The 57,671-nt window shown below is 62.4% G+C and carries 50 protein-coding genes and 1 pseudogene (1 of these 51 running past the window's edge); 31 read left to right on the forward strand and 20 right to left on the reverse strand.

What is annotated here, in order from left to right:
- Positions 1-93 (forward strand): annotated as a pseudogene (locus P3C29_RS16770) (sarcosine oxidase subunit gamma family protein); the annotation flags it as partial.
- Positions 94-515: 422 nt separating this feature from the next.
- On the opposite strand, the gene P3C29_RS16775 reads toward P3C29_RS16770, so the two are convergent.
- Positions 516-1,496, reverse strand: coding sequence for a sugar-binding transcriptional regulator (locus tag P3C29_RS16775; protein ID WP_003215718.1), 981 nt, complete (start codon positions 1,494-1,496; stop codon positions 516-518).
- Positions 1,497-1,559: 63 nt separating this feature from the next.
- On the reverse strand, positions 1,560-2,021 hold the full coding sequence (gene rpiB, locus P3C29_RS16780; RefSeq protein WP_010172018.1) for a ribose 5-phosphate isomerase B: 462 nt from the start codon (positions 2,019-2,021) through the stop codon (positions 1,560-1,562).
- A 284-nt stretch (positions 2,022-2,305) separates the two neighbouring features.
- On the opposite strand from rpiB, the gene P3C29_RS16785 reads away from it, so the two are divergent.
- From P3C29_RS16785 to dhaL, 7 genes are all read left to right on the forward strand, one after another.
- Complete coding sequence (locus P3C29_RS16785) at positions 2,306-3,793, forward strand: sugar ABC transporter ATP-binding protein (protein ID WP_010172020.1); 1,488 nt, start codon at positions 2,306-2,308, stop codon at positions 3,791-3,793.
- Positions 3,790-4,779 carry an ABC transporter permease gene (locus P3C29_RS16790; protein ID WP_010172022.1) on the forward strand — a complete coding sequence of 330 codons (990 nt, stop codon included), beginning with the start codon at positions 3,790-3,792 and terminating at the stop codon, positions 4,777-4,779. The genes P3C29_RS16785 and P3C29_RS16790 overlap by 4 nt, the downstream gene beginning before the upstream one ends.
- A 57-nt stretch (positions 4,780-4,836) precedes the next feature.
- Positions 4,837-5,844, forward strand: a complete 1,008-nt coding sequence (locus P3C29_RS16795; RefSeq protein WP_010172023.1) for a substrate-binding domain-containing protein — start codon at positions 4,837-4,839, stop codon at positions 5,842-5,844.
- 129 nt (positions 5,845-5,973) lie between these two features.
- Entirely contained in the window at positions 5,974-6,729 is a 756-nt protein-coding gene (locus P3C29_RS16800; protein WP_201124558.1) for an SDR family oxidoreductase, read from the forward strand.
- Positions 6,730-6,757: 28 nt separating this feature from the next.
- The gene (locus P3C29_RS16805) at positions 6,758-7,873 is read left to right on the forward strand and encodes an alcohol dehydrogenase catalytic domain-containing protein (RefSeq protein ID WP_169388883.1); all 1,116 of its coding nucleotides are present in this window, start codon (positions 6,758-6,760) and stop codon (positions 7,871-7,873) included.
- Between the two features lie 175 nt (positions 7,874-8,048).
- The gene (locus P3C29_RS16810) at positions 8,049-9,050 is read left to right on the forward strand and encodes a dihydroxyacetone kinase subunit DhaK (protein ID WP_275964948.1); all 1,002 of its coding nucleotides are present in this window, start codon (positions 8,049-8,051) and stop codon (positions 9,048-9,050) included.
- Between the two features lie 3 nt (positions 9,051-9,053).
- A complete protein-coding gene (dhaL, locus tag P3C29_RS16815) occupies positions 9,054-9,698 on the forward strand; it encodes a dihydroxyacetone kinase subunit DhaL (RefSeq protein ID WP_169388885.1) in 645 nt (214 codons plus the stop codon).
- Positions 9,699-9,810: 112 nt separating this feature from the next.
- On the opposite strand, the gene P3C29_RS16820 is transcribed toward dhaL, so the two are convergent.
- Entirely contained in the window at positions 9,811-10,701 is an 891-nt protein-coding gene (locus tag P3C29_RS16820) for a LysR substrate-binding domain-containing protein (protein ID WP_010172034.1), read from the reverse strand.
- Positions 10,702-10,804: 103 nt separating this feature from the next.
- Here P3C29_RS16820 and P3C29_RS16825 point away from each other — a divergent pair, with 103 nt between their 5' ends.
- Entirely contained in the window at positions 10,805-11,290 is a 486-nt protein-coding gene (locus tag P3C29_RS16825; RefSeq protein ID WP_275964949.1) for a heme-binding protein, read from the forward strand.
- Positions 11,287-12,816 (forward strand): MFS transporter, encoded by a 1,530-nt coding sequence (locus P3C29_RS16830; protein WP_169388888.1) that lies wholly within the window; start codon positions 11,287-11,289, stop codon positions 12,814-12,816. The genes P3C29_RS16825 and P3C29_RS16830 overlap by 4 nt, the downstream gene beginning before the upstream one ends.
- Before the next feature lie 71 nt (positions 12,817-12,887).
- Here P3C29_RS16830 and sohB read toward each other — a convergent pair whose 3' ends face one another.
- Positions 12,888-13,913, reverse strand: coding sequence for a protease SohB (gene sohB, locus P3C29_RS16835; RefSeq protein WP_275964950.1), 1,026 nt, complete (start codon positions 13,911-13,913; stop codon positions 12,888-12,890).
- 210 nt (positions 13,914-14,123) lie between these two features.
- Here sohB and P3C29_RS16840 point away from each other — a divergent pair, with 210 nt between their 5' ends.
- The 4 genes from P3C29_RS16840 (at position 14,124) to P3C29_RS16855 (ending at position 21,881) form a co-directional block, all read left to right on the forward strand.
- Positions 14,124-15,815: a ShlB/FhaC/HecB family hemolysin secretion/activation protein gene (locus P3C29_RS16840; RefSeq protein WP_275964951.1), complete on the forward strand. Its 1,692-nt coding sequence runs from the start codon at positions 14,124-14,126 to the stop codon at positions 15,813-15,815.
- Positions 15,816-15,926: 111 nt separating this feature from the next.
- On the forward strand, positions 15,927-20,660 hold the full coding sequence (locus P3C29_RS16845; RefSeq protein ID WP_275964952.1) for a hemagglutinin repeat-containing protein: 4,734 nt from the start codon (positions 15,927-15,929) through the stop codon (positions 20,658-20,660).
- Between the two features lie 139 nt (positions 20,661-20,799).
- The gene (locus P3C29_RS16850) at positions 20,800-21,510 is read left to right on the forward strand and encodes a histidine phosphatase family protein (RefSeq protein ID WP_169388891.1); all 711 of its coding nucleotides are present in this window, start codon (positions 20,800-20,802) and stop codon (positions 21,508-21,510) included.
- 56 nt (positions 21,511-21,566) lie between these two features.
- Positions 21,567-21,881: an SCP2 sterol-binding domain-containing protein gene (locus P3C29_RS16855; protein WP_010210990.1), complete on the forward strand. Its 315-nt coding sequence runs from the start codon at positions 21,567-21,569 to the stop codon at positions 21,879-21,881.
- 149 nt (positions 21,882-22,030) lie between these two features.
- Here the strand turns inward: P3C29_RS16855 and P3C29_RS16860 are convergent, their stop codons facing one another.
- A complete protein-coding gene (locus P3C29_RS16860; protein WP_275964953.1) occupies positions 22,031-24,667 on the reverse strand; it encodes a glucosidase in 2,637 nt (878 codons plus the stop codon).
- Between the two features lie 195 nt (positions 24,668-24,862).
- On the opposite strand from P3C29_RS16860, the gene P3C29_RS16865 reads away from it, so the two are divergent.
- Positions 24,863-26,230 carry a VOC family protein gene (locus P3C29_RS16865; RefSeq protein WP_201124565.1) on the forward strand — a complete coding sequence of 456 codons (1,368 nt, stop codon included), beginning with the start codon at positions 24,863-24,865 and terminating at the stop codon, positions 26,228-26,230.
- Between the two features lie 125 nt (positions 26,231-26,355).
- Here the strand turns inward: P3C29_RS16865 and P3C29_RS16870 are convergent, their stop codons facing one another.
- Positions 26,356-26,595: a DUF465 domain-containing protein gene (locus tag P3C29_RS16870; RefSeq protein WP_201124566.1), complete on the reverse strand. Its 240-nt coding sequence runs from the start codon at positions 26,593-26,595 to the stop codon at positions 26,356-26,358.
- Between the two features lie 189 nt (positions 26,596-26,784).
- On the opposite strand from P3C29_RS16870, the gene tkt reads away from it, so the two are divergent.
- Positions 26,785-28,851, forward strand: a complete 2,067-nt coding sequence (gene tkt, locus P3C29_RS16875; RefSeq protein WP_275964954.1) for a transketolase — start codon at positions 26,785-26,787, stop codon at positions 28,849-28,851.
- A 106-nt stretch (positions 28,852-28,957) separates the two neighbouring features.
- The gene (locus P3C29_RS16880) at positions 28,958-30,199 is read left to right on the forward strand and encodes a hypothetical protein (protein WP_275964955.1); all 1,242 of its coding nucleotides are present in this window, start codon (positions 28,958-28,960) and stop codon (positions 30,197-30,199) included.
- Here the strand turns inward: P3C29_RS16880 and P3C29_RS16885 are convergent, their stop codons facing one another.
- The 12 genes from P3C29_RS16885 to P3C29_RS16940 all read right to left on the reverse strand — a co-directional run bounded on the left by P3C29_RS16885 (position 30,200) and on the right by P3C29_RS16940 (position 43,203).
- On the reverse strand, positions 30,200-30,961 hold the full coding sequence (locus tag P3C29_RS16885) for an SDR family oxidoreductase (protein ID WP_169388895.1): 762 nt from the start codon (positions 30,959-30,961) through the stop codon (positions 30,200-30,202).
- A 42-nt stretch (positions 30,962-31,003) separates the two neighbouring features.
- Positions 31,004-31,831 carry a DMT family transporter gene (locus tag P3C29_RS16890; RefSeq protein ID WP_275964956.1) on the reverse strand — a complete coding sequence of 276 codons (828 nt, stop codon included), beginning with the start codon at positions 31,829-31,831 and terminating at the stop codon, positions 31,004-31,006.
- 75 nt (positions 31,832-31,906) lie between these two features.
- The gene (gene gcvA / locus P3C29_RS16895; RefSeq protein WP_010172063.1) at positions 31,907-32,812 is read right to left on the reverse strand and encodes a transcriptional regulator GcvA; all 906 of its coding nucleotides are present in this window, start codon (positions 32,810-32,812) and stop codon (positions 31,907-31,909) included.
- An 86-nt stretch (positions 32,813-32,898) separates the two neighbouring features.
- The gene (locus P3C29_RS16900) at positions 32,899-33,267 is read right to left on the reverse strand and encodes an SMI1/KNR4 family protein (protein ID WP_201124568.1); all 369 of its coding nucleotides are present in this window, start codon (positions 33,265-33,267) and stop codon (positions 32,899-32,901) included.
- 66 nt (positions 33,268-33,333) lie between these two features.
- Positions 33,334-35,391: a methyl-accepting chemotaxis protein gene (locus tag P3C29_RS16905; RefSeq protein WP_275964957.1), complete on the reverse strand. Its 2,058-nt coding sequence runs from the start codon at positions 35,389-35,391 to the stop codon at positions 33,334-33,336.
- A gap of 382 nt (positions 35,392-35,773) precedes the next feature.
- Positions 35,774-36,925 carry an acetylornithine deacetylase gene (argE, locus tag P3C29_RS16910; RefSeq protein WP_275964958.1) on the reverse strand — a complete coding sequence of 384 codons (1,152 nt, stop codon included), beginning with the start codon at positions 36,923-36,925 and terminating at the stop codon, positions 35,774-35,776.
- Positions 36,922-37,599 (reverse strand): DUF1028 domain-containing protein, encoded by a 678-nt coding sequence (locus tag P3C29_RS16915; RefSeq protein WP_275964959.1) that lies wholly within the window; start codon positions 37,597-37,599, stop codon positions 36,922-36,924. The genes argE and P3C29_RS16915 overlap by 4 nt, the downstream gene beginning before the upstream one ends.
- A 27-nt stretch (positions 37,600-37,626) precedes the next feature.
- Complete coding sequence (locus tag P3C29_RS16920; RefSeq protein WP_275964960.1) at positions 37,627-38,358, reverse strand: class II aldolase and adducin N-terminal domain-containing protein; 732 nt, start codon at positions 38,356-38,358, stop codon at positions 37,627-37,629.
- 201 nt (positions 38,359-38,559) lie between these two features.
- Positions 38,560-39,393: an ABC transporter substrate-binding protein gene (locus P3C29_RS16925; RefSeq protein WP_275964961.1), complete on the reverse strand. Its 834-nt coding sequence runs from the start codon at positions 39,391-39,393 to the stop codon at positions 38,560-38,562.
- Positions 39,394-39,421: 28 nt separating this feature from the next.
- Entirely contained in the window at positions 39,422-40,294 is an 873-nt protein-coding gene (locus P3C29_RS16930) for a phytanoyl-CoA dioxygenase family protein (protein ID WP_275965012.1), read from the reverse strand.
- 35 nt (positions 40,295-40,329) lie between these two features.
- Entirely contained in the window at positions 40,330-41,847 is a 1,518-nt protein-coding gene (locus tag P3C29_RS16935; protein ID WP_275964962.1) for an amino acid ABC transporter permease/ATP-binding protein, read from the reverse strand.
- A gap of 381 nt (positions 41,848-42,228) precedes the next feature.
- The gene (locus tag P3C29_RS16940) at positions 42,229-43,203 is read right to left on the reverse strand and encodes a LysR family transcriptional regulator (RefSeq protein WP_275964963.1); all 975 of its coding nucleotides are present in this window, start codon (positions 43,201-43,203) and stop codon (positions 42,229-42,231) included.
- Between the two features lie 217 nt (positions 43,204-43,420).
- Here P3C29_RS16940 and P3C29_RS16945 point away from each other — a divergent pair, with 217 nt between their 5' ends.
- From P3C29_RS16945 to P3C29_RS16960, 4 genes are all read left to right on the forward strand, one after another.
- Positions 43,421-43,855 carry a RidA family protein gene (locus P3C29_RS16945; protein ID WP_010172082.1) on the forward strand — a complete coding sequence of 145 codons (435 nt, stop codon included), beginning with the start codon at positions 43,421-43,423 and terminating at the stop codon, positions 43,853-43,855.
- Positions 43,856-43,871: 16 nt separating this feature from the next.
- Entirely contained in the window at positions 43,872-44,315 is a 444-nt protein-coding gene (locus tag P3C29_RS16950) for a type II 3-dehydroquinate dehydratase (RefSeq protein ID WP_169388903.1), read from the forward strand.
- 108 nt (positions 44,316-44,423) lie between these two features.
- The gene (locus tag P3C29_RS16955) at positions 44,424-45,674 is read left to right on the forward strand and encodes an NAD(P)/FAD-dependent oxidoreductase (RefSeq protein ID WP_275964964.1); all 1,251 of its coding nucleotides are present in this window, start codon (positions 44,424-44,426) and stop codon (positions 45,672-45,674) included.
- 71 nt (positions 45,675-45,745) lie between these two features.
- Entirely contained in the window at positions 45,746-46,633 is an 888-nt protein-coding gene (locus tag P3C29_RS16960; protein WP_275964965.1) for a LysR family transcriptional regulator, read from the forward strand.
- Here P3C29_RS16960 and P3C29_RS16965 read toward each other — a convergent pair.
- Entirely contained in the window at positions 46,630-47,286 is a 657-nt protein-coding gene (locus tag P3C29_RS16965) for a peroxiredoxin-like family protein (RefSeq protein ID WP_275964966.1), read from the reverse strand. The two genes, P3C29_RS16960 and P3C29_RS16965, sit on opposite strands and share 4 nt — an antisense overlap.
- Positions 47,287-47,760: 474 nt before the next feature.
- Between P3C29_RS16965 and P3C29_RS16970 the strand changes: the two genes are divergently transcribed.
- The 6 genes from P3C29_RS16970 (at position 47,761) to P3C29_RS16995 (ending at position 53,173) form a co-directional block, all read left to right on the forward strand.
- Complete coding sequence (locus tag P3C29_RS16970) at positions 47,761-48,381, forward strand: hypothetical protein (RefSeq protein WP_275964967.1); 621 nt, start codon at positions 47,761-47,763, stop codon at positions 48,379-48,381.
- Positions 48,382-48,636: 255 nt separating this feature from the next.
- A complete protein-coding gene (locus tag P3C29_RS16975) occupies positions 48,637-49,602 on the forward strand; it encodes an amino acid ABC transporter permease (RefSeq protein ID WP_201124578.1) in 966 nt (321 codons plus the stop codon).
- Positions 49,603-49,617: 15 nt separating this feature from the next.
- A complete protein-coding gene (locus P3C29_RS16980; RefSeq protein ID WP_201124579.1) occupies positions 49,618-50,382 on the forward strand; it encodes an amino acid ABC transporter ATP-binding protein in 765 nt (254 codons plus the stop codon).
- A 65-nt stretch (positions 50,383-50,447) separates the two neighbouring features.
- Positions 50,448-51,287, forward strand: coding sequence for a transporter substrate-binding domain-containing protein (locus P3C29_RS16985; protein WP_275964969.1), 840 nt, complete (start codon positions 50,448-50,450; stop codon positions 51,285-51,287).
- 81 nt (positions 51,288-51,368) lie between these two features.
- Positions 51,369-52,676: an FAD-binding oxidoreductase gene (locus tag P3C29_RS16990; RefSeq protein ID WP_275964970.1), complete on the forward strand. Its 1,308-nt coding sequence runs from the start codon at positions 51,369-51,371 to the stop codon at positions 52,674-52,676.
- 26 nt (positions 52,677-52,702) lie between these two features.
- Positions 52,703-53,173: an Lrp/AsnC family transcriptional regulator gene (locus tag P3C29_RS16995; protein WP_010172103.1), complete on the forward strand. Its 471-nt coding sequence runs from the start codon at positions 52,703-52,705 to the stop codon at positions 53,171-53,173.
- 9 nt (positions 53,174-53,182) lie between these two features.
- On the opposite strand, the gene P3C29_RS17000 is transcribed toward P3C29_RS16995, so the two are convergent.
- Entirely contained in the window at positions 53,183-54,076 is an 894-nt protein-coding gene (locus tag P3C29_RS17000) for a LysR substrate-binding domain-containing protein (RefSeq protein WP_275964971.1), read from the reverse strand.
- 94 nt (positions 54,077-54,170) lie between these two features.
- Between P3C29_RS17000 and P3C29_RS17005 the strand changes: the two genes are divergently transcribed.
- From P3C29_RS17005 to P3C29_RS17020, 4 genes are all read left to right on the forward strand, one after another.
- Complete coding sequence (locus P3C29_RS17005) at positions 54,171-55,355, forward strand: MFS transporter (RefSeq protein ID WP_169388911.1); 1,185 nt, start codon at positions 54,171-54,173, stop codon at positions 55,353-55,355.
- 150 nt (positions 55,356-55,505) lie between these two features.
- A complete protein-coding gene (locus tag P3C29_RS17010) occupies positions 55,506-56,936 on the forward strand; it encodes an MFS transporter (RefSeq protein WP_275964972.1) in 1,431 nt (476 codons plus the stop codon).
- 151 nt (positions 56,937-57,087) lie between these two features.
- Positions 57,088-57,609 (forward strand): helix-turn-helix domain-containing protein, encoded by a 522-nt coding sequence (locus P3C29_RS17015; protein ID WP_275964973.1) that lies wholly within the window; start codon positions 57,088-57,090, stop codon positions 57,607-57,609.
- 22 nt (positions 57,610-57,631) lie between these two features.
- Positions 57,632-57,671, forward strand: partial view of an HlyD family secretion protein gene (locus P3C29_RS17020; RefSeq protein ID WP_275964974.1) — the beginning only. Its footprint extends 1,070 nt past the window's final position; 40 of the gene's 1,110 nt are visible here — the first part of the coding sequence; it begins with the start codon at positions 57,632-57,634; its stop codon lies beyond the right edge, outside the window.

Here is a 57,671-nt window from a genome sequence, read left to right on the forward strand (position 1 = left end):
CTGCAATGGCTCGGCCCGGATGAGTGGTTGCTGGTGGTGCCGAGCGGTGAAGAATTCGCCGCCGAGAAAAGTTTGCGCGAGGCGCTGGGGAAGGCCTCGGCTGTCCCACATTTGACCGTGCCCGCTGTAGATTTTGATCTTGATGTTGCCTTTGCTTCACACCACTCAAGCCGGCCTGTAGGCCGCTGTGCTGTTGATCTGCTTTTGATCTTGATCTTAGGCGCCCCGTTAAACCACGCTGGCCGAACGCAGGCTTTGGAGCGTGGGTAACCCGGCAGGACGCCGGGTTAGCCGCGCTGGGCCAAGGATGGCCCATCGCGGCGGCCCACGCTCCAAAGCCGGAGTGAGGGCACACCGAGCCTAGGCGAGGTGCCGAGTGGTGGGGCAAGAGCCTTTTGGTTACTTTTGGGCTCCTTTCAAAAGTGACCCGCTGTAAGAGCGGAACCCATAGAAGCCGTTACCTAAATAACGGATATGCCCCCAACCCAACACAAAAAGCTGACCTACCGTGTATGTCAGCTTTTACGCGTCGCATCATCCAACGCCAAAATGGTATGAGCATTGGTCACCGTGGTCGCCAGGGTATTGATCACCCCCGACCGCAATGCCCCCAGCGTCGCCGCTGCCTTGGTGTTTTCACTCGCAATCGCCACCACATCCGGAATCCGGAACAGCTCCTGAACCGTCAACCCGATCACCCGTCCCTGGATGGCGTTGACCGCCGGCTGCCCGTGAATGTCGATAAAGTCATACCCCATCATGTCCCCCACCGTGCCGGACAACCGCGCCTGGGCGATTTCCTGGGGTGAGAACCAGCCCATGCGCACCATGTTGCTGTTTTCACTCATGTCGCCAATACCGATCAACGCCATGTCGGCACGACGGGCACGGTCAAGGGTGGAACGCACGGTGTCATTGCTGATCAACACCCCGCGCAGCTCCGGATTAGCCACCAGCGCCGGCGCATACAGGCTTTCACTCTCGCCACCAAACCGCAGGGCCAGGCGCCGGCAGATGTGATCAGGGTTCATGTATTCGCCGGCCTTGAGCGAACCACCAATGGCGCACACAAACGTGCAGTTGCGGGTCACCGGCAAAAACACGTTATCCGCCACCGCGCCCACATTACGCCCCATGCCGACCGCGACGATCATCCCGTCGCTGAGGGTTTTATTCAGGTAGTTGGCCACCAGGCTGGCAACCGCCGAGCGCTGGGTGTCGGGGTCGCTGTGGTCGACCGCGATCAAGGCCCGGTCCAGCTGGAAGCGCTCCACCAACGCCTGTTCCAGTTCGTTGTTCATCGCCGGGTGCTGCAGCACCCGCACCTCGACAATCCCTTCATCCCGTGCGCGTTTGAGCAGGCGGCTGACTTTTGCCCGGGAAAGGTCGAAGCGCTTGGCGATGGCTTCCTGAGTGACGTTCTCAAGGTAATAGAGCATCGCCACTTCGGTCATCAGGTCGATGTCGCTGGCGATGCGCTGGGTACTGTCACTCATGGGCACGGGCTTCCGTTTCGGTGTCAAAGGCGCATTCTCCCGACTCTTGCCCCGTTCCGTCCACTACTGATGCCCGTCACGCTCGATCGCGTTGATGCGGTCGACCTTGGCCCCGGAACGCGCGGCTTCGAACTCCGACTCCAGGAACGACTTGACGATGCTTTTGGCCAGCTCCGCGCCAATCACCCGTGCACCAATGGACAGGATCTGCGCATCGTTGCTCTTGCGCGCCCGCTCCGCCGAGTAGGTGTCGTGGGCCTGGGCCGCACGAATCCCCAGGACTTTGTTGGCCGAGATGGCCATGCCGATACCGGTGCCGCACACCAGCACGCCCAGCCGTTGCTGGCCGGCATTGATCGCGGTGGCCACCGCCAGGGCAATGTCCGGGTACAGCACCGGCGCCGTGGAGTGGGTGCCGAAGTCGGTCACCGGGTAACCCAGCGCCTCGATGTGGCGCTTCAACAGTTCTTTGAGCTCATAACCCGCTTCATCGCATCCGATAGCCACCGGGAAAGGTGTGTTCATGGCGTTTGGCTCCGCTGCCGTTTTGGGTGCTGGAGAATGATCATATGATCACTCAATGAAATTTCGCTCAGTCATTTCTCGGATATTCCAGGCGCCCTGTCAAGCAGGATTTAGCTGACCCCACAGTCAAAGCCCTCTAAACCGGCACACTTTGCGCAAATCCACCCATTTACAACTTTTCAGTGAAAGAGATTGACTGATCAGAATTTCATTTGATACACATATGCTCACAGCGAAACATGACTGTGCGACCTAATAAGAATTCACAGCACGAGGACACGCCGATGGCCACGCCATTACTGCTCCAGGCTGAACACGTCGCCAAGGCTTACGCCGGGATCCCTGCCCTGCGTGAGGGGCGCCTCTCTCTGCGGGCCGGCAGCGTCCACGCTCTGTGCGGCGGCAATGGCGCAGGCAAATCGACTTTCCTGAGCATCCTGATGGGCATCACCCAGCGTGACGCCGGAACCATCCTGCTCAATGGCTCACCCGTTCAGTTCAACCGCCCCAGCGAAGCACTGGCGGCGGGGATCGCGATGATCACCCAGGAGCTGGAACCCATTCCCTACATGACCGTCGCCGAAAACATCTGGCTGGGCCGCGAACCACGCCGCGCCGGGTGCATCGTCGACAGCAAGGAATTGAACCGGCGCACTCGCCAATTGCTGGAAAGCCTGGAATTCGACGTCGACGCCACCAGCCCCATGCATCGCCTGAGCGTGGCGCAGATCCAGTTGGTGGAGATCGCCAAGGCGTTCAGCCACGACTGCCAGGTAATGATCATGGACGAACCCACCTCGGCCATCGGCGAGCGCGAGGCCGAAACCCTGTTCAAGGCAATCCGCCGCCTCACTGCCCGTGGTGCCGGCATCGTCTATGTGTCGCACCGCCTCAGTGAACTGGCGCAAATCGCCGACGACTACAGCATCTTTCGCGACGGCGCCTTTGTTGAAACCGGGCGCATGGCCGATATCGACCGCGCCCACCTGGTGCGCGGCATCGTCGGCCAGGAACTGACCCGCATCGATCACAAAGTCGGCCGCGAATGCGCCGCCGAATGCTGCCTGGACGTCGACAGCCTGAGCCGTGCCGGCGAGTTCCAGGACATCAGCCTGCAGCTGCGCCAGGGCGAGATCCTCGGTATCTATGGCTTGATGGGTTCGGGCCGCAGTGAGTTCCTCAACTGCATCTACGGCCTCACCACGCCAGACTCCGGCAGCGTGACCCTGCAAGGCAAACCGATGCCCATCGGCCTGCCCAAGGCGACGATCCAGGCCGGCATGTCGCTGGTCACCGAAGACCGCAAGGACAGCGGCCTGGTGCTCAGCGGCAGCATCCTCTCGAACATCGCGCTGTCAGCGTACAAGCAGCTGTCGAGTTGGTCGCTGATCAATGCGCGCAAGGAAAACCAGCTGGCCCAGGACATGGTCAAGCGCCTGCAGATCAAGACCACCTCCCTGGACCTGCCGGTGGAGTCCATGAGCGGCGGCAACCAGCAGAAAGTGGTGCTCGCCAAATGCCTGTCGACCCAGCCGATCTGCCTGCTGTGCGATGAGCCGACCCGGGGCATCGATGAAGGCGCCAAGCAGGAGATCTATCACCTGCTGGACCAGTTCGTGCGCGCCGGTGGCGCCGCGATTGTGGTGTCGTCCGAAGCCCCTGAACTGCTCCACCTGAGTGACCGTATTGCCGTGTTCAAAGGCGGAAGGCTGGTCACCATCAGCAGCGATACCGCCCTTTCCCAGGAAGCCTTGTTGAGTCTTGCCTCATGAATGCCAAATCACTTTCTACACCAGCAGCCGCCCCCATCACCACTGCACCGCGCAGCCGCCTTCGTCTTTCCCTCGACCGCTTCGGCCTGCCGCTGGTGTTTATCCTGCTGTGCCTGGTGATGGCCTTCGCCAGCGAATACTTCATGACCTGGCGCAACTGGATGGACATCCTGCGCCAGACCTCGATCAACGGGATCCTCGCCGTGGGCATGACCTACGTGATCCTGACCAAGGGCATCGACTTGTCGGTGGGCTCGATCCTGGCGTTTGCCGGCCTGTGCAGCGCCATGGTCGCGACCCAGGGCTACGGCGTGCTGGCGGCAGTCAGCGCCGGGATGTTCGCCGGGGCGATGCTCGGGGTGGTGAATGGCTTTATGGTCGCCAACCTGTCGATCCCGCCGTTCGTGGCGACCCTCGGCATGTTGAGCATTGCCCGGGGCATGACCTTCATCCTCAACGACGGCAGCCCGATCACCGATTTGCCCGACGCCTACCTGGCGTTGGGCATCGGCAAGATCGGGCCGATTGGCGTGCCGATTGTGATCTTCGCCGTGGTCGCGCTGATCTTCTGGATGGTGCTGCGCTACACCACTTACGGCCGTTATGTGTACGCGGTGGGCGGCAACGAGAAGAGTGCACGCACCTCCGGGATCGGCGTGCGCAAGGTGATGTTTTCGGTGTACGTGGTGTCGGGGTTGCTCGCCGGATTGGCCGGTGTGGTGCTCTCGGCACGCACCACTTCCGCCCTGCCCCAGGCCGGCACTTCGTATGAGCTGGACGCGATTGCCGCGGTGGTGATCGGCGGCACCAGCCTGTCCGGCGGCACCGGCACGATTGTCGGCACGCTGTTTGGCGCGCTGCTGATCGGCGTGATCAACAACGGCCTGAACCTGCTCGGCGTGTCCTCCTATTACCAGCAGGTCGCCAAGGGCCTGATCATCGTGTTCGCAGTACTGATTGATGTGTGGCGCAAGAAAAAACGCTAGTCGCTTTTCCTCGAAAACCGAACTGAACGACCTACAACAATAAGCGGAGTTCTCATCATGAAAGTTGGTATTTCCCTGGCCGCCGTCGCGGCACTCTCCCTGCTCGCCAGCAGCATTGCCCTGGCTGCCGATGGCAAGACCTACAAGATCGGCGCCGCGGTGTACGGGCTCAAGGGCCAGTTCATGCAGAACTGGGTGCGCGAGCTGAAAGAACACCCGGCGGTCAAAGACGGCACCGTGCAGTTGACCGTATTCGACGGCAACTACGACGCGCTGACCCAGAACAACCAGATTGAAAACATGGTGACCCAGCACTACGACGCGATCCTGTTTGTGCCGATCGACACCAAGGCCGGCGTCGGCACCGTAAAGGCCGCCATGAGCAACGACGTGGTAGTGATCGCCTCCAACACCAAGGTGGCCGACGCCAACGTGCCGTATGTGGGCAACGACGACGTGGAAGGCGGCCGCCTCCAGGCCCAGGCCATGGTCGACAAGCTCAACGGTAAAGGCAACGTGGTGATCATCCAGGGCCCGATTGGCCAGTCAGCCCAGATCGACCGTGAAAAAGGCGAGATGGAAGTACTGGGCAAACACCCGGACATCAAGATCATCGAGAAGAAAACCGCCAACTGGGACCGCGCCCAGGCCCTGGCCCTGACGGAAGACTGGCTGAACGCCCACCCCAAAGGCATCAACGGCGTGATCGCGCAGAACGACGACATGGCCCTCGGCGCAGTGCAGGCACTGAAGTCCCACGGGCTCACCTCCAAGGACGTGCCGGTGACCTCCATCGACGGCATGCCGGATGCGATCCAGGCCGCGAAGAAAGATGAAGTGACCACCTTCCTGCAAGACGCCCAGGCACAGTCCCAGGGCGCACTGGATGTGGCGCTGCGGGCATTGGCCGGCAAGGATTACAAGCCGCAGTCGGTGATCTGGGAACGCTATGGCAAGGACGTGAAATGGGGTGACGGGACTGCCAAGAACTACATCCTGCCGTGGGTACCGGTAACCAATGCGAATGCGGATGCGCTGTATCAGCAGGTCAGCGGCAGCAAGTGACCGCGCGCTCCCTGTAGGAGCCCGGCTTGCCGGCGATGGCGATCTCAAGATCAACACCTGCCTCAAGGCCGCCATCGCCGGCAAGCCGGCTCCTACAGTGGTTTTCTTTGTCAAAATGGAGTCATGTTCATGTCTGGATTCTGGAATCAAGCCTTCGACCTCACCGGCCGCTGCGCCGTGATCACCGGCGGGGCCGCCGGGATCGGTCTGGCTTGTGCCAGCCTGTTGGTGGAACGCGGCGCGCGGGTGGCCCTGCTGGACCGCGACCCGGCCGTGGTCGAAGTCGCCGCCAGCCTCGGCGCCGGGAACATCGGCATCGCCGTGGACCTGCGCCAGCTCGACCAGGTGCAGAGCACCGTCGACTACGTATTCGATCACTTCAAACGCCTGGATTACCTGGTCAACAGCGCCGGCGTCGCCCTGCTGGACAAGGCCCTGGACGTCAGCGAAAACGCCTGGGACACCACCCTCGACATCAACCTCAAGGCCAGCTTCTTCGTGGCCCAGGCCTGCGCCAGGCACATGCTTGCCCAGGGCAGCGGGCGCATCGTCAACCTCGCCTCTCAAGCGGCGGTGATCGGCCTCGACCGTCACGTCGCGTACTGCGCCAGCAAGGCCGCCGTGGTCGGCATGACCAAGGTGCTCGCCATGGAATGGGCGCCCCACATCAACGTCAACGCCATCTCCCCGACCATCGTCGAAACCGCCCTGGGCAAAAAGGCCTGGGCGGGCGAGCTGGGGGAACGGGCGAAATTGCAGATCCCGGCGGGCCGCTTTGCCCAGCCGGAAGAAATCGCCGGGCTCGCGTTGTACCTGCTCAGCGACGCCGCACAGATGATCACCGGGGAAAACGTGGTGATCGACGGCGGCTACAGCATTCAGTAATTCATCTTTTGTCGTGAGGTTTATCGTCATGTCCACTGTCACCGAACGCACCCCTGAGCAACTGGCCCCCGTCATTCCGAAAACCATGCAGGCCGTGGTCTGCCATGGCCCCGAAGATTACCGCCTGGAGACCGTCGACGTGCCCACACCCGGCCCCGACGAGATCCTGACCAAGGTCGAGCTGTGTGGCATCTGCATGGGCGACATCAAGACCTATCGCGGCGCGCCGTCGTTCTGGGGCGATGCCGAGCAGCCGCGCTACGTCAAGCCGCCGATGATTCCCGGGCATGAATTCGTGTGCCGCGTGGTTGCCCTCGGCCCGGGCGCGGAAAAGCGTGGGGTGAAGGTCGGCGACCGGGTGATTTCCGAACAGATCGTACCCTGCTGGGGCTGCCGTTTCTGCAACCACGGGCAGTACTGGATGTGCCAGAAGCACGACCTGTATGGCTTCCAGAACAACGTCCAGGGCGCCATGGCCCAGTACATGATCTTCACCAAGGAAGGCATCATCCACAAAGTGCCGGACTCGATTGCCCCGGATGAGGCGATCCTGATCGAACCCCTGGCCTGCTCGCTGCACGCAGCGGAGCGGGCGAACGTGGATTTCGACGACATCGTGGTGGTAGCCGGTGCCGGTACCCTGGGGCTGGGGATCATCGGTGCGGTGCGCATGCGCAACCCGAAGAAACTCATCGTGCTCGACATGAAACCCGAACGCGCCGCCCTCGCCCTGCGCATGGGCGCGGATGAGGTGTGGAACCCCGCCGAGGTCGACGTGATGGCGAAGATTCGCGAGATCACCGATGGCTATGGTTGCGACATTTACATCGAAGCCACCGGGCATCACAAGGCGGTGAACCAGGGCCTGGCGATGCTGCGCAAGCTGGGGCGTTTTGTTGAGTTCAGCGTGTTCAACGACGAGGCCACGGTGGACTGGTCGATCATCGGCGACCGCAAGGAACTGGACGTGCTGGGCTCGCACCTGGGCCCGTACATGTACCCACGGGCCATCGACTTTATCGGCAACCGCAAGATCGACATGCGCGACGTGGTGACCCACAAATTTGCCCTGGCAGACTTCAAGGAAGCGTTTGCGGTGATGGAACGCGGAGACAAGTCGCTTAAAGTCGTCCTGGAACCCTGATTGGCTCAATAACACAAAACCCTGCGGGCGCCGGGCTCTTTGTGGGAGCTGGCTTGCCTGCGATAGCATCGACCCGGTGTCACTGAAAGACCGAGGCGCTTGCATCGCAGGCAAGCCAGCTCCCACAAAAGCCCCCCGCCCCAACACCCAGAACAAGAACACAGGAAACCGCGTTATGAATCGAGTGATAAACGATCCGGATCAGGTGGTCGAGGACATGCTGCGGGGCATTCTGGTCGCGCACCCCGAGCTGCGCCAGTACGAAGCCAATCCACGGGTGATCGGCAAGGCCAGGCCGTCACCGCAAGGCCGTGTGGGCATCGTGACCGGCGGCGGCTCCGGGCATGAACCGGCGTTCCTCGGCTATGTCGGCCCGGGCCTGGTAGACGCCGTGGCCGTCGGCGAGATTTTCTCCTCGCCCACCGCCAAAAGTTTCTTCGACGCCTTCCGGGCTGCCGACCACGGTGCCGGCGTGGCGTGCCTGTACGGCAACTACGCCGGCGACAACATGAACGTGAAGCTGGCGATGAAGATGGCTGCCAGCAAGGACATGCGCATCCGCACGGTGGTCGCCAACGACGACGTGGCCTCGGCCCCCAAGGCCGACATCGCCAAGCGTCGCGGGGTGGCCGGTGAGATCTTCATGTGGAAGGTCGGCGGCGCAGCTGCCGCGCAGCATTACGACCTGGACGGGGTGATTCGTGTCGCCCAGAAGGCGGTCGACAACTGCCGCTCCATCGGCATCGGCCTTACGCCCTGCACCATCGCCGCGGTGGGCAAGCCGAACTTCCAGATTCCCGACGGGCAGATGGAGTTGGGCATCGGCCACCACGGCGAGCCGGGCATCGAAGTGATCCCCATCGAGTCCGCCGAAGCCATGGCGGCGCGCATGCTCGCGCCGATCCTCGCCGACCGCGACTTCAGCCAGGACGATAGCGTGGTGGTGCTGGTCTCGGGCCTGGGCGCCACGCCGGTGATGGAGCTTTACATTTTCTACGCCGAGGTTGAACGTCAGCTCAAGGCCAAGGGCTTGAAGATTCACCGCTGCTACGTGGGCAACTACTTCACCTCCCTGGAAATGATGGGCGTGACCCTGACCTTGCTGGGCCTGGACGCCGAGCTGAAAACCCTGATCGACCAACCCTGCCGTTCCATCGGCATGACCCAGGCGGAATAAACCATGAGCCAGCATTTCTCCACCCACGACGGCAGCGCCATCGTCGCCGACCTGGTGAGCGTGATCGTTGCCAACCGCGAGTACCTGAGCGAAGTTGACGGCGCCATTGGCGATGGCGACCACGGCATCAACATGGCCAAGGGGTTTGCCCATTGCGGACGCACCATTGAAGGCCGCCAGTTGACCCTGGCCGAAGCGCTGGATGAGTTGACGCTGAGCCTGATGGAAGGCATCGGCGGCTCCATGGGCCCGCTGTATGGCAGCCTGTTTATCGGCATGGCGGATGAGGTACGGGCCAGCGAAGAGATTGACGCGGCGACCTTTGCGCACTTGCTGCGGGGCGGACTGACGTCGTTGCAGGACATCACCGAAGCCGGCGTGGGTGACAAGTGTTTGATGGACACATTGATTCCGGCGGTGGAGGCGTTTGAACAGGCCCACGCGTCGGGCGCGTCGTTCAGTGAAGCGCTGGAGGCGATGAAAAGTGCGGCGTCACAGGGACGGGATTCCACCAGGGATCTGGTCGCGAAGATTGGCCGGGCGAGTCGGCTGGGTGAGCGTTCGCTCGGCGTGCTGGATGCCGGAGCGGTATCGTGCTGTTTGATACTGACAAGGCTGGCGGATTCGGTTCAACCGCGGTTGGTGTAGCGCCTGGCCGGGCCTCATCGCAGGCAAGCCAGCTCCCACAGTTGATCGAGTGTGCCTGGGCGTACGCTGTCAACTGTGGGAGCTGGCTTGCCTGCGATGGCCGCGGCGCGGTTTAACGTTTATCACCAAAAACTGCTGCACTCTGCTTCACCTGCTCGATGTACCGCGCAACCGCCGGCGCCTTTTCAAAACGCCGGTGGATCAGCGACAGCCACGACGACGCCTCGCTGCCTTCAATCCTGCGATACACCACGTTCGGCAATCCCACATGCCCCACCACTGACTCCGGCACCACCGCCACGCCCTGCCCCAGCGACACCAAGGCAATCACCGCCACCAAACCGCCCGGCTGCGGCCCTAACCGGGGTGCATAGCCGCCCTGCGCCGCCACGTGCAACGTGCCGCTGATCTGCTCGGGCAAGATGAAGGTCTCGTTCTGCAGGTGCTCACAGCTGATCGCCTTCAACCCCAGCAGCCACGAATCCTGAGGCAACGCCAGCACAAACCCCTCACTGCTCAACCGCACCGCATCGACGCCGTCAGGCAAGGTCATCGGCGAGCGAATATAGCCAATGTCGTAGCGCCCCTCGGCCACCAGTCCCGGCAACGCCGCCATGGGGCTCTCGCGCACATTGAGGCTCACGTCCGGGCAATCCGCGCAGAACGACTGCACCTGGCGCTGCAGAAGCCCCGAATACACCGCCGACGCCACATACCCCAATTCGATATGACCGATCTCGCCACGCCCGGCACGCTGGGCATTGCGCTGGGCAAACTCGAACTGGCGCACGGTAGCCTCGGCCTCGATCAGCAACGCCGCACCCGCCTCGGTCAGGCTGACTTCGCGCTGGCTGCGGATAAACAGGCGGGTGCCCAGGGTGGTCTCCATGTCCTGGATCTGTCGGCTCAGGGTCGGCGGTGCAATGCCCAGTTGCTCGGCGGCACGGGTGAAATTGCGTTGCCGGGCAACGGCCAGGAAGTAGCGGAAATGCCGTATTTCCATCACAGGATTAGCTCAAAGGTAATGAAGTGCTGTATGGCGCCTAACAACGGCGCGACTGACCGGGGATAAGCTCGCGGTACGCTTACAGTAGAGAGGCTTTCCCATGTTCGTCAAATCATTGATCCTGGCCGCTGCCGGTCTTTGCGCCCTGCCAGCGGCGTTCGCGGCAGAGCCGTCACCGGGCATTGCCCACAAGGCAATACTTAGCCTGGCAACTGCCCAGCAGGTCGCTGCACACGCTCGAAAATTGGCCGCCGACAAAGGCTGGCCCTGCGCCCTGGCAATCGTCGATGACGGTGGCTGGCCGATCCTGACCCTGCGCATGGACGGGGCCCCTGTGGTGGCGGGCATCGAATTGGCCCAAGGCAAGGCGCGTACGTCAGCACTTTTCAAGCGGCCCTCCGCAGACCTGGAAAACGCCATCAACGGTGGGCGCCAGGCAGCCATCACCGCCGGCCTGCTGATGATGAAAGGCGCCCAGCCCATCATTCTTGAAGGCCAGGTCGTGGGCGCCATCGGCATCAGCGCCGACACCCCGGCCCACGACGACGAGATCGCCCTGGCGGCGGTGAGCGCGGTGCAACCATGAGCAACGTCAGCCCGCGCCTCACGCTGCTGACTGCCTCCGGGGTCTGCTCGCTGATTGTGCTCGACACCAATATCGTCGCCGTCACCCTGCCAAGCATCGCCCGGGACCTGGGGGCGAATTTTGCCGATATCGAGTGGGTGGTCAGCGCTTATATGCTGGCCTTCGCCGCGCTGTTGCTGCCGGCCGGGAGCATTGCCGACCGCTTCGGGCGCAAGAAAAGCCTGATCTGGGGCCTGAGCATTTTCATCCTCGCCTCCCTCGGCTGCGGCGCAGCACCGAATGCGTTGTTCCTGGACATCGCCCGAGCCATCAAAGGCGTCGGGGCGGCCTTGCTGCTGACCTCTGCGCTGGCCTCCATCGGCCACACCTTTCATGACGAAGCGGAGCGTGCCAAGGCCTGGGCGTTCTGGGGCGCGTGCATGGGTGTGGCGATGACCGCCGCGCCGACCCTGGGCGGCTTGATCACCGAGTACCTGGGCTGGCGCTGGATTTTCTATCTCAATTTGCCCATCGGCCTGGGGTTGATGGCGCTGTCGGTGCATGCCATCCCGCATTCGCGGGATAGCCAATCGGCGCGGCTGGACCCTTGGGGCAGCCTGGCTTTCAGCGCGAGCTTGCTGTGCCTGATCTGGGGTCTGATCGAGGCCAACCGCATCGGCTGGGACAACCCGCTGACCTACGCCCGGTTGCTGGGCGGCATCGCTTTGCTGGGCTTGTTTGTGCTCGCCGAACGCCTGCAACAGCGGCCGATGGTAGACCTGCAACTGTTTAAGCACCCACGCTTTATCGGGGCACTGCTGGGGATGTTCGCCTACGCCGGCTGCGCCCAGGTGATGATGACGCTGCTGCCGTTCTACCTGCAAAACGGCCTGGGGTTCTCCGCGATTGCGTCTGGGCTCGGCATGCTGCCGTTTGCCTTGACCATGCTGGTTTGCCCCAGGATTGGCGCACGCCTGGCCGGTCGCTTTGCACCGGCAACGATGATGGCGACAGGGCTCACGCTGGTGGGTTGCGGCAACCTGCTCAGTGCCTGGGCGGTGAATGTCGGCGGCTACCTGCCGTTCGCCCTGGCCATAGCGGTGACGGGGGCCGGCGCCGGATTGCTCAATGGTGACACCCAGAAAAACATCATGGCCTGCGTGCCACGAGACCGCGCCGGGATGGCATCGGGCATGAGTACGACCATGCGCTTCAGCGCGATCATGTTGGCGATCGGGGTGTACGGGGCCTTGTTGAGCAGCCACAGCGAACAGCTGCTGCACACCCGCCTGGGCGCACAGTGGCAGGAACAGGTGTCGGGGATTGCTTCACGGGTGGTGGCGGGCGATATGCCGGCGGCGATGGCGCTACTGCCTGAGTCGGCACGGGGGATGGTGCAGCCACTGGCGCGGCAGGCATTTGTCGGCGGGTTCAGCGTGGTGTTGTGGGTGGCGGGGTTGTTGGGGTTGCTGGGGGCGCTGGTGGTGGGATCGCTGATGCGCCATTCCATACCGGCGGTGCCGCAGGCTTCACTACCAACTCGGTGAGTTGACCACCACAAACCCATGTGGGAGCAAGCCCGCTCCCACATTTTGATCTTCGCCAGGCAGCTGACCTGTTACCAGAACCGCTGCTGGTTCAGGCGACTCCACCAGGTCAGCAGCACGCGATCTACCGAACCGCTGGCTGCCAGGCCCACTCGCTCCTGCAGGCTTTTACGCTCGGCATAATGCAGGTGGAATACCTCGGCAGTCTTGGCCTTGGTTGCCAGGTATTCGTCGCTGGTTTGCAGCGCGTCCACCAGTTGCTTGTCCAACGCGGCAACGCCCAGCCAGACTTCACCGGTAGCCACTTCATCAATGGCCAGCTGCGGGCGGTAGCGCGACACGAAGTTCTTGAACAGCTGATGGGTGATGTCCAGGTCTTCCTGGAACTTCTCCCGGCCCTTCTCGGTGTTTTCGCCAAACACGGTCAGGGTGCGCTTGTATTCACCCGCGGTCAGCACTTCGAAGTCGATGTCGTGCTTCTTCAGCAAGCGGTTGACGTTGGGCAACTGCGCCACCACGCCAATCGAGCCCAGGATGGCAAACGGCGCGCTGATGATCTTCTCGCCGATGCACGCCATCATGTAGCCGCCGCTGGCCGCGACCTTGTCGATGCACACGGTCAACGGTACGCCCGCCTCGCGGATACGGGCCAGTTGCGACGACGCCAGGCCGTAGCTGTGGACCATGCCGCCGCCGCTTTCGAGGCGCAGCACCACTTCGTCCTTGGGCGTGGCCAGGCTCAACAGTGCGGTGATTTCATGACGCAGGCTTTCGGTGGCCGAGGCTTTGATATCGCCGTCGAAATCCAGCACGAACACCCGTGGCCTGGCCTCGGGTTTCTTCTTGCTGTTCTTCTTTTCAGCCTTGCTTTCAGACTTGCGCAGGGCCTTGAGCTGGTCCTTGTCGAGCAAGGTCTGCTCCAGGCGCTCACGCAGGCCCTTGTAGAAGTCATTGAGTTTGCTGACCTGCAACTGGCCGGCGGACTTGCGACGCCCCTTGCTGCGCAGGGCGGCAAAACTGGCGAGGACCACCAGAATGGCGACCACCAGGGTGACGGTTTTAGCTAGAAAACTTGCGTACTCGGCAAGAAACTCCATAAGACACCTGTGAGGCTTGAAAGGCGCAGTCTACGGGGATTGTCGTCGTGATGTCTAACACTGTGAACGCAACAAATTCCTACAAAAATAACCAATTTTTCCTACTTGCGTAGTTCGATTCCCACAACATTTTCAGACGCCACGTCCAGCATTTACAGGGGAAAACCGCCTTAAACTCCGCGTTTATCAGACCCTGTAGAAGCAACGCTCATGTATAGCAGGCATTGCAACATTCCGTGCCAGATCCGTGCGTCGTGGATGCTCACGGCCCTGGCGATCGTACTGATTGCCCCCGCGCCCACCCTGGCTGCCGACCCTCGTGCCCAGGAGCTTGAGCGGCGAACCCGGGAACAGCTGGAACTGGAGCAGCGCTTGCGCCTGCTGGAGCGCTCCGGCCCCTTGCCACCCCAGGCTGCGCCGGGGCCACCGCCACCGCTCCCCGTCGAGCCCTGCTGGCAGGTCCGGGGGCTCAGGCTGCAAGGCAACACCTTGATCAGCCTGGCGCAGGTCAATGCACGCCTTCAGCCGCTGATGAGCGACTGCATGAGCGTCACCCGCATCAACCAATTGCTGGGGGCCCTGACCGCGCTGTATGCCGACGCCGGCTTCATCGCCAGCCGGCCTTACCTGGCGCAACGGCCACAGGACGGCCAGAGTCTGGACATCATCATCGAGGAAGGTTTTGTCGAAAGCATCGAGCTTGCGGCCCCCGACCTGCCCATCTCGCTGCGCGGCGCGTTCCCCGGGATGCTCGGCAAACCGCTGCAACTGCGGGAGCTGGAACAGGGCCTCGACCAACTCAACCGCCTGCGCTCCCTGGACCTCACCGCCGACGTGGCCCCCGGCAGCTTGCCCGGCGGCTCACGGCTGCTGATTCGCCCACGCACCAGCGCCGCGCCGATCGGCGCCGTGGTGAGCTACAACAACCGTGGCACCGAATACATCGGACGCAACAACGGCGCGCTGACCCTGACCTACGACAGCCCCTCGGGGTTGAACGATTTTGTCGCCCTGAGCACCAGCACCACCCTGGACCAGACGTTCGCCTACAGCCGCAGCCAAAGCCTGTACTACAACATTCCCTACGGCTTCTGGACCCTGGCCCTGAGCGCCAGCCACTCCCAATACCGCTACCCGGTCGAGCTGCCGAGCCAGACCGTCCGCGCCAACGGCCAGACCCGCCAATACAGCCTCAGCCTCAACCGCCTGCTCTGGCGCGACCAGGGCACGCTGCTCAACGGCATGCTGCGCCTGAGTTCAAAGCGTTCGCAGAGCTACTTTGCCGATCAATACCTGGCCATCCAAAGCCCGAGCCTGACGGTCGCTGAAGCCAGCCTGAGCCTGCTGAAAATCACCGACGGCCTGTGGAATACCACTCTCAGCTACGCCCAGGGCCTGGACTGGCTGGGAGCCGACCGCGACGAGGAACGGCTGTCACCCGCGCTGCCCCGCGCGCAGTTTCGCAAGTACCGCGCCGACGTGAGCTACTGGCGCCAGGGCCGCGATGGCCAATGGAGCTGGAACAGCCAACTGGCGCTGCAATACAGCCCCGACCCACTGCCCAGCCTGGAACAGATGCTGCTGACTGATGACTACGCGGTACGCGGCTTTCGTCAGGACCTGGTACAGGCGGCCAATGGCGCAGTGTGGCGCAACACCCTCAGCCTGCCCCGCCGCCTCGGCACGCAATGGACCCTCAGCCCGCGTGTGGGGCTGGACGTGGGTTGGAGCAAGCAAGTGACGGGTGCCGAAAGCCAGCGGCTGGCCGGGGCCAATATCGGCGTCGGCTTGAGCACCCGCGACTGGCAACTGGACCTGGATTACCAGCGCAGGCTCTACGGCCCGCCCCCTTCGAGCCACGAGCCGGGCTTCTGGCGGCTGGAGTTGAGCCTGCAAATCTGAGTTCGCAAGGCGGGTGTTCTGGAGGAATACCCGAAGAGGCTTCACCCATGCTCGCAAGGAGCATCAGGACAGTGCACACAACCCCATAACAACAATCAAAAAGGTTTCGTAATGAAAACAATTGCGCACGCGCCACCGGCCGCCCTCAAACCCTGCCAGACCTTGCGCTGGATGGTCTGCGGCCTGGTATTTGTCCACTACATACAACCCGCCATGGCCGCCAGCGGGGCAACAGTGACGGTGACCATGGCCGCGTCCACCCCGCAGAGCCCGGTCCCGGCTCCCGGCGGCGCCACAGTCTCCACCCAACAAGGGGTGCCGGTGATCAATATTGTTGCCCCCAACGCCACGGGGCTTTCCCACAATCAGTTCCTGAACTACGACGTCGAGCGCCAGGGGCTGGTGCTGAACAATTCAACGGCGGCAGGCCAGTCGCAATTGGCCGGGCAACTGGGTGCCAACCCGCAGTTCAATGGCCGTGACGCCAGCCTGATTCTCAACGAAGTGATCAGTCGCAACGCCTCCCGCATCAACGGCCCCCAGGAGATCTTCGGCCGGGCGGCCGACTATGTGCTGGCCAACCCCAACGGCATCAACGTCAATGGCGCCAGCTTTATCAATACGCCGCGAGCCGCCTTCGTGGTGGGCAGCCCGGAGTTCGAGGACGGGCGCCTTGCGCGCCTCACAACCTTTGACGCGCCCAACGAGCTGATTGTAGGTGACCGCGGACTGAGCAACATGGCAGGCGCCATAGACCTGATTGCACCGCGTATCGACGTCAACGGCAGCATCGATGCACGGAGCGACCTGAATGTCATCATGGGTTTCAACCAGGTGGCGTATGAAGATCGAAGGATCGAACAGGTACGCCAGCCGGCCAGGCCACCCGTCGACGCGCAGCTGTTCGGCGCGATGCAGGCCGGGCGGATCAATATCATCAGCACCGTCGACGGCGCCGGGGTCAAGGTTGCCGCGCCGCTGCTGGCCATGGCAGACCTTACGGTGGCCTCGGCCGGCAACCTGGAAATAACCGGCAGCACCCGGCCAGACTCCCTAAACGCCAACCGCACCCTGTTGAACAGCGACACCGGCGATGTGCAGTTGCAGGCCAAGGACGACCTGGTGCTCACCGCCACCGACGTCAGCGCACGCACCATCGACGCCAGCGCCGGGGGTGACCTGCGGCTCGACGCCCTGACCAGTTCGCGTAAAACCGAGCAGCGGGAAAACTGGGAGAGTAAATTCCTGTTCATTACCACCGAGACCTACGACAAAAAAACCACCGACACTCGCACCCGGCAGCACGGCAGCAACCTCACGGCCACTGCCGACGTAAGCCTCAAGGCCGGCAAAAATATCGAGTTCAAGGCCTCCACCGCCAGCGCCGGCGGAACCCTTCAGGCCGAGGCCGGCAAGGACCTGCGCCTGAGTGCCCTGAATGACTCGAAGGAAACCCGCGAAACCCTCAACCACCGCAAAAACCTCTGGCGCGGCGACTACGATAAAACCGAAAAAATAGAAACCGTCCGCAGCAGCAGCCTCACCAGCGGCGGCGCGATGCAGTTGAGCAGCCAGCAGGACCTGCAAGTACTCGGCAGCGAGGTCGTGAGCCAGGGCGACCTGACGATCGACGCCGGGGGCAAGGTGGACATCGGCACCACCCGGGTCGTCCAGGAGAGCTGGCAAAAAGACTACGAAGGCGACTTGCTCTCCGGCAGTTTTTTCGGCGAGAACCTGAAGGACGAACGCAACGAAGACCTGGTGGTCGGCAGCCTGGTGGAGGCCAACGGCACCTTGCGGCTGCGCTCGGAAAACGTCGCCATCAGTGGCAGCCAGGTCGTGGGAGAGAAAGATGCGTTGCTGGTCAGCACAAGCGGCGCCCTGAGCATCGACGGCGCGCAAAACCGCGTGACGTCGGACAAGTCCGTCACCGACAGCAAACTGTTTGGCCTGCTCAAGGACAAGACCCGCGAGCGCAAGAACACCGCCACTCAGGTCCGCAGCCAGGTGCAGTCGCACAGCAATCTGCGCCTGCAAAGCGCCAGCGACTTGAACGTGGTGGGCTCCGACGTGTCGGCACAAGGCCGGCTCGAACTGCAAGCCGAGGCCGACATCAACCTGCTGGCAGGCAAAAACACCGCCCAAACCCTCACTGAGACCGACCAGCACGGGTTCTCCGCCTCCGCCGGTGAAACCAAAGAAGCCGGGCCCGGGATCAAGGGGTCGGAGCAATACCAGGCCGGGATCAACTACAACCAGAAACAAACCATCATTACCGAGGACACCCTCACCCACGAGGGCAGTCAACTCACCGGCGCCAGCGTGGACATCAACGCCGGCAATAATCTGCGGGTCAAGGGCTCCGACGTAACGGCCACCGACGGCGATTTGAACCTCTCGGCCCCCTCCATAGAACTGCTCAGCGAAGCGGATAAAAGCCTGCGGGTCGTCGAGGAAAACAGCCTCAGCCTTGGCCAGTTCTACACCGGCGGCATGGACCGCGCAGGCGGCGGCTGGCAGGTCGACAAGGACAAGGACGTGACGACCACGGACACCTCCACGGTTCAATCAAGCCAGTTGAGCGCTGCGGGAAATATCAATGTGATCGCCGGTGAGGGCCAGGGCCAACTCATCACCGAGGCCGCCAAGGTCAAGGCGGGCGGCGAGTTGAATGTCAGCGCGGGCACCCTGGAAAATCGTGCGGTGTACGACAGCGTTGTCGAGACCCGGGAGGTCGACCACTGGAGTGTCAGTGTCGGCGCCAACATCGAATACAAGGACGTGACCCGGCCGATCAAGAAAGTCGTCGACGGGATCGACCAGACCAAGGTCTACCAACCTTCGGTGCTGGATGCGCTGGACCCACCCAACGCCGGTATCGACCTGGCCGTCAACGTGCTGGACAGCCGCGCCGAGTCGGGTTCCACCACGGCGGTGGTCAGTGAGTTCGAAGGCGCCTCGGTCAACGTTCAGGTCGACGGCGCGCTGACCGACACCGGCACGCGCTATGTGGCCACCGACGGCACGCTGTCGATCACCGCCGGAAGCCATGCGTTTGCAGCCGCTGAAAACACCACGTTCAGCCGGGACAAGGGCACCGATGTCGACACCGCCTTGCGGGTCTATACCACCACCGGCAGCGACATCAACACGCGGGTCCTCGGCTCGGGCGGCAGTTTCGACTTGCGCCAGGCCACCGGCACCGCGGTACCCGGCAGCCTGGAGGGCAAATACGGGATCCAGGTGCAGTTGGGTACGGATGGCCGGTATGAGGGCACCCGGCTTGATGCAGGCCAGGGTGACCTGAAAATCCGCACGCCGGGGTCCCTGAGCTTTACCGAGGCCCGCGACTTGCAAACCAGCGATGAAACAACCCTGGGCGGGTTTGGCTGGGTGGAGGCCGGCACCAGCCCCGACACCCTGAAAAAAGCCAACGCAGGCGGCCAGCTCGACAAAGCGTGGCTGGTGGTGGAAGACACCCAGGGCCGTGGCGCCAGCCTGTTAGCCGAAGGCCTGACCGAGATTATCGCGGGGCAGGACCTTACATTGCATGGCGCGCAAATCGGCAGCGCTGAACGCAACAGCGGCGATGTGCGGCTCAAGGCCGGCGGTAATGTGGAGTTGCTGGCCGGTATCGACACCTATTCGGCCGCCGGTGGCAACCTCGGCGGCGGTGCGCGGGCGAGCGTCAAGGCCACCCAAAGCGACACCGCCAGCGGAACGAGCGGCGGGTTCGGCCTCCAGGGCGGCGTGGGCAGCATTGATGAGCGCGGCACCCTGCAACGGGGTGGCAGCCTCGACAGTCGCGGCACGGTGCAAATCGAGGGCCGGAATGTGCGCCTGCAAGGGGTGCAAGGCAAGGCTGAGGCGTTCGAGCTGGCTGCCATCGGCGGCGAGCTGATCCTGGAGTCCGCCGTCTCCAATGAGCAGCGCGACAACAAATCCCTGACCGCCGGGCTGGGCGCCAGCCTCACCCGCAGCTCAGAGTCGTCCGACAACGGCTCGGGCCTGTTCGTCCGGGCGAAAGGCGGCATCGACCAGCTCGACAGCCAGACCCACGACAACACGCGCCTGGTGGCTGACCGGGTGCAGCTCGACAGCCGGGGCGATACCCGACTGCTGGGCGCCACCGTCACGGCCGGCGAGGTCAGCGGCCGGATCGGCGCTGACCTGGTGGTCGAGAGCCGGCAAGATCAGGTGCAGGCATTGACACTGAACCTGGATGCGCAACTGACCACCGAGAAAAACCCGTCCGGCGGGATTGATAAGGCAAGCGTTGCCGCCGGCCCGTTGGGTGGCACCGTGAAAAACACCGGCAAAAAGCTCTACGAAAAAGCCGCCGACAAGACCCAGGCGCTCAAGGACAAGTTGCTGGCCAGAAGTACTGGCAGCCCGGACGCCTCCCGGGACCGCTTCAAGGACCTGCTGTTCCAGAACCCGAAAAACCGCGATGTCACCCCGACCCTGCTGGCGGACTTCAGCCGCACGCGCAACGACACCGTGGCCGAGGCTTCCGGGATCCGGGGCCGTGACGGTGTGGATTTGCAGGTGGCGGGCGGCGTCGACCTGCTGGGCGCGCGGATAGGCTCCAGCGGTGGCACCGTGGACCTGGGTGGCGCATCAATCGCCGGCAAGGACTTGAGTGGCCGCGACCAGCGCACCGACCTGGGCATCAACGCCTCAGCCTCACCGTTGCTGCTGGGCCTGGCGCTGAACCAGGAGTTCACCAAAGAACGTGACCCGCAAAGCCTGGCCGACGAGCAATTCAATACCGGCCTGCTGCGTACCGGCGGGTACGACCAACGCCAATTACTGACCAGCGGGGTTGATCAAAAAGGCCGCTGACAGCGGCACGCAAGCGGTGCAGCCGCGGTACCGGGGCTGCCCTCTAACGAGCTTTTAAAACAAGCGTATGTTTTTTCATTGACAGCTTCCCGGCATCCTCATAACCTCGCCAGACTTTCAACGTACCGGGAAAACGGACGTGGGCAGCATCTACCTGATTCGACATGGCCAGGCCTCCTTCGGTGCAGACGACTACGACGTGCTGTCGCCCATCGGTGTGCAACAGGCGCAAGTGCTCGGCAGCCACCTGGCGGAACTGGGCCTGAGCTTTGACCGTTGCGTGTCCGGTGACCTGCGTCGCCAGCAGCACACGGCCACTGCCGCCTTCGAACAGTACAGCGCCCTTGGCCTGCCGGTACCGCCGCTGGAAATCGACAGCGCGTTCAACGAATTCGATGCCGAGGCAATCATTCGCGCCCTGCTCCCGGACTTGCTGCACAGCGAACCCGAAGCCCTGCACATCCTGCGCAACGCCGCGCAAAACCGCGGCGAGTTCCAGCGCATCTTTTCCCTGATTGTCGAACGCTGGTTGGCCGGCACCTACGACCCGCCGGGCCTGGAAAGCTGGCTGGGGTTTGTCGAACGGGTGCAGGGTGGCCTGCAACGCCTGCTCGAAGCCGCCGACAGCAGTGACAAGATCGCCGTGTTCACCTCCGGCGGCACCATCACCGCGCTGCTCCACCTGATTACCCGAATGCCTGCCGCACAGGCCTTCGAACTGAACTGGCAAATTGTTAACACCTCGCTCAACCACCTGAAATTCCGTGGTCGCGAGGTGGCACTGGCTTCCTTCAACAGTCATACCCACTTGCAACTGTTGAAGGCGCCGCAGCTCATCACCTTCCGATGAATTGCGGCCAACCGTGACCCCAAGGTCACTGGACTCACCATAAAAGGATCGAAACCATGACTGACGTAGCTAAAGCCGTAGAAGCAATGAAAGCCAAATTCAACCCAGCCGCTGCCGACGGCCTGGACCTGGTGTTCGGTTTCCGTATCGACGACACCCAGAACTTCTCGCTGGTTGTGAAAAACAACACCTGCGAACTGCTGGAAGGTGAAAACCCGGACGCCCAGGTCACCCTGGTGATGGACGCCGAAACCATGAAAGGCATCGTCAGCGGCGAAACCGACGGCATGCAAGCGTTCATGGGCGGAAAACTGCGCACTGAAGGCGACATGATGCTGGCCATGAAATTGAGCGAGCTGTTCCCGGCCTGATCAGGGTAACCCTGGCCAGACCAAGTGAGTTTGTGTGGGAGCCGGGCTTGCCCGCGATAGCATCACCTCGGTGCAACTGATTCACCGAGGCGTCTGCATCGCAGGCAAGCCAGCTCCCACATAAACCCCACATTTTGATCGTGTTGTTTTCAGGTTTTTGGCTGCAACAACAACGCCACCAACGCACTCCACCCCGTCTGGTGCGACGCCCCCAACCCACGCCCGGTCTCGCCATGAAAGTACTCATGGAACAACACCAGATCGCGACTCGCCGGGTCCGCCTCCAACTGCGCATACCCCACCATCGACGGCCTTGAACCGTTTTCATCTCGCAGAAACAAGCGCGTCAGCCGTTGACTCAGACCGTCTGCCACCTCCTCCAGCGACGCCAGGTACCCACTCCCCGCCGGGTACTCCACCGAGAAATTGTCGGCGTAGTAGCGATGAAATTCCCGCAGCGACTCAATCAGCATGTAATTGACCGGCATCCACAACGGCCCACGCCAATTGGAGTTGCCGCCGTACAACCGCGAATCCGACTCCGCCGGTTCATAGCGGGCACACAGGGTGTTGCCATTCATCTTCAGCGCCAGCGGTTCCTCGGCAAAGGCTTTGGATAGCGAGCGCACCCCAAACGTGGAAAGAAACTCGGACTCATCCAGCATGCGCCGCAGCAAGTCCTTGGTGCGCTCGCCCCGCAACAGCGCCAGCAACAGGCGATTACCCTGCCCCGGCTCATTCCAGCGCGATACCAACTTGGCCAGGTCCGGTCGGTGTTTCATAAAACCCAGCAGACGCTCACGCAGCCCTTCCAGGCCTTCATGCTCGCGCTGCTCCAGCACCAGCACCGCAAACAGCGGCATCAGCCCGACGATGGAACGCAGCCGCACCGGTTCACTTTCACCGCCGGGACGGTGCAGCACGTCGTAGAAAAACTGGTCCTGTTCATCCCACAGGCCTTCCTCACCGTTGTCCACGCGGTTGATCGCGCCGGCGATGTACAGGAAGTGCTCGAAAAACTTCACCGCGATGTCCACGTACACGACGTTGCGCTTGGCCAACTCCAGGCCGATGCGCATCAGGTCCAACGCATACGCGGCCACCCACGCCGTGCCGTCCGCCTGGTCCAGCTGATAACCCGGCGGCAAATCAGCCGAGCGGTCGAACAGCGCAATATTGTCCAGCCCGAGGAAACCACCCTGGAACAGGTTGCGGCCCTCGGCGTCCTTGCGGTTGACCCACCAGGAAAAATTCAGCAGCAGCTTGTGGAAAATCCGCTCGAGGAAATCCATGTCGCCCACGCCCTTCAGCGCCTTGTCCTGCTGGTACACCCGCCAGCTGGCCCAGGCGTGCACCGGCGGGTTGGCATCGTCGAAACGCCACTCGTAGGCCGGCAACTGGCCGTTGGGGTGCATGAAGCGATCCTTCACCAACAGCAACAGCTGCTGCTTGGCGTAACCCGGATCGATCAGGGCAAAGGCCACCGCCTGGAAACCCTGGTCCCACGAGGCGTACCACGGGTATTCCCAGGTGTCGGGCATCGAGAGGATGTCGAAATTCGACAGGTGCCGCCAATGGGTATTGCGGATATGCAGGCGCTCGGGCGGCGGTGCGGGCTGGGCCGGGTCGCCGTCGAGCCACTGGTTCACGTCGAAGTAATACAACTGCTTGGACCACAGCAACCCGGCCAGGGCCTGGCGCTGCACGTTGCGCGCGTCTTCATCGGTGATGCCCTGTTGCAGCGCCGCGTAGAACTCGTCGGTCTCCTGGCGGCGCTGTTCGAACAGCTTGCGTGCATTGATCCAGGGCGCATCCGCCGGGGCGAAGCGCAGGTACAGGGCTTTGCTTTCCAGGCCCGCCAGTTCCAGGATGAAACGCGCGGCGACCTTGGTGCCGGAGTCCCGGCGAATCGCGGTTTGCGCTCCCGTGGTCACGTAGTCGTTGATCCCGTCCTTGAATGGCCCCGGCGCGGGTTGCCCATCGAGCTTAGGGAAGTTGGTTTCGTTCTCGCAGAACAGCCATTCCACACCGTCCTGGCCCCAGGCACTCAGGTGGCGGTCAAACAACTCGTGGTGCCGTGCCACCACCTGCTCGCCCTCCAGGCGCAACTCGGGCTTGGGCGCATCCGCACTCCAGCTCCAGTCGTTGCGCGCCCACAGGTGCGGCAACACCTGCAAGCGCGTGGGCTGGTCGGAACGGTTGTGCACGGTGATGCGCATGAACACATCGTCAGGCTGGTGCTTGGCGTATTCGACGGTGACGTCGCAGTAGCGGTTGTCTTCGAATACCCCGGTGTCGAGGATTTCGTATTCGGCATCCCCCAGGCCACGGCGGGCGTTCTCGGTGATCAGGTCTTCATAGGGAAAGGCCGCGTGGGGGTATTTGTAGAGCATGCGCATGTAGGCATGGCTCGGCACGCCATCGACGAAAAAGTACAGCTCCTTGACGTCTTCGCCGTGGTTGCCCTCGGCGTTGTTCAGGCCGAACAGGCGCTCCTTGATGATTGCGTCGTGCTCGTTCCACAGCGCCAGGCCCAGGCACCAGCGCTGGGCCTTGTCGCTGAAACCCGCGAGGCCGTCTTCGCCCCAGCGGTAGGCGCGGCTGCGGGCATGTTCGTGGGGGAAGTAGCGCCAGGCGTCGCCGTCGGCGCTGTAGTCTTCGCGCACCGTGCCCCATTGCCGCTCGCTCAGGTAGGGGCCCCAGTCACGCCAGCGCTCGGCGTCGTCCCTGGCCAGGCGCTGGCCTTCAATCGTTTCCAGAATGTTCGTCGCAGGCTGTGCCGTCATCGAGTCTTCCGTCGCGTTCCGAAGTGACGGCCAGTGTAGAGCCCATCGGCGGTGAGATGCACGTGAAGCTAATAACATCCCGCTCATTCATTTGTAGAATGAAGTCCAGAGGATTCTTCGTTTGCAAGGCCGTGGCAGGCCCAACAAAATCAACCCACCGTGCATTTTATCTCTATAGCCGCCAGGAATTTTTCTATGCCCACCGCCCGCCCTGTCAGCCCTGACGACATTCGCAAAGGCTTCTCCAAGGCCATGTCCGACATGTACCGCGATGAAGTGCCGCTGTACGGCGCGTTGATGGAACTGGTGGCCGAGACCAATGCCCGGGTGCTCAACACCGATACCGGGCTGGCTCACCAACTGCAGCGCACCGGGGAAATCCAGCGCCTGGACATGGAGCGCCACGGCGCCATCCGCCTGGGCACCGCTGAAGAACTGGCGACCATCAGCCGCCTGTTTGCGGTGATGGGCATGCAGCCGGTGGGCTATTACGACCTCACGCCCGCCGGCGTCCCCGTACATTCCACGGCCTTTCGCGCCGTGCACGAAAGCGCCCTGCAAACCAGTCCGTTCCGGGTGTTCACCTCCCTGCTGCGCCTGGAACTGATCGAAAACCCTGAACTGCGCGCCTTCGCCCAATCCGCCCTGGCCAAACGATCGATCTTCACCCCGCGCGCCTTGGAGCTGATTCAACAAGCGGAAACCGATGGCGGCCTCGACGCCGCTCACGCCGAGGAGTTTATCCGGCAAGCCCTGGAAACCTTCCGCTGGCACCACACCGCCACCGTCACCGCCGCCCAATACCAGCAACTGAGCGACCAGCACCGGCTGATCGCCGACGTGGTGGCGTTCAAGGGCCCGCACATCAACCACTTGACGCCGCGCACCCTGGACATCGACCAGGTACAGGCCGCGATGCCTGGCAAAGGCATTACCCCCAAGGCCGTGATCGAAGGGCCGCCCCGCCGCCAGTGCCCGATCCTGCTGCGCCAGACCAGCTTCAAGGCCCTCGACGAGGCGATTGCCTTTACAGATGCCAAGGGCAGCCACAGCGCACGCTTCGGCGAAATCGAACAACGCGGCGTGGCGCTCACCCCCAAGGGCCGGGCGCTGTACGACCAACTGCTGAATGCGGCGCGGGATGAACTGGGGGCGTTTCCGAATGAAGCCAACGCCGGGCGCTACACCGAATTGATGGAACAACACTTCCAGGCGTTTCCCGACGATCACCGGCAGATGCGCGAACAGGAACTGGCGTACTTCCGCTATTTCGTGACCGAAAAAGGCTTGGCCGCGCAGCACAAGGCCGCCACCCTGGACGCATGGATCGCCGCCGGCCACGTGGACGTAGAGCCCCTGGTGTATGAAGATTTTCTGCCGGTGAGTGCGGCGGGGATTTTCCAGTCGAACCTGGGGGATGCGGCGCAAAGTCACTACGCGGCCAACGCGAACCAGGCCGAATTTGAAAAGGCCCTGGGCCGCCAGACCATCGACGAGTTGACGTTGTACGGGGAAACCCAGCAGCGCTCGATTGACGAATGCACCCGCGCGCTGCTGGCTTGAAAAAGAGAGTTCGCCCGGCCACAGCGCATTCCATGCGCCGTCTAAGAGCCCCAGTGCCGGGCGAACGATTGGCATGATAGGCAGCGACGGCGTCGCTGTCTTTCAGGCAATTCTGAACAAATCTTCTACCTGGCCGCCGCTTTCTCCAGTTGCTCGACGATCTTGTCTTTGATCAACAGGCGTTTCTTCTTCAGTTTTTCCAACTCCTCATCGCCGCCGCTTGAAGACTCAAGCTCCAGCACCTCCTTGTCGGCGCTGTCGTATTGGTGCAGCAGCGAATCCAGGTAGTTGTCGCCCGCCCTGCGCTTTTGAATGTCTTCCTTGGTGAAAGTCAGGTCCTGATACAGGTCGTGTTTCACTGGCATGGAGTACCTCCGCAAGTTGATCATTGACTGAATGCCCTTTGAAGCTAGCCCATCCGACGGGCTCTTGTCATGTTTGAGATCAACCTGTCGCGTTTGAATCCCCGTTCGTCGCTGGGCAGACGATTTCATAAAACCTTTGGCCCACCCTGCCCTCCACTGTAGATCGTCACCCGATGGAGAACAGGTTCCATGAATCACGCTGCCAACGCTGTCGACACCCAGTGCATCAACACTATCCGTACCCTGGCCATGGACGCCGTGCAGAAGGCCAATTCCGGCCACCCCGGCACGCCTATGGGCCTGGCGCCCGTCGGCTACACCCTGTGGAGCCGCTTCCTGCGGTATCACCCCGAGCACCCCGACTGGCCCAACCGCGACCGTTTCGTGTTGTCGGTGGGCCATGCCTCGATGCTGTTGTATTCGCTGTTGCACCTGGCGGGCGTGGTGGAGATTGACGCCCACGGCAAGCGCTCCGGCGAGCCGGCGATCAGCCTGGATGACATCAAGCAGTTCCGGCAGATGAGTTCGAAAACCCCGGGCCACCCCGAGTACCGCATAACCACCGGCGTGGAAACCACCACCGGGCCACTCGGCCAGGGCTGCGCCAACAGCGTCGGCATGGCCATGGCCGAGCGTTGGCTGGCCAAGCGTTTCAACCGTGACGACCAGGTGCTGTTCGACTACAACGTGTACACCCTGTGCGGCGACGGCGACATGATGGAAGGCATCAGCAGCGAGGCCGCGTCCATGGCCGGGCACTTGAAGCTGGATAACCTGTGCTGGATCTACGACAACAACACCATCAGCATCGAAGGCCACACCGAACTGGCCTTCAGCGAGGACGTGATCAAGCGCTTCCAGGCCTATGGCTGGCACACGTTGCACGTTACCGACGCCAATGACCTGACGGCCCTGAGCGAGGCCCTGAGTACCTTCCAGAAAAACACCGGCGCCCCGACCCTGATCGTGGTCGACAGCGTGATCGGCTACGGCTCGCCCCACAAACACAACACCGCTTCGGCCCACGGCGAACCCTTGGGCGAAGAAGAAATCCGCCTGACCAAAGCCGCCTACGGCTGGCCCGAAGACTCAAGCTTCCTGGTGCCGGACGAAGCGCGCACGGTCCTGCGGGATGCGCTGCTTGCGCGCAGCAAGCCGCTGTATGAGCAATGGATACACACCCTGTCCCACCTGGAACAGTACGAGCCGGAACTGGCTGATGAACTGCGGCGCATGCGCGCCGGCGAAATGCCCGAGCATTGGCAGGACCAACTGCCGAGCTTTGCCGCAGATGCCAAGGGCGTTGCCAGCCGCGCCGCCGGTGGTGAGGTGTTGAATGCGTTTGCCCAGCAGATCCCGTGGCTGCTGGGGGGCTCGGCAGACCTGTCGCCCTCCACCAAGACCAACCTGACCTTCGATAGCGCCGGGCGTTTCAGCGCCGAGAACTACGGCGGGCGCAACCTGCACTTCGGTATTCGCGAGCATGCCATGGGCGCGATTGCCAACGGCATGGCGCTGTCGTACCTGCGGCCCTACACCTCGACCTTCCTGGTGTTCAGCGACTACATGAAACCGCCGATTCGCCTCGCAGCAATCATGGAGCTGCCGGTGGTGTTCGTGTTTACCCACGACTCGATTGGCGTCGGCGAAGACGGCCCTACGCACCAGCCCATCGAACACCTGACCCAACTGCGCGCCACACCGGGCCTGCTGACCCTGCGCCCGGGTGACGCAAATGAAACCCTGGAAGCCTGGAAAATCGCCCTGGCCCAGACCCATCGGCCGACGTGCGTGGTGCTGTCGCGGCAAAATCTGCCGACCCTGGACCGCACGCAATACGCCGCCGCCTCGGGCACGTCCCGTGGTGCCTATGTGTTGGCCGGCGCCGAGAAGCCCCAGGTGATCCTGATCGCCACCGGCAGTGAGGTCAGCCTGGCCGTAGACGCCTATGAGCAGCTGAAATCCGAGGGCGTGGCGGCACAAGTGGTGTCGATGCCGAGCTGGGAGTTGTTCGAAGAACAGGACCAGGCCTACCGCGACAGCGTATTGCCGCCCACGGTGAAAGCCCGGTTGGTGGTGGAACAGGCAGGCCCACTGGGCTGGGATCGCTACGTGGGGCAGACCGGGGCGAAAGTGGTGATGAACAGCTTTGGCGCCTCGGCTCCGCTGTCCAAGTTGCAGGCCAAGTTCGGCTTTACCCTGGAGAACGTGGTGAAACTGGCGAAAGAGCAAGTCAAGCTCAACGCCACTGGCTAGGCTCAGGCACGAGGCGATGAAGGATAAGTAGAGGGAAGCGCGCAAGTTCTGGATAATGGCCCCCGCGTGATCACACGCCCAGCCAACGATACGGAAATCTTGCTCGATGAAATTGCTGCCCCTTCTCGCCTCTGCCTTGCTGCTTCCGTCCATTGCCCATGCAGGCGATGCCGCCCTGGACGACACCCTCAAGGCCTTCAGCCGGTGTGACGCCAGCTTCTTTTCCAGCCTCAAGGCCCACAGCGATGCCTGGAAAGCCTACGCACCGCTGAAGCAGGATAAGGATGCCGCGTGGATTCCGGTGGCCAACCGCAGCAGCCGTTCCGGCAACACGGTGGCCCTGCGCGACCTGCCCCCCGTCGCCGGAATAAAGCTGCTGTCCTATTTCGACGAGAGCACCAACCTGGGCAACGCCGGCTACTACTTCTACTGGGGCTTCATGGTGGATGGCAGCCCGGATGACGTTGCCAAACGCCTCAGCCCGCTGCTGGAAAAACCGGCCCTTCTGAAGAAAATCGACACCGCTTACGTGCGCAGCGAACTGCGGTTTCGCGACAACTGGCTGAGCATCGAGCCGATGCCCGGCGTCGCTCCCGGCAAGTCGCGTGTGGAGCGCGTACTGCTGCTGGAACCGGAAGGCGCACAAACCCGCCTGAGCTGCTCGGTGCAAGGTGCCGTCGACGCCGCGCTGCTGGTGCAATTGCGCCCGGACATTCCGCCCGCCGAATACCCGCAAACGCGCCTGGAAACGGCGATCGGCGATGTTCCCGTGCCCCAGGACATTCTGAAGAAACTTGACTCGGCGCTGCTGGCGCCGAAATTCAAAACCTTGAGCTACACCTACGTGAACAAACCGGGCGGAACCCGCAAGTCGAGCCCGGTTTCGATTGTGCTCAAGACCGAAAGCGGGCTGATGAGCAAAACCGAGCAATACGGCAGCTTCCACGTCGAGCGCCTGACCAAGGCCGACCTTGTCCAGTTGAAGGCGAAGATGGTCGGCCTCGGCGATGACAGCGTGCTGCAAACCAGCGAACTGGAATTCAAGGCGCCCCAAAACTGGAACCCGGGCCAGACCCTCAGTGCACGAATGCTCATGAAGCATGTGCCGGCCAAGGCCAACGACGAGCCCTTCAAGACTCGCCTGGAATGCACCGTGGGCGAACGCATGCCTGCCCGCCAGGTATTTGCCTCGCTGCCGGGTGACGCCATCAAGCTGGCGTGTGTCCAGGGGGATAACCGCACCTCCAGTGTCTTTATCGAAGACCTGGGCTTCGCCATGACACTGGAGTCAACCTCCGGCGCCGATCATGACGTGTACGAAATCACCGCCCTGGAGGTGGTGCGCTGATCACTTGCCGCCAGTCACATCCAGGAACGTTCCCGTGATGAAGGACGCCTCGGCGCCGGCCAGCCACAGGATCGCCCGCGCCACTTCTTCGGGCTGACCGCCCCGGCCCATGGGGATCGAATCCTTCACGCGGTCAACCCGCCCCGGCTCCCCGCCGCTGGCGTGAATATCGGTGTAGATATGCCCGGGACGAATACAGTTGACGCGTATTCCCTCCCGGGCGACTTCCTTGGCAAACCCGATGGTAAAGGTCTCAAGCGCACCCTTCGACGCCGCGTAGTCGACGTATTCATTGGGGCTGCCGAGCCTGGCCGAGGCCGATGAGAGATTGATCACCGACCCGCCCCGGCCGTTGTGACGAAACGACATGCGCTTCACCGCTTGCTGGGCACACAGCATCGGACCGATCGCGTTGACCGCAAAAATCCGCTGCATCCGTTCGAACGCCAGGTCCTCTACCCGGGACTGCAAGGCGTTGATCCCGGCGTTGTTGACCAGCACATCGATGCGACCAAATTCCCGGTCGATCGCGGCAAACAGTTGAATGACCTGCTCCGGGTCAGCGCTGTCGGCGCGCACCGCCAACCCCCGGCGCCCGACCGCTTCGACATCAGCCACCACCGCGAGGGCGGCAGGCTCGTCGGAAACGAAGCTGATCGCCACGTCATATCCTTGTGCGGCAGCCAGCCGCGCGGTGGCGGCGCCAACGCCACGACTTCCACCCGTAATCAGAATCAGCGGTGCCTGCGGGACGGTATCCATTGAGCGAACCTCATGTGGTGGTGGGAAATGCTTTACCGGGTGTCAGCCGATCAGGAGGGTGCCGGTGGCAATCACCACGCACGCCAGGACCTTTCGAACCGTCAATGTCTCGCCCAGGAAGAAGTAGCCGATCAGCGCCGCGAACAACACGCTGGTCTCGCGCAGTGCCGACACTGCGCCCATGGGTGCACCGGCCATGGCGTAGATGATGATCCCGTAGGCCAGGAGCGACACCAGCCCGCCGGCAAACGCGGTGAAGAAGCCAGGCCGCAGGCTGAACAGACTCTTCGGCCCGCGCAGGCCGATATACACCGCCGGCATCAGCACGCCCCACAAGGCGCACATCCACACCGTATAGGCCATCGGGGCGCCGGACAGGCGCGCACCGATGCCGTCGGTCACGCTGTAGGCGGCAATGAAACAGCCGGTGCCCAGGGCGTATGGCAGGCTCGGGATAGCCAGCCGGCGCCCCCTGAACGCCAGGGAAATGATCCCGCCCGACACCAGGGCAATGCCCAGCAGCGCACCGGCCGACACGCTCTCCCCGGCAAACACCGCCGCGCCAAGGGTGATCAGCACCGGCGAGGAGCCGCGGGAAATCGGGTAGGTCTGCCCCAGGTCGCCCACCTTGTAGCTGCGCACCAGGAACAGGTTGTAGCCAACGTGCAGTACCGCTGACAGCACCACATAAAACCAGCTGGCGGGGGCCGGTGGCTGCAGGAACACCGCGACGGCGACACTGGCGATGGCCACTGCCAGGCACATGACCGTCATCGACCAGAGCCGGTCGGCGCCGCCACGCAGCAGCGCGTTCCAACTGGCATGCAGTAAGGCGGCGAAGAGAACCAGGAGAATGATGTGATAAGGCATGCGCCCATCCTAAGCAATCGGGCGCGTTAACTGAAACGAAGTCTTCTCATCGAAGAATGAGCAAATCCTCATGCTTCATTCGTAAGCGAGCCCGGCGCTCGTGGCCTCCTGCATCAGCCATTCTCGGAAACTGACGATGTGCGGCCGGGATTCAAGGCCTTTGGGGCACACAAAATAATAGGCAACCGGGGACGGGAACGGCACATCGAACAGCTTGACCAGGCGCCCATCGCTCAGCTCGGATTCCACATGCCCGCTGCGCGCCAACGCAATGCCCTGGCCGAGCAAGGCGGCCTCGATCGTCATGTTGGTATCAGCAAACCGGACGCTCTCCTTGAGCGGCGAAATGCCCAGCCCGACGTGCTGGAACCAGACTTCCCATTTCGGCACCAGGTCGGCGCCGTCTCGCGTCAGCAAGGGATAGCGCAGCAATTCGGCAGGCGTGCGCGGCCTGCCAAAACGGCTCAAAAGGTCAGGGCTCGCCACCGGAAAGATCTGCTCCCGGAACAGGAACTCCGAGTACAGGGCCGGGTAATTGCCGTTGCCGAAGCGGATCGCCACATCTGCCTCTGTACTAGAGAAGTTGATGGCTTTGTCACTGGAGTCCAGCGTGACCAGGATTTCCGGATGCCGCTGGGCCAGGCTCGGCAACCGTGGCAGCAGCCATTTCAGCGCGAAGGAATAGGTGGTGCTGACCTTGAGCCGCACCCGGCCCTTTTGCTCGCGCAGGTCCGCCAGTGTGGCCTCGAGGTTCATGAAGAACTCACGCACGATCGGCGCAAGGGCCGCCCCGGCAGGTGTCAGGCTGAGTGACTTGCCCCGCTGGAACAGCTGCAACCCCCAGAGTTCTTCGAGGTGCTTGAGTTGATGGCTGACGGCACTTTGGGTGACATGCAGCTCTTCCGAGGCCGAGGTGAAGGTAGCGTGCCGTGTCGCAACCTCGAAGGCGCGCAATGTCGAGGTGGGTGGCAGGTCTCTCATGGCAGCGCTTCTCGGGGCGGTCACCCGCCCTTTATGAATGGAAACTCATGATAAGGCATTCCGGCCGCGCCTCGAAAGCAGCCCGCTTATTCACACGCCACGCACACCTGCTGAAACCACGCCGAAAAGTTCGGCCAGCGCTCATTCGTCGGGCCATTGTGCGACCAGTACCGAACCTGCCCCAGGTGTGACACGCAGAAGTAGTCGCCATTGTCTTCAATGAACGGCAGCCAGTCCTTTGGAACGCCCATTTGGTTCCAGGCGGTCTGGGCGATTTCGAACAAGTCGAGATGGCTCGTGCCCGGCAGGATCACCGCCGGTTCAAACGTCGCATTGGCAACATCGCTTCCGCCCTTGAGAAACTCGATGTAGGCGGCCGGAAACGGGAAGTTCAGGTTGCTGGCGGCCTTCTCGATTTCAGCATCGGTTGGAATACGGAACGGGTCGGAAATCATCGATAAAGTCCCTGGCTCGACGAATGGGAGCGTGCTGAATACCACAGTTGCCCTGGCAACACACCCTCAACGCAGCTGGAACCGCGCCGTGTTGTCGCTCAGCGCCCGGCTGCCCTTGCTCAACATGTCCGCCGCCTGATTCACCGCTCGCGCGCCGTCGAGCAAGCGCCCGGCGGCCTGGTCGACCTGCTGGATATTGCCGCTGACTTCATCCGCCGTCGCTGCCTGCTCCTCCACCGCCGTGGCGATCTGCGCCAGGGTATCGGTGACGCTCTGCACGGCGCTGGCGATCTCGCCCAGCCGATGGCCAAGGCCGGTGACCGACTCGGCATCGGTCACCGCCTGCTCACAGGCCGCGCCCATCAGCGTGACCGCCTGGCTCACCGTCGAGCGCAAGCTGTCTACTGTCCCGGCGATCTGCGCCGTGGACGCCTGGGTGCGCTGTGACAGGCTGCGCACTTCATCCGCCACCACCGCAAAACCCCGACCCTGTTCGCCGGCCCGCGCCGCTTCAATGGCGGCGTTCAGCGCCAGCAGGTTGGTCTGCTCGGCGATGCCGCGAATGGTGTCGACCACCGACTGAATCTGCTGCCCCTGCTGGCTGACGCGCTCCAGTGCGTCGGAGGTGTCGGTCAACCGCTGGTTGAGCTGTTGAATGCTGGCGGTGGTGCGCTGGCTGTCGCGGCTGCTGTCCTCGGCGATCTGCCGGGTTTTCTGCGCGCTGCCGGACGCCTGCTCGCAGCTTTTGGCGACGCCCATGGAGGTGGCCGCCAACTGCGTGGCGGCCGCTGCGATCTGGCTGATTTGCTGTTGCTGGTCTTCCACTTCGGTCAGCGTGCTGCCCGATTGCGAGTTGAGCGTCAGCACCGCCGAGCCGAGCTGCTGCGTCTCGTGGTTCACCCCCAGCAAGCTGGTGCGCAACTGCACCACCGCCACGTTGAGCGCGGTACTGATCGCGGCCAGTTCGTCGCGGCCTTCCACCGCTACCTCGACGCACAGATTGCCGTCGCGCAGGGACTCGGCCAGGGTGGTGATGCCACTGGCGCTGCGGCGGATCGAGGCCTGCAAGCACACGAACAGGTACAACGCCGCCAACGCCAGCACGCTGAACGTCACCGCCACCGGGATGAACTGTTTGAGGGAGCGGTCGCGGTAGTAACCCAGGCGCGCGTCCAGCGAGGTCAACGACTGCTTGCGCAGCGCGCCCAGGGTGCCGAGCATGCCATCCACACTGCGTTCGAAGGCGGTGGTGTCGAGCTTGATGGTGCCGCCAAACACGCCTTCGTCCAGGGCTTTGAGCTCGTTGTCCAGCTGTTGCAAGCTGTCGTCGTATTGCGCGATCCAGGGTTGCAGCCCCGGGTATTGCTTGGCCTTGAGGGAGGCGGCGGCCTTGACCAACTGGTCCCGGGCATCACCGATGCGCCCGCGCAGGTCGCGCATCTGCAAACGGCTTTGCAGGGTGAACTGCCCCGAGGCGATGGACGACTGGCCGACGCTCGCCATGCGCCCGATGCGCTCGATCAGGTCGGGCGTCTGCTGGGTGGAAATCTGCATCAGCAAGTAGGTTTCAAGCCACGGATCGAGGATCAGGCCCGCGTCCATGGTGATCTGCTCGCGCAAGGCTTGCATGGCGCTCAGCGCCGACGTGAAGCGGTCGTAGCCATCCGGCCACCAGCCCACGGTACGCAGGGCCTGGGAGTCCATGCCCGTGACCGAAGCCTGCAACGCGTCGAAGCGCGCGAGGGTGTCGGCGCTGGCGCTCTGGGCTTTCAGGGCCTCGCCCAGGGCCTGCACGCTCTGCTGGATCAGCGGAAAGTTGGTGTCGACCGCGGTCATTGCGGCTTTGGCGGCGGGTGTCTGGTCGTGGAGGATGTCGGCGGCTTTCCAGCGCGCCGCCAGGTTGCGCTGGGCGGTCAGCTGGGCGTCCAGGGTATCCAGGGCCAGCAGTTCGCGTACGCCGGATTGCTCATTGGAAATCACCGTCAGTTGGGTGCGGTACTCCTGGGCGATCATCCACAAGCTGCCGGCCAGGGGCAGCATGAACAGGAAAAACAGGATCTGGAACTTGCGCGCAAATCCGAAACGTCCGAGCAGGCGGATTCCCGGCGACAAAAGGCTTTGCATGTCCGACTACTCCTAGAACCACTCGCCTCAGCGGCGAATCAAGCTTTGAAATGACTGACGGCAAAATGCCATGTCATTGATTAAGCTGGCTCAAGCAAGAAACGGACCGCCGCAGGGAGGCCGCAGATTAGGCGGGGTGTCGTTGAACAATCTGCGGGGCGTGCGCAAAAATGGGGCAAAAGCACTCAGCACCGGTGGCAGAACGGTAACCCTCTGTGGCGAGGGAGCTTGCTCCCGCTGGGGTGCGAAGCAGCCCTGAATCCTGCAAACGGTATTTCCTTGAGAGAACACCTGTGCCTGTTTTGGGGCTGCTGCACAGCCCAGCGGGAGCAAGCTCCCTCACCACAGGGTTAGTGTTGCTGAATAGGTGGGGGGAGTCAGATTACTGGCTGACAAAAGCCAACACCCGCTCCAGCATCCGGTCACAGGCCTCAAGTTGCGCGACGCTGATGAATTCATCGGGCTTGTGCCCCTGGTCCATGCTGCCGGGCCCGCACACCACGGTGGGAATGCCCGCCTGGTCAAACAGCCCGCCTTCGCTGCCGAACGCCACGGTGCCGAAGGCCTTCGAGCCGCAGAATTCGGCAACCCATTCAGCCGCCTGGCTCTCCACCGCTGTCGACAACCCCGGGTAGCTCGACAGCTCGCTGAAGTGGATCGCGCACTGCTCACTGACTGCCTGCATCGCCGGCAATAACGTGTGCTCGGCGTAACCACGCAATTGGTCCGCGACGTGCCAGGGATCCTGCGCCGGCAGCGAGCGCACTTCAAAGTCGAAGCTGCAGTTTTGCGGGACAATATTGAGTGCCTTGCCGCCGGCGATCATGCCGGTTTGCACGGTGGAGAAAGGTGGATCAAAACTCACGTTATGGTGATGCGGCGCCTTGAGTTCTTCACCCAGCCGGCCCAGCTCGATGATCAACCGCGCGGCATATTCGATGGCGTTCACCCCCGACGGGGCATACGCCGAATGGCACGCCGCGCCATGCACTTCGCAACGCATCGCCAGCTTGCCCTTGTGGCCCAGCACCGGCTTGAGTTCAGTGGGTTCGCCGATCACGCACAGCAACGGCTTGACCGGCTTGGCGTGGAACGCTTCGATCAGCGAGCGCACGCCCAGGCAGCCCACCTCTTCATCGTAAGACAGCGCGATATGCACCGGCATGCGCAGCGGTACCTGTACCAACGCCGGGACGCTGGCCAGCACACAGGCGATATAGCCTTTCATGTCGGCAGTGCCACGACCGTACAACTTGCCGTCCTTTTCGGTCAGCTCGAACGGTGCAACGCCCCAGCGCTGGCCATCCACGGGCACCACGTCGGTGTGGCCGGACAGCACGATGCCCGGCACGTCCGCCGGGCCGATGGTCGCCAGCAGGTTGGCCTTGCTCTTGTGCTCGTTGAACAACAGCTCGCAGCTCACGCCATGGTGCTGCAGGTAATTGCGTACGAAGTCGATCAGCGCCAGGTTCGATTCACGGCTGGTGGTGTCGAAGCTGACCAGTTGCGCCAGCAGGTCGCGGCTCTGGCTCATCGGTCATCTCCCGGCACCGCATAACCCGGGGCAAACTGGGGGTTGATGGCGCGGTCGATGTAGTCCTGCATTTGCCCGCGATAGGCCTGCCAGAGTTGCTCAAGTTCGCCGATGGGGTTTGCGTCGGCCCAGTCCACCCGCAGGTTGACGATGGGCCACAGGTGATCACCGACCACCACCATCGCGGCAGAGTGCACCGGCCCCGCCTCTCCTCCTCCCGTCACACCCGCCTGCATCGCGGCGAGCAGTCGGTCGGCGAGGTGCCCTGGAGTGTCTTCGAAGGCGCGCACCATGGCTTCGATCACCCCGGTATTGGCCAGCATGTTCCCGGCCGCCACGCATTGTTCACCGCTGACCGCGTGGTGAATGCCCAGGGTCTGCGCGCCGCTGAAGTGCGCGGTTCTGCCCGTGCTATCAATGGCCGTCACCTGGCGATATTCGCTGTGGCTTTGCGGGGTGAGCACGGTCGCCAGCGCGTCACTCGGTGCCATGCCCTCGGCCAACAGGTCCAGGGTGTGCGGGCCGAGTGCCGGCAACGTGATGTTCTGCGACGCCACCGCGCCCACACCCGGGCGTAGCCACGGGCAACGGGCCCCCACGGCAATACTCGACGAGCTGATAGCGATACCCAGCTGCCCGGTTTCGGCACAGCGGGCGACAACCGAAAAGGTCATGGCAATTCCTGTCTCTAAAGGATCAAATCAGTCGAGCAGCGACGGGTCGGCGTCGATCATCAGCTGCTTCATTTCTTCAAAATGCCGTTGCGAGAAATCCGTGATGCCTTCCCAGCCGCGCGCGGTTTTTTCGGCCACTTCGTCAGACAGTACCCGCAGTGGCTGGCCGGTGGACCATGCCGTAACGAGGATCTGGCAAGCGCGCTCCAGGGTCCAGATATCGTCGAAGGCCTCACCGATGGACGTGGCCGTGACCATTACCCCATGGTTGCCCATCAACAAGCGACTCTTGCCGTCCAGCAACCCGGCGAGGCGCTCGCCTTCGGCCTCGGTGTCGGCCATGCCGCCGTACAGTTCGTCCACCGCCACGCGATTGAAATAGCGTGCGGTGTTCTGGTCAATCGCAGGGATATGCGGCTTGGCCAGGCAGGCAACCGCCGTGGTGTACACCGGGTGCAGGTGCAGCACGGCGCGGGTGTGTGGCAACAACCGGTGAATCTGCCCGTGGATCGACCAGGCGGTGGCGTCCACGTCGGGATGGTCGGCGCCCGAGGCGTCGTCGGCGTTCAGCAGCAACAGGTCACTGGCGCGGATACGCGAGAAGTGCTTCCACTTCGGGTTGAGCAAAAACTGCTTGCCGTCGGCGGATACCGCCGCGCTGAAATGGTTGGCCACCGCCTCATGCATGCCAAGGTGCGCAACGATGCGAAAGGTCGCCGCCAGGTCGATGCGGGTTTGCTCTTCAAGTGATAACGCCATGTAGCTTTCTCCGCAGGGCAATTGGATGGCGAGGGGTTTATTGTGGCGAGCGAGCTTGCTCGCGCTGGACTGCGCAGCAGTCCCATTCGCTTGGATAACGCGAAGAGGCCGCTTCGCGGCCCAGCGGGAGCAAGCTCCCTCGCCACAACAAGCTCGGTCGCCACAGGTTCGGTGCGTACCGTTAAGTGAGCACGCTTGTGATCAGGACTTCGGCATCAGCTCGGCGATGTCGGCCTCGGTAGGTGCCTGGAAGTTGTATTTCTTGAGCAAGGCTGCGTATTCAGGGGTGGCGCTGAACTTCTTGAGGCCTTCGATCAATGCGTTCTTGACCTCGTCATTGCCCTTCTTCACGCCGAAGCCGTTCAGCACCGGGTAGATCAAGGTGTCGGAAGAAATCACCACGCGGCCGCCGAGTTTTTCCACCGCGCCACGGGCCACGGCGGCGTCGGTAATCTGTGCCTCAACCGCATGGGCCAGCAGCGCCTGGGTGGTTTGCGGGTCGGTGCTGTACTCACTGATCGCGATCGGCTTCAGGCCTTTCTTCACACAGTACTCATCCGACAGTTTGTGCATCTGCGCCAGCCAGGACGTGGCGCCCATGGAGCCGATCTTGTGGCCGCAGAATTCTTCCGGGGTCTTGGGCTGGAAGTCGCTGCCCTTGAGGGTCAGGATCGATTCACCGCTCTTGAGGTAGGGAATCATGTCGATGACTTTCACCCGCTCGGCGGTGATGTACATCGACGAGTTGGTCACGTCGAACCGCCCTGCCTGCAAGCCCGTAATCAGGTTGGGGAAGCGCGTGTCGAGGGTCTCGACGGTGCGGCCCATGGTCTTGGCCAGGCCGTCCATGAACTCAATGTCAAAGCCTGCGGGCTTGTTGTTGTCCATGTATTCATAGGGAAAGAAGGTCACGTCGGAACCGGCGACAATTTTCCCGTCTTTCTGGAAAGCCGACGCCGCCAACGACGTCATTGCAACCGCAGCGCCCAGCAGGCACACGGCAATTGGGCGAGCAATCATCTGAAACGCTGTCATGGTAATACCCTGCAAGGTGAGAAGGAGGTTAGGCAGTGACTGAGTCCTGGCCGGCCTGTTGCACAAAGAAAGAGGCGCCACGGGGCTTCTGCGGCAAGCGCAGGTGGTTTTCCGTGGAACGCACCAGGCCACTTTCTGCACCGGCCACCATCAGGCCGGCGTGCGCGCTGGGCAGCGGGTTTTCGCCGAATGGCAGCGCGTCTTCAGCGGCGTAGACGCTGATGAACAGGGTGCGCGGCAGTTCGGTCTCGTTAGGGCTTGAAGCATGCAAAAGACGGGTGTGCATGAAGCACACGGAACCGGCCGGGCCGTAACAGGCCACCGGGCTCTGGCACAGGTCGTCGACTACGGTGTCGTCCACCGAACCGGTGAAACGCTGGTTGTGCCAGTGGGACCACAGCGGGCCTTTGTGGCTGCCGGGGATCACATTCAACGGGCCATTTTGCGGCGTGACTTCGCTGACCATCAGCAAGGCCGTGACGATGTCGTCGTTGCTGTGAGGCGTGAACAGGAAGTCCTGGTGCCACTTCACCTGGGTGGCGGTGTGGGGGAGTTTCGAGTTGATCTTGCTGTGATGAAAACGCGTGCCGCCGCCCCCGATCAATTGCGCGGAAATCGCTGCCATCCGCGATTGCAATGCCACACGCTGGTACGCCGGCGAAATCTCGGTGGGCGAACTCACCCGCCGCAACGAGGGATGATCCGGGCGATGGTCGCCCTCGAGGTCGAAACGCGCACGGCCATCCACCGTTTCCCCCCAGCCCTGGTCGTGGCTGCGGCTGTCTTCTACCCACTGGTCGAAGTCGTGTTGCAATGCAGCGACTTCTTCAGTCGACAACACGTCTTGCACCACCAGAAAGCCGTCCCGGTGGAACTGTTCAATTTGCGCTTGCTCGATCATGGTGTCGCTCTCTTGTCGCTCGAACGTTAAGGGGGTCACGCCAGCGAGACGTCCTTGAGGAACGCCTCCACACGTGGGTTCTCGCCGCTGCGCAACGCGTGCGGCGTGTCATCGCAGACCACCCGGCCCTTCTCCATGAACACGATCCGGTCGGAGACCTTGAACGCGAAATTCATCTCATGGGTGACGATCACCATGGTGATGCCCTCCTGGGCCAGGGCTTCGATGACTTGCAGGACTTCGTTGACTTTTTCCGGGTCCAGGGCCGAGGTGGGCTCGTCAAACAGCATGATTTGCGGGCGCATCATCAGGGCGCGGGCAATGGCCACGCGTTGCTGTTGGCCACCAGACAACTGGTGCGGATATTTCCAGGCGTGGTCGAGCATGCCGACCTTGTGCAGCAGCGCGTAGGCCTGCTGCTTCAGCTCTTCGACGCGCCCTAGGCGGTGGTACTTCGGCGCCATCAGCAGGTTGTCGAGCACGCTCAAATGCGGGAACAGGTTGAAGCTCTGGAACACCATGCCGATGTTCAGGCGATGCTCGGCGTGCTCCACGTACTGCGGCTTTTGCGCGCCGACCTTGTCCAGGTGAATGAACGGCTGTCCGTTGATTCTGATCTCGCCGTTATCCAGTTGCTCAAGCCCATTGAGCAGGCGAATCAGGGTGGTTTTGCCGGAGCCCGAAGGCCCGATCACCGACACCACTTCACCGGGCTGAATCTGCAGGTTGACCGAGCCCAACACCTCCACATCGTTGTAGGCTTTGTGCAGCCGGGAAGCCTGGAGTGCCGGGCCTTCGGTGCTGACCGGGCGCTGCAGGGCGACACGCTGTTGGGTCGCCAGTGCCAGCACTTCTGCATCGGGCACCCGGGAAACGTTGCGCTGGTTGACGTCGAGAAAACGCTCCAGGCGCTTGAGCAGGAAGTCGAACACCGTGACGATGAATACGTAGAAAAACGCCACCGCCGCCATCGTCTCGATCACCAGGAAGTTCTGCGAATACAGGCGCTGGCCGACCATCAGAATTTCGGTCAGCGAGATCACCGACACCAATGACGTGAGCTTGACGATGGAGATGTATTCGTTGGCCAGCGACGGCAGCGCCACCCGCAATGCCTGCGGAATCACCACCCGCCACTGGATCCCGAAAAACTTCAGCCCCAGTGCCCGCGCAGCCTCGCCCTGCCCTTTGGGAATCGACAGCAGGCCGCCCCGGTGAATCTCCGCCACATAGGCGGTTTCGCAGATCACCAGGGCCAGCAGGCCGGCCCAGAACGGGTCCGCCAGGATCACCGAAGTGGCAGGAATCGCTTGCGGCAGGTTGTAGATGAAAATCAGCAGCACCAGCAGCGGCAGGCTGCGGAACAACCAGATGTAGCCCCGCGCCGGCAGGCTGATCAGCGCATGTCTGGATTGCTTGGCCAGGGCCAGCAGGAAGCCCAGCGCGATGCTCAACACCCAGGTCAACGAACTGAGTTGGATGACCGTCCATGTCGCCCGCCAGAACTCGGCATCGGCCAGCAAACCAAACATGTAATTCCAGTTGAAAGTCATCGTCACTGCGCTCGATAAAAAAATGAAAATGCCCACCGAATGCTCAACGTGAAGGTCGAACCCTGATCTGCACCGATGGATTGAGAGTCGTGGGAGGAGGCACTTTGGGTCAATTCGTAAAAGCCGGCCTATTGGGTAGGGAGAACCTACGCAGCGTCACCGTTCCCTGGGTGACGACGGGGCTGCTGAAACAGCCTGTCTCGTATTGGTGCGGGACCGCGCCTGCGCTGCATGCCGGCGCCACCTTTTGGTGCGCTGCAAACACAATCCCTTGTGGGAGCTGGCTTGCCTGCGATGGCATCGCCGCGGTGTACCTGCAAGGCCGAGGTGCCCGCATCGCAGGCAAGCCAGCTCCCACAGAAAAGCAAGAAAGCAGGCCGTTCAGCTCACCGTGTTAAGGCCGCGCACCGCATGGGCATCGAAAAAACTGGGGGCTGCCATGCCCGGGATGTACTGGTCTGAAACGAACATGCGGCAACGCTCGGCAAACGCCGACACCACCCGGGACAATTGGGTATTGCTCGCCGTGGCATACCCCAGCTGCATCGGCCGGTGCGGGCCGGACAACCGCAGGCGGATCAAGCGCTTGCCGTCCTGGGAAAGGTTGGCTTTGGGCCGGGCGTTCGCGAAGGAATAGCCGATGCCATTGGCGACCATGGAACGCACGGTTTCAAGGTTGCTGGAGCGCATGATGATGTTCGGGGTGGTGCCCGCCTGCATAAAGAAGCTGAGGAAATATTCCCGGCTCCAGGGCGTGTCCAGCAGCACCACCGGGTAATCCTCAAGGTCGAGCATGCTCACCGCCGACAGGCTGGCCAGCGGGTGGTACTCACCCACCATCACATACGGCGGCAGTTGCGCCAGCGGCTGGAAGTCGATGTCCTCACTGGTCACCAGGTCGTAGGTCAGGGCGATATCGATCTCGGCGCTGCGTAGTTTTTCCAGCATTTCCTCGTGGTTGCCCTCGACCTGTGTGAGGCGCACGCCCGGAAACGCCCGGCCAAAACCGAACACCAGCTCGGGGGTGATCATCGGCGCCAGCCATTCCAGGCACCCCACCCGCAGCGGGCCGCGCACGGTATTCAGCGACTCGGAAGCGATGGTGTAGAGGTTGGTCATCTGCTCCAGGATCAGCTTGGCCTCTTGCATCACCTGGCGCCCCACCGCGGTGAGGGAAATGCCCTGGGCGTGGTGCCGAACAAACAGCTGGATGCCCAGCTCGGCCTCCATGTGGGTGATCGCCGCCGAGATCGACGGCGACGACACATGAATGCGTTCAGACGCGGCACTGATGCTGCCTGCCTCACCGGAAGCCACGAAATATTCCAGTTGGCGCTGGGTAATACGACTGAGCATCACGCCTCCACTCCATCAACAGGCCGACACCCGGCTGGCGCCGACGGCTTGAACCACAGCTGTGCATGGTTCATGCCGGGTGCGGCTTTCGCCCTACGCCGAAGCTCAGGTGCAGCGCTTCGGTTTTGCCTAAGCATTACCTCGCGCAAATGCTGGTTTCGCGCGAGCGGGGCCAATGTGAAGCTGGATTTATTCCGTACCCGACGAGTTGCCAGCAATGCCCACCCATACCCGTATTCGCATGTTCAACACCCAGCAGACCTACCCCAACCAGGCGCTGGACAACGACCTGTGCCAGGCCGTGCGCGCCGGCAACACCATTTATGTGCGCGGCCAGATCGGCACCGATTTCGAGGGCAACCTGGTCGGCCTCGGCGACCCGCGGGCGCAAGCTGAACAGGCGATGAAAAACGTCAAGCAACTGCTGGAAGAAGCCGGTTCCGACCTGTCGCACATCGTGAAGACCACCACCTACCTGATCGACCCGCGCTACCGCGAGCCGGTGTACCGGGAGGTCGGCAAATGGCTCAAGGGCGTGTTCCCGATCTCCACCGGCCTGGTGATTTCGGGGTTGGGCCAGCCGGAGTGGCTGATGGAAATCGACGTGATCGCCGTGGTGCCGGATGACTGGAACCCGGGCCAGCCAACCTGACGACCTGGAGTGTCCCATGCCCCGCACTGTGTATTTCCTCAACGGCCCCAACGCCAACCTGTACGGGCTGGACAAAAACGGCACCTACGGCAGCGAAAGCTTCGCCAGCATCGAAGCACGCTGCCAGCGCCACGCCACGGAGCTGGGCCTGACCCTGGCGTTTCGCCAGAGCAACCATGAGGGTGTGCTGGTGGACTGGATTCAGGAGGCTCGCCTCAACGCCCGCGCGATCATCATCAACGCCGCCGGCCTGACCTACAGCTCGGTGCCGATCCTGGATGCGCTGCTGGCGTTTGACGGCCCGATCATCGAAGCCCACATGAGCAACATCTGGAAGCGCGAGGCTTTCCGTCATCACTCTTACGTGTCCAAAGCGGCCACCGGCGTGATCGCAGGCCTCGGCGCGCTCGGCTATCGCCTGGCCCTGACAGCGGTGGCCGAGCTTCTGGAGACCGATTGAAGCGCTTTGGTTTTGCCTAACCTCTACGTTCGAAAAGCATCATTTGCGGCTGGCTGGCGCTTGATCACACTGGCAGCCGTCGATGGTTGCTCACTTTAGGAAGCTCACATGTCAGTTGAAACAATCAACACCCTGGTGGTGGGCGCGGGCCAGGCGGGGGTCGCCATGAGTGAGCACCTCTCACTGATGGGCGTGCCGCACATTGTGCTGGAGCGCAACCGCATCGCCGAGCGCTGGCGGTCCGAGCGCTGGGACTCGCTGGTCGCCAACGGCCCGGCCTGGCACGACCGGTTTCCCGGCCTGAAATTCGAGGGTATTTCCCCGGAGAGCTTCCCGCCGAAAGAGCGCATGGCGGCATACTTTGAAGAGTACGTGCAGATGCTGAAGGCGCCGGTGCGCACCGGGGTTGAAGTGCAGCAAGTGGAGCGGCATGTGGGGCGGCCCGGGTTCAAGGTGACCACCTCGACCGGTGTGATCGAGGCCACCAACGTGGTTGCCGCAACGGGCCCCTTCCAACGGCCGTCCATCCCGAAACTGGTGCCGGAACACGCCAAGGTGCAGCAGCTTCATTCCTCCGCCTACAAGAATCCCGGCCAACTGGCTGAAGGTGCCGTGTTGGTGGTGGGCGCTGGAGCATCCGGCTCGCAGATTGCCGAAGAACTGCAAAAGGCCGGCAAGACGGTGTACCTCTCGGTGGGCGAACACTACCGCCCTCCTCGCGCTTACCGTGGCCGCGATTACTGCTGGTGGCTGGGCGCGCTGGGCTTGTGGGACGAGGTCAAAATCCAGCCGAAGAAAAAACATGTGGCCTTCGCCGTCAGTGGCTACGAAGGCGGCAAGACGGTCGACTTCCGCCGCCTGGCGCACATGGGCATTACGCTGGTGGGCGTAACCCGGGCGTGGAATGAAGGCGTGATGGAGTTTGAGCCGGGGCTCGCGGCCAACGTGGCCGAAGGTGACCGTGCCTACTTTGATGTGTTGCGGGACGCCGACGCCTATATCGAGCAGAACGGCCTGGAGTTTGCGCCGGAGCCTGAAGCGTGGGAACTGCTGGCTGACCCGCAATGCCTGGTGAACCCGATCCTCAGCCTGGACCTGGCAGAGGCTGGTGTGACCACGATCCTGTGGGCCACCGGTTTCAGTTTCGATTTCAGCTGGCTGAAGGTGAATGCGTTTGACGAGAAAGGCGAGCCTTTCCATAAGCGCGGGATCTCGGCGGAGAGCGGGATTTACTTCCTGGGTTTGCCCAACCTGGTGAACCGAGCGTCTTCGTTCATCTATGGTGTTTGGCACGATGCGAAGTACGTGGCCGACCATATCGTCTTGCAGAACGACTACAAGGCCTATCGCAAGCCGTGAGGCACTGGCGCGGCCCAGGCAATCCCGGCAGACTGCCTGCAAAGAGATGAGTCATTGCGGGGAACAACAGGATGGATCGGCTGGCGGCAATGGAAACCTATGTCTACGTGGTAGAGACCGGTTCGTTTTCTGCGGCGGCCAGGCGCCTGGAGGTCGGGCAACCCGCCATTTCAAAAACCATCGCACAGCTTGAAGAACACCTGGGCGTACGCCTGCTGATCCGCTCGACGCGCGGGTTGACGCCGACCGAGGCCGGCACGCTGTTTTTCGAGCACGCCAAAAAGGTGATCGAAGGCGCAGACGAAGCCGAACTCGCCGCTCGCGGGTCGGCGGCCGGGCTGACCGGCACCTTGCGGATTTCAGCGGCGACCACCTTCGCCCGGTTGCACATTCTTCCCCACCTTGGCGCGTTCCTGGAGCAGCACCCGCAGCTGGAGGTCGACGTGCGCCTGGACGACCGTTCGATGAACCTGATTGAAGAAGGGATCGACGTGGCGTTGCGCATGGGCAACCTCATCGATTCGAATCTGACCGCAAGAAAAATCGCCCAGTGCCGGCGGTTGGTGATGGCGACGCCGGCGTATTTCCAACGCTGCGGCGTGCCCGAATCCCCCGCCGACCTGGCCGATCACGAGGCCGTGATCTATACGCTGGGCGGCGGTGGCACCGCATGGCACTTCAAGAAAGATGGAACCGAACAGCCCGCCACGCTCTCCGGCCGTATACGGGTGAGCGCGGCCGAGGGTGTGCGCACGGCGGTGTTGTCGGGCTACAGCCTCACCATCTCGTCAGAATGGATGTTCACCCCTGAGCTGGCGAGTGGCGAGGTGGTGGCGGTGCTTGGAGACTGGGCGCTGCCGGAGCTGGACCTGTGGGCGATCTTCCCCACCGGGCGCATGGCAAGCGCCAAGGCCCGGGCGTTTGTCGACTTTGTCGAACAGTTGATGGAAAACCGTTAATCCTGCAACGCGGGCAGCAACTCGGAAGGGTCCGGGCGACGGGTGTAGTCCGGGTTGACTTCAGCGTAGGTGATCACGCCGTCCTGGCCGATCACGAAGCGCGCCGGCATGGGCAACACCCAATCCGGGTTGTTGTTGAAGGCCGGCAGGTCATTGCCGAACGACTTGTACAAATCCACCAGATAGTCGGGCAATTTGAAACGCAGCCCGAAGGCATCGGCCACGTCGCTCAGGGTGTCGGACAGAATCGGGAAGCTCAGTTTGTTCTCGCGCACCGACTTGCGGCTGTTTACGTTGTTCTGCGGAGAGATCGCCACCAGGCTTGCACCCAGCTCACGGAACGCCGGCAAGGCCTCCTCCAGCGCTTGCAGCTCCATGTTGCAGTACGGGCACCAAACGCCCCGGTAGAAGGTAATCACCAGCGGGCCCTTGGCCAACAACGCCACCGAGGAAACAGGATTGCCGTCGGGGTCGTTGAGCTTGAAGGCCGGGGCCTTGTCGCCGACCTTCAGCGCGCGTTTGGCCTGGCCGGTGGCGATCAGCTCGTCGGTGGCGCGTTTCATCACCACGTGCACCTGGGGCGGCGCGTTATAGGGTGGTTTGCCGGCGACGAAGTCCGCGTTGAAGGCATCGAGTTTTGCTTGAAGAGTCATGTTCGGTTCCTGGCATGGGGGCGGTTGACCACCCGGATTTAATCGCCAGACCAGCATTGCTGTTTGCAGGGTGCGGTAGTAGAGAGGCTGAAAGCATAGGAGCTATTCTTTGGCGGAATGCGATCCCTGTGGGTAGCGCGCTGGTTGTGGTGAGCGAGCTTGTTGTGGTGAGCGAGCTTGCTCGCGCTGGACTGCGCAGCAGTCCCATTTTCCGGGCCCGCTTCGCGACCCAATTTTACGAATCTACTGGCGCAGTCGGTTTAAACACCCCTGACTCATGTCTTCACCTCCCTTGCCGACACACTGGCGATGACGGGAACTCTCAACGGCCGATGCCTGCAATTGCTGGCCGTTTAACAGAGAACAAACACTCCCCCCATCCTCGGCTACACGCAGTCCCACCCACTCACCAGGGCTCGCGTGTTCCTGAGGTGTCGCATAGAAAGTCTTCATTTCTACCCCAGGAGTCACTCAATGAAATGGCATCAACTGCTCTTCCCTTTCGCCGCGCTGGTGACTTGCGCCAGCAGCTTCGCCGCCACGCCCCCACTGCAAACGTTTCTCGCCTGTGACGAAAACTCTCTGGCCGTGGTCAATCAGCCGGGTCTCAAGGAACGCATTCCCAGTGCGCTGGCCAACGGCAAGATGACGTTCAGTGGCGGAACCAAAACAGACATGGGGCAGCGGTGGGTGTTCGACACGCCGGTCACGCTCAATGGTGTCGCGTTGACCGGCTTTTTTGTGGAAGACCAGGACCTGATGGGCTCACGTATCATTGGCTGGGGCTTCTACACCCAGCAGGCACCCGATGAGCTTTACGCCCAGTTGAATAAAGTACCCGGCAGCAACCTGGAGAGCGCCAACGGGATTTACGCCCGCGCGCAAATCTGGTCGCACAAGCAGTCAGCCTGGGTACCGGAAAACGGCGATGACAATGCAGGCAAGTTGGTCACCGATACGGCAGAACGGATATTGATGGTAGAACCTGCGCCGCAAGACGCGACCAAGACCAGCAAAGGTATGGTCACCTGCTCGGTTCAAGGCACGGTCAGCGCAGCGATGCTCAAGTCCACTCGGCCTGACCTCATCAAGTGAGAATGGGGGGCAGACCACCATCACCTGAAGGTGGTCTGACCCCCTATTTTCTCCCCGCGATGAACGCGCATGAGTCTGCCGCGAAATGAATGCCGGCAAAACCTGATGACTCCAGCCATCAGATGTATGGCTCCCCTCCCCACATACGCCCATAAAAACCGCCAATCCCAACAATCCGCAGGGTGCCGCCCGGCATTTCGCCAACCCATAATGGACCGACAACAATAAAGGGGCTCACCCCGGGGCGCGTAAGCCATGTACAAAGACCATATCGTCAAGACCCGCATGACCGACAGCGCCGCCTTCATGGGCGCAGTCGCCGTCGTGATTTTCATCATCACGCTGGTCTGCGGTGTGGGTGACGGCCGCCTTTCCCACTTGATGGGGCCCATCGTTCTCGACCTGAAGGCACCGCTGGCGCGTGACATTGCGGTGGGCGGCACGTTCACCCTGACGGTGGTGCTGAACCTGTTCATCCTCGGCCGCTTTCCCTTGCGCGCGCAGATCATCACGGTGTGGTGCGAGTTGTTGGTACTGTTCCTGTTGTTCTTCGACACCTTCAACCTTTCCTACAGTTTTATCGCGACCAAAATCGGTTTCATGATCACCCAAGGGGTGTTCACCACCGTCTATGTGTCGGCGATTTCGATTGCGATTGCGTTCGTCCTGGCCTTGTTGGGCGCCACCGCACGCTTGTCTTCCAACGGCTTCGCGATTGCGATTGCCAGCTTCTACACCTCGTTTTTCCGCGGCGTTCCGCTGCTCATCCAGATCTATCTGATTTACCTGGGCATTCCTCAACTCGGTTATGTCGTCGGGGCGGTTCCGGCAGGCATCCTGGCGCTCTCGCTGTGTTATGGCGCCTACATGACGGAGATCTTCCGTGCCGGTATCAGCAGTATCTCGCGGGGCCAGTGGGAGGCGTCGCGGGCGATTGGCCTGAATCCTTTCCAGACCATGACCCGGGTGATTCTTCCGCAGTCCATGCGGCTGATCATTCCGCCAACAGGCAACCAGTTCATCTCGATGCTCAAGGACAGTTCGCTGGTGTCGGTGATCGGGGTCTGGGAGCTCATGTTCCTCGCGCGAACCCAGGGACGCGCCGAGTTCCGCCACCTGGAGATGCTCATCACTGCCGCCGTGCTGTATTGGCTGCTGTCGATCGTGCTGGAAACCGTTCAGGCCCGCCTGGAAAAACACTTCAACCGCGCCCATCGCTGAACCAGGAGCATGACGATGAATCAGCCTTCAGTAGCCCCTGCTCCGTATCCCGCCATCTCGATTCAAGACATGCACAAATGGTATGGCGATTTTTATGTGCTCAAGGGCATCGACCTGCACATTGCCAGCGGTGAAATCGTGGTGGTGTGCGGGCCGTCGGGTTCCGGCAAGTCCACCTTGATTCGCTGCCTGAACCTGCTGGAAGACTTCCAGAAAGGCCACGTGTTTATCGAAGGCACCGAGTTGACCCGTGATGCCGCCTGCGTGGCGGGCATACGGCGCCAGGTGGGCATGGTGTTCCAGCAGTTCAACCTGTTCCCGCACATGACAGTGCTGGAAAACCTCATGGTGGGGCCGCGCCTGGTGAGCAAACTCAGCGAGTTGCAGGCGCGGGAACTGGCGTATGAATACCTTGACCGGGTGCGCATCGGGAACCAGGCCGACAAATACCCCAGCCAGCTCTCGGGCGGCCAGCAGCAGCGCGTGGCCATTGCCCGCGCCCTGTGCATGCGCCCGCGCATCATGCTGTTCGATGAACCCACTTCCGCCCTTGACCCGGAGATGGTCAAGGAAGTGCTGGACGTGATGGGCGAACTGGCCCAGGACGGCATCACCATGGTCTGCGTCACCCACGAGATGGGGTTCGCGCGACGGGTTGCCGACCGAATCATCTTCATGGACCAGGGCTGCATCATCGAGCAGGCCAAGCCCACCGAGTTTTTTGACAACCCGCAGCACGAGCGTGCCCGGGAATTCCTGTCGCAGATTCTCAGCCACTGAGAAGCATCGTCGGACATCGACCAAAACAACAAAAATCCGCACTCACGATATCTGGAGGCTTACCCATGATCTCGCTCACCCGCTTCGTCGCCGCAGCCACTGTCGCCACCGCCCTCGCCGGCCTCACAGGCACCGCCTGGGCGGGCTCGACCCTTGACCGTATCCATGAAACCAAGGTGATCAAAGTGGCCACCTCCGCCAACTGGCCACCGCAATCGTTCCTGGGGCCGGACAATAAACTGCAAGGGTTTGATATCGACGTCGCCAGCGAGATCGGCAAACGCCTGGGCAGCAAAGTCGACTTCGTGACGCCCGAGTACGGGATCATCACCGCAGGCCGCTGGTCGAACCGCTGGGACTTGTCGGTGGGCTCCATGACCCCCACCACCGAGCGCACCCGGGTGCTCGACTTTCCCGCGATCTACTACTACACGCCGTATGTATTTGCCGTGCACAAGGACGCTGCCGCAGCCAAATTGGCGGACCTGAACGGCAAGATTATCGGCGTCGAGGCCGGTACGACTTCGGAGGACTACATCAATCGTCGCCTCAAGATCGACGCCGCCGATGTGCCGCCGTTTACCTATGACGTCACACCCGGCGAGGTTCGCACGTACGGCGACAGCATGGGCCCGCTGGATGACCTGCGCATGGGTAACGGGGTCCGCCTGGACGCTACCCTGTCCGCGCTTCCAACCATCGTCGCGGCCATCAAGAATGGCTATCCCATCGTCAGGGTGGAAGGCAAACCGGCCTACTACGAGCCCCTGGCCATCGCCGTGGACAAGGGCGATGACGCGTTCAACAGCGCGCTGACCAAGATCGTCGCCGACATGAAAGCCGACGGCACGCTCAAGCAGCTGTCTGAAAAATGGTACGGCGCCGACCTCACCCAAGTGCAATAAAAACCCCACAGGCCACACAGGCGCCCGTCCTCGACGCGGCGCGCTGTACGCCAGCGCCGCGAAAAAAGGACGACGGACTTCATGTACACCTACAACAACAACTACTACACCGCCACGATGCGCGACACGACTGAGCGTGCGGCGCTGTCAGGCAATGTCCAGGCCGATGTGTGCGTCATCGGCGCCGGGCTGGCGGGGTTGAGTACCGCGTGGGAGCTGGTTTCGCGCGGGCAGTCCGTGGTGCTGCTCGATGCGGGCCGTGTGGCCTGGGGAGCGTCGGGGCGCAATGGCGGTTTTGTGCTTCAAGGCTGGTCTGAAGGGTTGTCCTCCATCGAACGGCGCTGCGGCAAACCGACAGCTGCCGCGCTGTTCAAACTGTCGCTTGAAGGCGTCGATATTGTTCGGGGCATGCTCGCCGCTCATCAATTCCCGGGCTGTACACCCACGCCCGGAAAACTGAGCGTGGTTCGCTACGAGGATGGCGAGAACCTGCAGCGCATGCGCGACAAAATGGCCGCGGATTTCGACTTTCACCTCGACTACCTGGACCGCCAGGCGGTGCGCGAAAAGCTCAAGACCGAGCGGTATTTCCAGGCACTGCGAGACAACCATGGCTTTCACTTCCACCCTTTGAATTACTGCCTCGGCCTGGCCCGGCTTATCGAAGCCAGCGGCGGAAAAATCCATGAACGCTCGCCCATGACCCGCGTCGAAAGCCGCAACGGACGACACCGGGTCGTCACCGATCAGGGCAGCGTCGATTGTGCCCAGGTGGTGTACTGCTGCGGCGGCTACGGCGGGCCGGAGTTCGGCAAACTGCGCCGCGCCTTCCTGCCCATCGCAACCTACGCAGTGCTGACCGAGCATCTGGGCGATCGCCTGGCGGAGGCCGTCTGTACCAGCGATGCAGTGGGCGATAACCGTCGGGCTTCGGACTATTACCGAATCGTCGAGGGTGACCGCCTGCTGTGGGGCGGTCGCATCACCACCCGCAACCTGCAAGATGAAAAACGCCTGGGGCAGTTGCTGACACAAGACATCCTCGACGTTTACCCACAGTTGCGCGGCCTCCAGATCGAAAAAGCCTGGTCCGGGCTGATGGGCTATGCGCGGCATAAAATGCCGCACATTGGCCCGCTCGGGAAAGGCTTGTGGACATGTACATCATTTGGTGGCCATGGTATGAACACCGCGCCGATCGGCGCACGCGTCATCGCCGAGGCGATTTGTGGCGAAACCGATCGCTACCGTCTGTTTGATGCCTACGGCCTGGAATGGAACGGCGGCCCCCTCGGTCCGGCGGCCGCACAAACGGTGTACGCGGGCCTGAAGATGATGGACATGTTCCAGGAAAGGCGTTCGCAACACAGGGCAACTCACAAGAACTGAACCCGAGCGAGGTCAAGGACGTGTCCATGGAAACGCAGAATCCCGGTCCACTGTTTAACCTCACCGACAAGGACCGGCAGTTGCTTGGCCTGCTGCAGGCCAACGCACGCGAACCCACCGCGTCATTGGCCCGCAAGCTCGGGGTGTCGCGCTCTTCAGTGCAGGAGCGGATCACCCGCCTGGAAAAGGCCGGGGTCATCACCGGCTACAGCGTGCGCATCGACCAGGACCGGCTTCAGCAGACGATCAATTGCTTCACCATGACCTCCTGCACCAACAAGAGCTACACCGATGTCATGACCTCGCTGCGCAAGATGGAAGCGGTGCAGGCCGTGTATGCGGTCTCGGGTGAGTCCGACTTCATCATTCACCTGGCCACTACGACCTTGAGTGAACTCAACGCCGAGCTCACCCGGATCAACATGATCAAGGGGGTAGCGCACACGGCTTCCCACATCGTGATGGAAACCAAGTTCAGTCGGAAACTGACGGTGTGAAGTGCCCGTTCACGCCTGATGATGCTCCACCAAAAAATCGACAAACGCCCGCACCCGCGCCGGCATCGCCGCGCCGCCGACGAACACCGCGTGAATCGGCTCGCGGTCTCCCGGGTTATAGGCTTCAAGCAGCGGCACCAGATGGCCGCTTTTCACATCGTCGGCCACGCTGAACGCGCCAATGCGCGCAATGCCTGCGCCCAGCCTCGCCAACTGGGACAACGCTTCCCCACTGTTGCCCTCGATCGTACCGGCGACTTTCAGCGAAAAATCGCGCCCGTCCTGGCGAAACGGCCAATCGGGCGCTGCCCGGCGAAAGTTGAAACGCAGGCAGTTGTGGTCGAGTAAGTCTTGGGGCACCAGCGGTGTGCCGTTGCGCAGCAGATAGTCCGGTGAGGCCACGATGAGCTGCCCGGTAGACCCGATCAGGCGCGCGGTCAACGGGCTGTCGGCCAACAGGCCAAAGCGAATCGCCACGTCCGCTTGCCCACCCAGGATGTCCACGACTTCATCCCCCAGCAGCAGATCCACCACGATGGCCGGGTAGCGCGCGCTGAATGCGGCAATCAGCGGCACGATCGACAGCCGCCCGTGGGCCAGCGCCGCGCTGACTCTCAAACGCCCCCGGGGCACGCCCTGGTCGGTGATTGCGTCTTCGATTTCCGCCATGTCTGCCAGGATGCGCCGTGCGCCGCGCAGGTAGGCCTCGCCCTCGGCGGTGAGCGTGATCGCCCGGGTGGTACGCAGCAGCAGCCGGGTACCGATTCGCCGCTCGATGCGCGCGATGATCCGACTGACCGACGACGGCGTGAGGCTCAAGGCACGCGCCGCGCCCGACAGGCTGCCCTGCTCCGCCACCCTGGCAAATACCGCCATCTCCCCTGACCGCCCGCCTATGTCCATTTGTGCGCTCCACGCAAAGCTGTCGTGGCCCATCTGGGGCTACTGCTGGAAAAGGCAGGATTGTAGCATTTGGCACACAGATGAGGAGTCACCCATGCGTATCAACCCACCGCTTTTAGCACTGTCCATCGGCGCCTTCGGCATCGGTGTCACGGAGTTTGCCCCCATGGGCATGTTGCCCGGGATCGCCAGCGATCTTGATGTGTCCATTCCCGCCGCCGGGTTGCTGGTGAGCGCCTACGCCATGGGCGTGCTGATCGGCGCGCCGATCATGACCCTCGCGACCGCCAGGGTTCCACGCCGTTACCTGCTGATCGGCCTGATGGCGATCTTCACCCTGGGTAACCTGCTGTCGGCGTTGGCGCCCGACTATCAGACCCTGATGATGGCGCGGCTGGTGACCTCGTTGAACCACGGTGCATTCTTCGGCATCGGCTCGATCGTGGCCGCGAGCGTGGTGGCGCCAGACAAACGCGCGGGGGCCGTCGCGGCGATGTTCCTGGGGCTGACCCTGGCAACCATTGGCGGCGTGCCCCTGGCCACCTGGTTCGGTGAGAACTTCGGCTGGCGTACCGCGTTCTGGGGCATCAGCGGGCTCGGCGCGATGGTCATGGCCGCCCTGTGGTGGGCGCTGCCGAATGCGCCGGCCCCCAAAGGCGGCAGCCTGATGGCCGAGATCCGCGTGCTGGGCCGTGGTCCGGTGCTTGCCGCGCTGGCTCTGACCGTTGTGGGCTCCAGTGCGATGTTCACGGTGTTCACCTACATCGCGCCGATTCTGCGGGATGTCACCCATGCCTCGACCAACTTCGTCACCGGGATGCTCGTGCTGTTCGGCATCGGCCTGACCCTTGGCAACGTCTGGGGCGGCAAATCGGCGGACCGTTCGGTGGACCGCACCTTGATCACATCCCTCGTGGTGCTGATTGCCGTGCTGCTGGCGTTCTCGGTACTCATGCAATGGCCATTGCCCGCCGCCTTGTCGATCCTGTTGTGGGGCGCAGCCAGCTTTGCGCTGGTGCCACCGTTGCAGATGCGCGTGATGGAAGCGGCCAAGGATGCACCGAACCTGGCATCCGCCATGAACATCGGCGCGTTCAACTTCGGCAATGCCATCGGCGCGGCGCTGGGTGGGGCGGTGCTCAACGCGGGATTGGGCTACCCCGCGATTTCCCTGGCTGGCGCAATCATGGCGGGCCTGGGCTTGCTGATGGTGCTGGTTCTCGGCTGGCGCTCGCGACGTGCGGGTTCACGTACGGGTCGTGAGGTGGCGCAGGCGTGAAGGATGGGTTTCCACGAAACGCCAAGTCATCGCTTGCAAAATAATCAGCCTCGCTTCAATATTCCAAGCATAAACTTGGTTAATTAAACCAAGCCTGATGCTTATGCCTTTCGCCGGCTTGCGCCGCGAATGCATTACAAGGAATCGTTGATGCACACCCAAGACAGCAGTTGGGGCGAGTTGCTCCGCGGCAAGAACGCCACCCGTTCCATCGCCCTCTCAGGTGGCATAGCGCTCTATGCCACCAACACCTACATCGCCACCACCATCCTGCCGTCAGTGGTCGCCGAAATCGGCGGCCTGGAGCTGTACGCCTGGAGTACCACGCTGTACGTGGTGGCCTCGATCCTCGGTTCCGCACTCACCTCCAAATTGCTGCAACGCACCGGCCCAAGGCTGGCGTATGCCGTGGCGACGCTGGTGTTCATGGTGGGCGTGTTGATCTGCGCGCTGGCGCCGAGCATGCCGGTGATGCTCGCGGGGCGTTTCATCCAGGGCTTGGGCGGCGGGGTCTTGTTGGCCTTGTGTTATTCGATGATCCAGTGGGTATTCGAAGAGCGTTTGTGGCCGCGGGCAATGGCGCTGGTGTCGGGCATGTGGGGCGTGGCGACGCTGGTCGGGCCGGCGGTGGGCGGCGTGTTTGCCGAGATGGACGCCTGGCGCCTGGCCTTCGGCGCGATGGTGCCGGTGAGCCTGGCGTACATGGTGCTCACCAGTCGCGCCCTGCCCCCACGCGATACTGCAGCGACGGCTACCGCCCGTTTGCCGGTACCGCAACTGGTGCTGTTGGCCGGCGCGGTGTTGGCGGTGTGTGCGGGCAGCGTCTCGTCGCTGCCGAGCTGGAACCTGCTGGGCATCGCGATCTGTGCCGTGCTGGTGTGGCTGCTGATCCGCAAGGAGTCCAACGCCACGGTCCGCCTGTTGCCCAGGGATGCATTGAAGTTCAGCACCCCGCTCTGCGCGCTGTATGCGACCACCTGCTTGCTGGTGATCGGCATGAGCAGCGAGATTTTCATGCCGTACTTTCTGCAGCACCTGCATGGCCAGTCACCGTTGATTGCCGGCTACATGGCGGCGCTGATGGCGGCCGGCTGGACTGTCGCGGAAATCCTCAGCTCCGGCTGGACCGGCCGTGGTCCACACCGCGCCATCCTCGCCGGGCCGCTGTTTATCGTGGCGGGCCTGGTGATTCTGGCGATCACCACACCCATCGCCGGTCATGGGGATTGGATGCTGCTGGCACCTATTTGCCTGGGGCTGTTCCTGGTGGGTTTCGGCATCGGCCTGGGCTGGCCGCACCTGCTGACGCGCATTCTGCAAGTGGCGTCGGAACAGGATAAGGACACGGCGGCGTCGTCGATCACCACCCTGCAACTGTTCGCCATGGCCATGGGCGCGGCCTTGGCGGGAGTCATCTCGAACATGGCGGGCATCAATGACGTGGCAAGCACTGCCGGCGTCGCCAATGCGGCGCGTTGGCTGTTCGCCCTGTTTACCCTGGCACCGGTGTTGGCCCTGGTGATGGCGCTGCGCGCAACGCGGACCAAGGCCAGCGCCGGGGAAGCATTAACGGTGTCTTGAACCTGAAAATCCGCTGGCACCTCCTTTGAAAAGCCCTGCCCGTCAGGGCTTTTTTGTGCGTGCAATAATTTTTCTCCGAGTGACTTTCATTATGAAATCCACTGTGCAATATTACTCTCGTAATATTTAGCAACAGATCCCGGAGATCATCGTGAAAAAAGCCAGTTTCCAACCCATGCCCTGCCCGGTCGCCCGTGCCCTGGAGCACATTGGTGATGGCTGGAGCCTGTTGATCCTGCGGGATGCGTTCTACGGGCTGCGCCGTTTCGATGAGTTCCTCCAGAGCCTCGGGATCGCCTCGAACACCCTGACACGCCGCCTGAACACTCTGGTGACCCACGGTTTGCTGGAGCGGCGCCCCTACCAGGACAACCCGCCACGCCACGAGTACCACCTCACCGAAGCCGGTCGGGAGCTGCGCCAGGTCATTCTCACGCTGATGGCCTGGGGCGCACGGCATGCCGAAGGCTCGACCAAGGTGTTTCTCGCCGATGAAGCCACCGGGCGCCCCGTGAAACTCGCGTTGATGGACGCCAACACCGGTAAACCCATCACCCGCGAGGGCCACCGGGTGCATGTCGCCGCCGACGCCGAACCGCTGACCCTGTGGCGCGCGCGAACCGGCCGGGCCTACGCCGAAAAAGACCAACTGGTCAGCCCCTTCCCCCACTAATACTCAATGAGGTCATTTCGCCATGGACGCTCAAGTCAGCGCTGTGCCCGAACCCACCAAAA

Source organism: Pseudomonas sp. 1912-s (assembly GCF_029269205.1).
Classification (GTDB): domain Bacteria; phylum Pseudomonadota; class Gammaproteobacteria; order Pseudomonadales; family Pseudomonadaceae; genus Aquipseudomonas.

Coding starts and splice junctions, on each gene's coding strand:
- P3C29_RS17000 (WP_275964971.1), bottom strand. CDS start 54,076: ATGGACATAGGCGGGCGGTCAGGGGAGATGGCGGTATTTGCCAGGGTG.
- P3C29_RS16945 (WP_010172082.1), top strand. CDS start 43,421: ATGCCCACCCATACCCGTATTCGCATGTTCAACACCCAGCAGACCTAC.
- P3C29_RS16990 (WP_275964970.1), top strand. CDS start 51,369: ATGTACACCTACAACAACAACTACTACACCGCCACGATGCGCGACACG.
- P3C29_RS16915 (WP_275964959.1), bottom strand. CDS start 37,599: ATGACCTTTTCGGTTGTCGCCCGCTGTGCCGAAACCGGGCAGCTGGGT.
- P3C29_RS16785 (WP_010172020.1), top strand. CDS start 2,306: ATGGCCACGCCATTACTGCTCCAGGCTGAACACGTCGCCAAGGCTTAC.
- P3C29_RS16840 (WP_275964951.1), top strand. CDS start 14,124: ATGTATAGCAGGCATTGCAACATTCCGTGCCAGATCCGTGCGTCGTGG.
- P3C29_RS16955 (WP_275964964.1), top strand. CDS start 44,424: ATGTCAGTTGAAACAATCAACACCCTGGTGGTGGGCGCGGGCCAGGCG.
- P3C29_RS16855 (WP_010210990.1), top strand. CDS start 21,567: ATGACTGACGTAGCTAAAGCCGTAGAAGCAATGAAAGCCAAATTCAAC.
- P3C29_RS16920 (WP_275964960.1), bottom strand. CDS start 38,358: ATGGCGTTATCACTTGAAGAGCAAACCCGCATCGACCTGGCGGCGACC.
- P3C29_RS16985 (WP_275964969.1), top strand. CDS start 50,448: ATGATCTCGCTCACCCGCTTCGTCGCCGCAGCCACTGTCGCCACCGCC.
- P3C29_RS16980 (WP_201124579.1), top strand. CDS start 49,618: ATGAATCAGCCTTCAGTAGCCCCTGCTCCGTATCCCGCCATCTCGATT.
- P3C29_RS16880 (WP_275964955.1), top strand. CDS start 28,958: ATGAAATTGCTGCCCCTTCTCGCCTCTGCCTTGCTGCTTCCGTCCATT.
- P3C29_RS16965 (WP_275964966.1), bottom strand. CDS start 47,286: ATGACTCTTCAAGCAAAACTCGATGCCTTCAACGCGGACTTCGTCGCC.
- P3C29_RS16890 (WP_275964956.1), bottom strand. CDS start 31,831: ATGCCTTATCACATCATTCTCCTGGTTCTCTTCGCCGCCTTACTGCAT.
- sohB (WP_275964950.1), bottom strand. CDS start 13,913: ATGGAGTTTCTTGCCGAGTACGCAAGTTTTCTAGCTAAAACCGTCACC.
- argE (WP_275964958.1), bottom strand. CDS start 36,925: ATGAGCCAGAGCCGCGACCTGCTGGCGCAACTGGTCAGCTTCGACACC.
- gcvA (WP_010172063.1), bottom strand. CDS start 32,812: ATGAGAGACCTGCCACCCACCTCGACATTGCGCGCCTTCGAGGTTGCG.
- P3C29_RS16975 (WP_201124578.1), top strand. CDS start 48,637: ATGTACAAAGACCATATCGTCAAGACCCGCATGACCGACAGCGCCGCC.
- P3C29_RS16905 (WP_275964957.1), bottom strand. CDS start 35,391: ATGCAAAGCCTTTTGTCGCCGGGAATCCGCCTGCTCGGACGTTTCGGA.
- P3C29_RS16860 (WP_275964953.1), bottom strand. CDS start 24,667: ATGACGGCACAGCCTGCGACGAACATTCTGGAAACGATTGAAGGCCAG.
- P3C29_RS16970 (WP_275964967.1), top strand. CDS start 47,761: ATGAAATGGCATCAACTGCTCTTCCCTTTCGCCGCGCTGGTGACTTGC.
- rpiB (WP_010172018.1), bottom strand. CDS start 2,021: ATGAACACACCTTTCCCGGTGGCTATCGGATGCGATGAAGCGGGTTAT.
- P3C29_RS16800 (WP_201124558.1), top strand. CDS start 5,974: ATGTCTGGATTCTGGAATCAAGCCTTCGACCTCACCGGCCGCTGCGCC.
- P3C29_RS16930 (WP_275965012.1), bottom strand. CDS start 40,294: ATGATCGAGCAAGCGCAAATTGAACAGTTCCACCGGGACGGCTTTCTG.
- P3C29_RS16995 (WP_010172103.1), top strand. CDS start 52,703: ATGGAAACGCAGAATCCCGGTCCACTGTTTAACCTCACCGACAAGGAC.
- P3C29_RS16885 (WP_169388895.1), bottom strand. CDS start 30,961: ATGGATACCGTCCCGCAGGCACCGCTGATTCTGATTACGGGTGGAAGT.
- P3C29_RS16845 (WP_275964952.1), top strand. CDS start 15,927: ATGAAAACAATTGCGCACGCGCCACCGGCCGCCCTCAAACCCTGCCAG.
- P3C29_RS16805 (WP_169388883.1), top strand. CDS start 6,758: ATGTCCACTGTCACCGAACGCACCCCTGAGCAACTGGCCCCCGTCATT.
- P3C29_RS17005 (WP_169388911.1), top strand. CDS start 54,171: ATGCGTATCAACCCACCGCTTTTAGCACTGTCCATCGGCGCCTTCGGC.
- P3C29_RS16900 (WP_201124568.1), bottom strand. CDS start 33,267: ATGATTTCCGACCCGTTCCGTATTCCAACCGATGCTGAAATCGAGAAG.
- P3C29_RS16820 (WP_010172034.1), bottom strand. CDS start 10,701: ATGGAAATACGGCATTTCCGCTACTTCCTGGCCGTTGCCCGGCAACGC.
- tkt (WP_275964954.1), top strand. CDS start 26,785: ATGAATCACGCTGCCAACGCTGTCGACACCCAGTGCATCAACACTATC.
- P3C29_RS16790 (WP_010172022.1), top strand. CDS start 3,790: ATGAATGCCAAATCACTTTCTACACCAGCAGCCGCCCCCATCACCACT.
- P3C29_RS16810 (WP_275964948.1), top strand. CDS start 8,049: ATGAATCGAGTGATAAACGATCCGGATCAGGTGGTCGAGGACATGCTG.
- P3C29_RS16830 (WP_169388888.1), top strand. CDS start 11,287: ATGAGCAACGTCAGCCCGCGCCTCACGCTGCTGACTGCCTCCGGGGTC.
- P3C29_RS16795 (WP_010172023.1), top strand. CDS start 4,837: ATGAAAGTTGGTATTTCCCTGGCCGCCGTCGCGGCACTCTCCCTGCTC.
- dhaL (WP_169388885.1), top strand. CDS start 9,054: ATGAGCCAGCATTTCTCCACCCACGACGGCAGCGCCATCGTCGCCGAC.
- P3C29_RS16960 (WP_275964965.1), top strand. CDS start 45,746: ATGGATCGGCTGGCGGCAATGGAAACCTATGTCTACGTGGTAGAGACC.
- P3C29_RS17010 (WP_275964972.1), top strand. CDS start 55,506: ATGCACACCCAAGACAGCAGTTGGGGCGAGTTGCTCCGCGGCAAGAAC.
- P3C29_RS16950 (WP_169388903.1), top strand. CDS start 43,872: ATGCCCCGCACTGTGTATTTCCTCAACGGCCCCAACGCCAACCTGTAC.
- P3C29_RS16925 (WP_275964961.1), bottom strand. CDS start 39,393: ATGACAGCGTTTCAGATGATTGCTCGCCCAATTGCCGTGTGCCTGCTG.
- P3C29_RS16940 (WP_275964963.1), bottom strand. CDS start 43,203: ATGCTCAGTCGTATTACCCAGCGCCAACTGGAATATTTCGTGGCTTCC.
- P3C29_RS16825 (WP_275964949.1), top strand. CDS start 10,805: ATGTTCGTCAAATCATTGATCCTGGCCGCTGCCGGTCTTTGCGCCCTG.
- P3C29_RS16865 (WP_201124565.1), top strand. CDS start 24,863: ATGCCCACCGCCCGCCCTGTCAGCCCTGACGACATTCGCAAAGGCTTC.
- P3C29_RS16775 (WP_003215718.1), bottom strand. CDS start 1,496: ATGAGTGACAGTACCCAGCGCATCGCCAGCGACATCGACCTGATGACC.
- P3C29_RS16870 (WP_201124566.1), bottom strand. CDS start 26,595: ATGCCAGTGAAACACGACCTGTATCAGGACCTGACTTTCACCAAGGAA.
- P3C29_RS16935 (WP_275964962.1), bottom strand. CDS start 41,847: ATGACTTTCAACTGGAATTACATGTTTGGTTTGCTGGCCGATGCCGAG.